Genomic DNA, 57,671 nt, shown 5'->3' with positions numbered 1-57,671 from the left:
TGAACACTGCGGCGGGTGGGGTCGCTGCCGGACTCGGCGGAGAGATGGAACTCCCGGTCCAGGAGAATGTGGCTCCAGGTGCTGCCGGTCATGTCCGCGAAAATTTCCGCGGCCCGGCGCCCCAGCTCCGGGGAGAAGCGGTTTTGCAGGGTGGTGTTGGCGGCCTGAAGCGCATCCAGGGAGAGCCGGAGGGCGTCGTATTCCGCCTGCTGCCGGACGAGCTCCTCCTCCAGGCGGGAGATTTGGTCTCCCAGCGTCTGGGCATCCCGCCCGGCGTCGAGACGGCCCTGAACCTGGGCGATCTGCTGCTGCAGATGGGTGACGGTGTCGTCGGCATCGGACATCTGCGCCTGCAGAAGCTGGGTCTGGGCCTGGTGCAGCTCCTGGGCCAGGCGGTCGCGATTTTGGGCTGTTTCCCGGACGAAGCGGCGGATATCCCCGGCGGACTGCACGCTGTCATCCCAGCGGCTCACCTGAGAAAGGAGGTCGGATAGCTGGGTGCGAAGACGGCGATCCCCGTCGGACAGGATCTGCTGCTTTTGGCGCAGAAGGGCGCGCTGGGCCTCCAGCTCCTCCAGGGCAGGCAGATAGCTTTCCGCCAGCTTTCGCAGCTCCTCCTGCCGGGAAAGCTCCCGGCGGCGGCTTTGCTGCAAGCGGATGCGGCGGATCAGCAGGCGCAGAAAGTTCCCGGCGGCCAGGGCCGTGACCGCGCAGGCCAGACACAGCCACAGAACCTGAGGGCGGTCAATTTCATACCAAAGGAAGCCGCCGCCGCACAGGCCCAAAGCCAGGGAAATGAGAAGCTGGGCCACCTGGGGCGGGGCCGGGGGCTGAATCTGAAGCTGCGCCTCCAGCTGGGCCTTGGTCATGGGATGCAGGGGGTTGCGATTCAGCTCTTGGAGCTGATCCTCAATGGCGCTCTCCTGGCGGGATACGGCCTCCTGGGCCTGCTGCACCTGATCGCCCAGGGAGCGGACGGCGCCCAGCTGCTGGTTGATGCGCTGAAGGTCGCTGCTGTCGGGGAGGGCCCGCAGGCAGCTCTCTTTTTCACGCAGAGCCTCCTGGGCGGCCTGGAGACGGGCCTGACGGCGGCGGGCCTGGTCCTCCCGGGCTTGGGATAGCTGCTGTTGCAGGTTTTCCAGCTGCCCGGTCAGGGTTTGTGCCTCCTGCTGGGCGGCTCGGAGACCGGCAATCTCGGCCTCCAGCAGAGGGATGGAGCCGGAGCGGTTATATTTTCGCTGGCGGAGCTGTTTTTTCAGGCGGCTCTCCACCTGGGAAAAGGAGATCTTTTCGTCACCGGTGGAAATGAGCGCGCTGATGCGCCGCTCCAGGTCGGCGTCGGCGTCAATGGCCAGGCTGCCGGAGGGGATGAAGGCGCAGCGCTGGTAGACGGACTGGGGCACCCCCAGAAGCGTCTCGCCGCAGCGGGCGGCATCCAAGCCGGGGACAGAGGTGTCGGTGCCGGAATAGGTGCAGGAAAAAACGCCCAGAGGAGCGTCGGGGCGCTGGGTCCGGCGGCTGAGAGTCAGCTCCTTGTCCCCCACCGACAGCTCCAGCTTGCCCTGCATAAGGCTGCCGCTCCAGGGCTGAAAACGGTTCTTATCGGCCAAATCGCCCCGCTGGCGGGTGTTGAGTCCATAGAACATAGCCAGCAGGAATCGGCACCAGGTGGACTTGCCGCCCTCGTTAGGGGCGCAGATCACATTCAGCCCCGGCTGCAGGTCCAGCCGGGCTTGGTCCAGCTTTCCGTATGTGGCGTTGGCGTGCAAGAGCTGCAAAACGGTACACCTCCATGGTAGTATAATTATAATATGGTATTATAACACAGGCGTCGGGGAATGTCATCTTGCGATGGAAGAAAAATCTGCAAAAAACTTCAAAAAAAGGATTGACAAAGACAGAACTGCGCAGTATAATAACAAATGTTCCGCACGGGGCGTGTACCTTGTAAATTAAACAACGAACGAAACGAAAAGCACCAGACGGGAGCACTGAAAAGTGCGACTAAAACTTGGGAAAGCGAGGTTGAGTCAATTACCCGCGGAACTAAGTATAAAAAGTTTTTGAAGCTATGACAAATAGCTCTGTAAAGATTTGAGCAGCTCGATAGAGTTGTTTAGATACCATTTATAGAGAGTTTGATCCTGGCTCAGGACGAACGCTGGCGGCGTGCTTAACACATGCAAGTCGAACGAGAATCTGTGGAAAGAGGATTCGTCCAATTGAAGCAGAGGACAGTGGCGGACGGGTGAGTAACGCGTGAGGAACCTGCCTTTCAGAGGGGGGGACAACAGTTGGAAACGACTGCTAATACCGCATGACACATTGAGGTCGCATGGCCTTAATGTCAAAGATTTATCGCTGAAAGATGGCCTCGCGTCTGATTAGCTAGTTGGTGAGGTAACGGCCCACCAAGGCGACGATCAGTAGCCGGACTGAGAGGTTGAACGGCCACATTGGGACTGAGATACGGCCCAGACTCCTACGGGAGGCAGCAGTGGGGAATATTGGGCAATGGGCGCAAGCCTGACCCAGCAACGCCGCGTGAAGGAAGAAGGCTTTCGGGTTGTAAACTTCTTTTGTCAGGGACGAGTAGAAGACGGTACCTGACGAATAAGCCACGGCTAACTACGTGCCAGCAGCCGCGGTAATACGTAGGTGGCAAGCGTTGTCCGGATTTACTGGGTGTAAAGGGCGTGTAGCCGGGAGGGCAAGTCAGATGTGAAATCCACGGGCTTAACTCGTGAACTGCATTTGAAACTGTTCTTCTTGAGTATCGGAGAGGCAATCGGAATTCCTAGTGTAGCGGTGAAATGCGTAGATATTAGGAGGAACACCAGTGGCGAAGGCGGATTGCTGGACGACAACTGACGGTGAGGCGCGAAAGCGTGGGGAGCAAACAGGATTAGATACCCTGGTAGTCCACGCTGTAAACGATGAATACTAGGTGTGCGGGGACTGACCCCCTGCGTGCCGCAGTTAACACAATAAGTATTCCACCTGGGGAGTACGATCGCAAGGTTGAAACTCAAAGGAATTGACGGGGGCCCGCACAAGCGGTGGATTATGTGGTTTAATTCGAAGCAACGCGAAGAACCTTACCAGGGCTTGACATCCTACTAACGAGATAGAGATATGTTAGGTGCCCTTCGGGGAAAGTAGAGACAGGTGGTGCATGGTTGTCGTCAGCTCGTGTCGTGAGATGTTGGGTTAAGTCCCGCAACGAGCGCAACCCCTATTGTTAGTTGCTACGCAAGAGCACTCTAGCGAGACTGCCGTTGACAAAACGGAGGAAGGTGGGGACGACGTCAAATCATCATGCCCCTTATGTCCTGGGCTACACACGTAATACAATGGCGGTTAACAGAGGGATGCAAAATCGCAAGATGGAGCGAACCCCTAAAAGCCGTCCCAGTTCAGATTGTGGGCTGCAACCCGCCCACATGAAGTCGGAATCGCTAGTAATCGCGGATCAGCATGCCGCGGTGAATACGTTCCCGGGCCTTGTACACACCGCCCGTCACACCATGAGAGTCGGGAACACCCGAAGCCCGTAGCCTAACCAATTATGGAGGGCGCGGTCGAAGGTGGGTTCGATAATTGGGGGTGAAGTCGTAACAAGGTAGCCGTTCGAGAACGAGCGGCTGGATCACCTCCTTTCTAAGGAGACCTCAAGCAGGCCAAGAGCTTGACTTGTAACATCCTGGTCAGACCGTTTAAGATTTCGTTTTGTCGTTGTTTAATTTAGAGGGCACACACCCTTGAAGATAGGACGGGGATATAGCTCAGCTGGGAGAGCGCCTGCCTTGCAAGCAGGAGGTCGCCGGTTCGATCCCGACTATCTCCACCAAAAAGGAAATATGGGCCCGTAGCTCAGCTGGCTAGAGCGTACGACTGATAATCGTAAGGTCGGTGGTTCGAGCCCACTCGGGCCCACCAATCTGAGTAAGCTCGGAAATAAGTATTCAAAGAAATTGAGTACTTATTTCTGGCCTTAACAAAGGCTGGAGATTGCACCTTGAAAACTGAACAATGTATTAAAGTGATGAAAGCAAGGCAACAGAGAGGTCTTTCAAGGAAACTTGAAAGAAAGTAAGTTGATTTTAATTGTGGACAACATCTGGAAAGATGAGGGTAACAATAACAATTTTGCGTAATCTGTGATTGCCTGCATAATTCAACTATAGAGAACCATATCTCTAATAGGTCAAGCTATAAAGAGCGCAAGGGGAATGCCTTGGCATCAGGAGCCGATGAAGGACGCGACAAGCTGCGATAAGCTTCGGGGGAGGAGCAAATATCCGTTGATCCGGAGATTTCCGAATGGGGAAACCCACTGGAGCAATACTCCAGTATCGTGCGTTGAATCAAATAGGCGTACGAAGGGAACGCCCTGAACTGAAACATCTAAGTAGGGGCAGGAAAAGACATCAACCGAGATTCCGCTAGTAGTGGCGAGCGAACGCGGAGGAGGCCAAACCGGAGGATTTATTCTCCGGGGTTAGGACTTGCATCACGATCAGAGGAATCTAAAAGAACGGCATGGGAAGGCCGGCCATAGAGGGTGAGAGCCCCGTATTTGAAAGAGGAAGCTGACAGCGAGTATCCAGAGTACCGCGGGACACGAGGAACCCCGTGGGAAAACGGGTGGACCACCATCCAAGCCTAAATACTACCTGATGACCGATAGAGGAGCAGTACCGTGAGGGAAAGGTGAAAAGGACCCCGGGAGGGGAGTGAAAGAGAACCTGAAACCTTGTGCTTACAAGCACTCAAAGCCCGTTAAAGGGTGATGAGGTACTTTTTGTAGAACGGTCCGGCGAGTTATAGTAACGAGCAAGGTTAAGGTATTCAGTACCGAAGCCGAAGCGAGAGCGAGTCTGAATAGGGCGTATAAAGTTCGTTGCCATAGACCCGAAACCGGGTGACCTAACCATGAGCAGGTTGAAGTGAGAGTAAAATCTCATGGAGGACCGAACGCACGTTCGTTGCAATGACCGGCGATGACTTGTGGTTAGCGGAGAAATTCCAATCGAACTCGGAGATAGCTGGTTCTCCCCGAAATAGCTTTAGGGCTAGCGTTGATTTAGATTACCGGAGGTAAAGCACTGAATGAGCTAGGGGGCGATAAGCTTACTGAACTCTATCAAACTCAGAATGCCGGCTAATTGATGATCAGCAGTCAGACAGTGTGAGATAAGTTTCATTGTCAAAAGGGAAACAGCCCAGACCTACAGCTAAGGTCCCTAATATACGCTAAGTGGAAAACGATGTGGAGTTGCGAAAACAACCAGGATGTTGGCTTAGAAGCAGCCATTCATTAAAAGAGTTCGTAATAGATCACTGGTCGAGTGACTCTGCGCGGAAAATGTAACGGGGCTAAGCGTATAACCGAAGCTTAGGATTGTTCCAAGAACAGTGGTAGGGGAGCGTCGTGTATGGGGTGAAGTCGCATCGGAAGGAGCGGTGGACTGTACACGAGTGAGAATGCCGGAATGAGTAGCGAGAATTATGTGGGAATCATAATGGCCGAAAATCTAAGGTTTCTTGGGGAAGGTTCGTCCGCCCAAGGTAAGCCGGGAGCTAAGGCGAGGCCGCAAGGCGTAGTCGATGCACATACGGTAGAAATTCCGTAGCCACCGAACCTTAAACCGGAAGGACACTTTGAGATAGCAGAACCCAGCCGTTGGTTGAGCTGGGCGTAAGGGACTGAAATATAGTAGGGAAGTCTGCGATGCTCAGAGGCGAGAAAAGCTCCGGTGTATGCTAAGGTGCCCGTACCGCAAACCGACACAGGTAGATGAGGAGAGAATCCTAAGGCCAACGGGAGAAGGGTTGTTAAGGAACTCGGCAAATTGACCCCGTAACTTCGGAAGAAGGGGAGCCTCGAAAGAGGCCGCAGTGAATAGGCCCAAGCAACTGTTTACCAAAAAACACAGGTCTATGCTAAATCGAAAGATGACGTATATGGGCTGACGCCCTGCCCGGTGCCGGAAGGTTAAGAGGAGATGTCAGGAGCAATCCGAAGCATTGAATTGAAGCCCCGGTAAACGGCGGCCGTAACTATAACGGTCCTAAGGTAGCGAAATTCCTTGTCAGGTAAGTTCTGACCCGCACGAATGGCGTAATGATTTGGGCACTGTCTCGACAGCCCGCCCGGCGAAATTGTAGTACTGGTGAAGATGCCAGTTACCCGCAACTAGACGGAAAGACCCCATGGAGCTTTACTGCAGTTTAATACTGGGAATCGGTAATTCATGTACAGGATAGGTGGGAGACTAGGAAGCCGGGGCGTCAGCTTCGGTGGAGTCACCGGTGGGATACCACTCTTGGATTGCTGGTTTCCTAACCTGCGGCCCTGAATCGGGTCGGGGGACACTGTTAGACGGGCAGTTTGACTGGGGCGGTCGCCTCCAAAAGAGTAACGGAGGCGCTCAAAGGTTCGTTCAGCACGGACGGAAATCGTGCATTGAGTGTAAACGCATAAACGAGCCTAACTGCGAGACCGACGGGTCGAGCAGTAACGAAAGTTGGAGTTAGTGATCCGGTGGTATGTGAGTGGAAATGCCATCGCTCAACGGATAAAAGCTACCCTGGGGATAACAGGCTGATCTCCCCCAAGCGTCCACAGCGACGGGGAGGTTTGGCACCTCGATGTCGGCTCGTCGCATCCTGGGGCTGTATTCGGTCCCAAGGGTTTGGCTGTTCGCCAATTAAAGCGGCACGCGAGCTGGGTTCAGAACGTCGTGAGACAGTTCGGTCCCTATCTGTTGCGGGCGTAAGAGATTTGAAGGGAGCTGTCCTTAGTACGAGAGGACCGGGATGGACATACCTCTGGTGCACCAGTTGTCCTGCCAAGGGCATAGCTGGGTAGCTATGTATGGACGAGATAAACGCTGAAAGCATCTAAGCGTGAAACTCCCCCTAAGATGAGATCTCTCATCCTTTATGGAGTAAGGGCCCAGAAAGACGATCTGGTTGATAGGCCGGAGGTGGAAGTGCAGTAATGTACGCAGCTGACCGGTACTAATAGCCCGAGGGCTTGACCTACAATTTATGCAGGCAATAAGCCTTCCTGATTCCCGATAATACATTGTTCGGTTTTGAAGGTGCAATCGAGCGCGTAAGTGCAATATGCACCATTAGCTCAGCTGGTAGAGCACCTGACTCTTAATCAGGGTGTCCAGGGTTCGAGTCCCTGATGGTGTACCAGAATTCAGACAGCGCAAGCTGATGAAGATAGAGAGACGGACATGGCCCGTTGGTCAAGTGGTTAAGACAGAGGCCTCTCACGCCTTTAACATCGGTTCGAATCCGGTACGGGTCACCATTTCTTTCTTGACAAAGTACGGAAAAGTGAATATACTACTGTTTGTTACCGCGAATCACGGTTTCAATAGTTGGTGCTGATTAGGGCGAGGGTCCACCCGTTCCCATCCCGAACACGGAAGTTAAGCTCGCTTCTGCCCACGATACTTGGCTGGAGACGGCCCGGAAAAATAGGTAGCGCCAACACGCCTTCTTAGCTCAATGGTAGAGCATGCGGCTGTTAACCGCAGGGTTGTAGGTTCGAGCCCTACAGAAGGCGCCATAAAAAAGGATGTGCCGCCATCTTTAAAGGTGGCGGCACAACTCTTTTTGCCTCAGAGATCGATCTATTTGGGCCTTTAGCTCAGTTGGTTAGAGCAGACGGCTCATAACCGTCCGGTCCCGGGTTCGAGTCCCCGAAGGCCCACCATACAGGGGTATAGCTCAGCTGGTAGAGCAGCGGTCTCCAAAACCGCGTGTCGAGAGTTCGAATCTTTCTGCCCCTGCCATTTTATTATTGACAACTTGCGTTGTTTTTGCTATACTTAGTAAGCTCGATTGCGACAATAAAGCGCAGTATATGGCCAAGTAGTTCAGTTGGTTAGAACGCCAGCCTGTCACGCTGGAGGTCGTGGGTTCGAGCCCCATCTTGGTCGCCATATGCTGCTGTAGCTCAGTAGGTAGAGCGCATCCTTGGTAAGGATGAGGTCGGCGGTTCGAATCCGCCCAGCAGCTCCAAAAAGCATCGAAAACTTCGGTTTTCGGTGCTTTTTTGTTGGAAAAACGCACTTTTATGTCCGGATCAAAATGTGGGTCAACCGCCTGACCCACACCGTGACCCACACGCGGAAATGTCCCGATAGACCCAAAGAGCACCGGAGAGGAAGTTCGGTTTCCTCTCCGGTGTTTTTATCATTTTCGGCGTTTACATCACCTGTGCCATGAAGCTACCCGTGGTCTGGGCGGCTTCGTCCTGCTTCTGGCGGGTGGCGTGGGTGTAGGTGCGGAGTGTGAATCCGGCATCGTAGTGGCCCGGCATGCTTTATTTGCGGACTTGTCATGTACCAAAAAGTTCCCTGGTTCAAATTTTGAACCAGGGAACTTTTTCGTTGAAAGCATTACGAGGGCATTGTCTCTTCCAGCAATTGTGTCTCTTCCAGCAACTGATAGATATGGTGCAGCCGGCAGAACATGACCATCTGGGCATCGAAACTCAACGCGTCATTGATCCCCCATGCTTTGCGTATCTTTTGCAATCGGTAGCGTATGGTGTTGCCGTGCTGATAGGACAGCTTCGAGGTGAGCGCTACATCTCCGCAGCATCTGGTATAGGTGATCATGGTGGAGATCAACACCCCCAAATTATCTCCGGCGTCAGAAAGCTTTTCCAAAAGCTTTTGATAGTACTGTTTGCTCCAACTACAGGAACAAGCGGGGCAGAGAAGCTGATCCGTACCCGTTTCGAAAAAATCCAGAGAAGATATTTCGTCGATCGTGCATGTGATATTGGCGAAGAACGCCTTTTTCATGGATCGTGCAAGGTCGGCCAGTGTTCCCGGTTCTGTGCAGAAGCCGATGCGGTAGTCGCTGCCAAAATCCGGGAAAAAGCTCTTGACGAATTTCAAAGGGAAGTCGTGCTCAAACGCAGTTATGTCCGTTGTGGTACAGATATGAAAGGCGCCCTGTCGGTAAGGAAGGATAGAATATTTCAGCGGCGGCAGGGAATCTTTACCGGAGCTCTGCTGCCAAGCCTGTGCGCCTCGCGTTTCAAAATTCCCGTAAGTATCAAAGCGCAGCGGTTTTCTTACAGGTGTGGCAGATGTCAGATCACTGACAGAGATATAGGCGCAGAACAGGAGCTGCTTCTCAAAAAACGGGTTCAGCTTGCGGGCGTACTCCTCACATTGTTCGGGTGCAGGAGCAGGATCGGCCAGAAGGCTTTTCACGATCCGCTCCTGCATGGCGGAGTCTTCTTTTAGAAGCGCCGTTTTTATGTAGAAAATAATATTGTCAATAAACGTGTCACTGAAAAACAGGATCGGCACGTTCCACGTGTTTGAAAACTCCTTTAGCTGCGCGGAAGCCTCTTTATAATAGATATCCTTAATGGCGATGGCGGATACCTGATGGCGAATTAGTGTCCGGAGACACATTTCCGCACGGCTGGGATCGTCCTTCATCGCCGTCAATGTGGTGATAATAAACTCGCCTTTTTCAAAGTTTCTTTCGATATCCGCGCCGGACTCCCACTCGAAAAAGCCTACCTGCGTGACAGGCGTATTGATGCCGTTGAAGCCTGACACGATCCGAAAGTTGGAGAATAACGGGGCCGATAGTATATCCCGCAGCAAAACCACAAGCGATCCCTCCGTTTCTGATTATATTGCCTTTATTATATCCACTTTCAGACTTTAGCGCAATATTTTCAGACATAAGAATTTACAAAGGCAGGCCGAGTTGTAAAAACTACAATTTGGGAACGACCTTTTTGGATTTCGTGTCATTGAAGATATTGAGCATAGAGTGATACACTTAAGACACAAAGGCAAAAGCAAATAATTTGTGCATAGAAAGGTGGACAATATCATGAAAAACGGTTTCAAGTACGACGTAGACGCGATCCGCGCACAGTTCCCGGCCTGCAAGCTGGAGATCGCCGGCGCACCCATTGCTTATCTGGATGGCCCCGGCGGCACGCAGATCCCCCAGCTGGTGCTGGACGCCATGGTGGGCTATATGGTCAACGACAACGCTAACGAAGACGGCAACTTCCGTGCCAGCACCATGGCCCGCTATACCGAGGAAACGGCCCGCGCCGCCGTAGCGGACTTCCTGGGCTGCGAGGTGCAGGAGGTAGGCTTCAGTATGGCCTCCACGCAGAACAGCTACAATCTGGCCTTGAACCTGTCCAAGACCTTTAAGCCCGGCGACGAGCTGATCATCACCGAGATCGACCATCGCTGCAACAGCGCTCCCTGGATGTCCCTGAAGCGGCTGGGCTGCGTGGTCAAGACCGTGCGGCTGGATCCTGTCACCCAGCAGCTGGACTTTGAGGACTTCAAGTCCAAGCTGTCCGACAAAACGAAGGTCGTTGCCGTGAACTGGGCTTCCAACGCCCTGGGTACCATCACCGACGTGAAGAAGTTCATCGATCTGGCGCACGAGTACGGCGCGTTTACTGTGGTGGACGCCGTTCACTACTCCGCCCACCGTCCCGTGGATGTGAAGGCCATCGGCACCGACGCTCTGCTGTGCAGCCCCTACAAGTGGTTTGGCCCTCACAGCGGCGTCATCTATCTGAAGAAGGAATACATCGCCTCTCTGGATTTCAACAACACCATGTGTGACGATATCGCCAAGGGTGGCCGCCGCTTCCACATGGGTACGCCTCAGTACGAGACGCTGGCAGGCATCACCGCCGCCGTGAATTTCATCGCCGCCGAGGGCGAAAAATACGCTGAGTACTTTGAGGATGAGCTGAAGGGCCTGACCGGTCGCCGCAGAAACATCGTGGCCGGTGTGCTGGCCATGGACACCCACGAGATGGAGCTGGCCAAGAAGCTGCGTATGGGCCTGCGGGCTATCCCCGGTGTGACGGTCTACGGCCCCGCTGAGGGTCAGCCCCGCACCCCCACCGTTTCCTTTACCATGGAAGGCTATGCACCCGAACAGGTCACGGAGGTGTTTGGCAGCAAGGGCATCAACTCCTGGCATGGCGACTTCTACGCCGTGGAAGCCGTGGCTGCGCTGGGCCTTGCTGAGAGCGGCGGCCTGATCCGTCTGGGCATGGCTCCCTACTGCACCGAGAGCGACATCGACCGTGTGCTGAACACCGTGGCCGAGCTGGCCCGCAACCGCTGAGCGGAAATCCAACCAATCGTATCATAACAAGTGAGGCAGGGACGATGCCTGTCCCTGCCTCGTTCCATAGGAGGATATGAATATGCTGCAATATACATTTTCACTCCCCACCACCATTCGTTTCGGTGTGGGCGCTGTCAAGGAAGCCGGTGTGTGCGCCAAGTCTCTGGGCGCTACTCATGTGATGATCGTGGCCGATCAGGGTGTCATCCGTGCCGGTCTGACCCGTGATGTAGAGACCAGTCTGCGAGACGCCGACATTCCCTATACTTATTACGATAAGATCGTTCCCAACCCCAGAGATTATCACTGTGTCGAGGGCTATGAGACCGCCAGGGCCGCAGGCATCGATTGCTTGGTGGCAGTAGGCGGCGGCAGCTCCATGGACACCGCCAAGGCTATCGGCACGCTGCTGACCCACGGCGGCAAGGTGCAGGATTGGTGCGGCGCGGACAAGCTGCTGCGTCCCATCACACCGCTGATCGCTATTCCCACCACCGCCGGCACCGGCAGTGAGGTAACGCCTTTCGCCGTGGTGACAGATTCCGAGACCCATGTGAAGCTGAACATCTTCGACGCCAAGGCCGCGCCGAAAATAGCGCTGGTTGACCCCACCATGCTGATGGGCCTGCCGCCCCACATCATGGCCGCCACCGGTATCGACGCCATGACCCATGCGGTGGAAGCCTACACCTGCAAGCTGGCCGTTCCCCACACGGACGCCTATGCGCTTTACGCTATCAAGCTTATCTCCAAGAATCTCCGCAATGCGGTGAATAACCGTTCTCTGGACGCCTGCACCGGCATGATGCTGGGCAGCACTATCGCCGGTATCGCCTTCGGCTACTCTGATGTGGCCGCCGTTCACTGCATGGCAGAAGCCCTGGGTGGCCGTTACGACCTGCCCCACGGCGTGGCCAACGCTATCCTGCTGCCCACTGTGACCGCCTACAATCTGCCCACCAACACCAAGAAATACGCCGATGTGGCCGAGGCTATGGGACTTGATGTCACCGGCAAGACTGCGGAAGAAGCCGCTGCCGCCTGTGTGGACGGTCTGCGCCAGCTGTGCACCGATGTGGACATCAAGCCTATGCGCGAGCACCCGGAGATCAAGCCGGAGGACTTCCACGCCCTGTCAGTGGCGGCTATGGCCAATGTCTCCACCCCCAGCAATCCCCGCGAAATGACCGTGGAGGCGTTTGAAGAACTGTTCCAAAAAGCCTATGCCGGAGAGTAAGCTGCAAAAAGTCCTGAAGCCCCGGCACCTGTGGGCGCTGGCGGTAGGGGCGGTCTGCTCCGGCAACTACTACGGCTTCAGCTATGGCTTTGAGACCGGCGGCCCCGGCTCCTTCCTGCTGGCGTTTCTGCCGGTAACGGCGATGTACGTCTGCTTCATGGCCTGTTATATGGAGTTAGCGGTCAGCAGACCCAGCGCAGGTGGCGCCTCTGAGTACGCCCGCCGCTCCATGGGTGGCTTTGCGGGATTTATTGCGGGCTTTTCCGTGCTGGTGGCGTACATTGTCGCGCCCTGCGCGGTGGCGATCACCACCGGCCAACTGCTGCATTACCTCGTTCCGGCGATCCCCGCCATGACCGCCACTGTGGTGTTCTTCTGCCTGTTTGTGGCGCTGAATCTGCTGGGCGCGAAATCATCCTCCCGGTTTGAACTGATCGCCACCATTGCGGCACTGGCGGGACTGGTGCTGTTTGCGGTGGTAGCGCTGCTGCACTTTCAGCCGGAGCGCTTGATGCTGGACGAACCGCCTGCGGCGGGATTATCCAGCGTGGCCGCAGCCGTTCCCTTTGCCATGTGGTTCTACTTCGCGGTAGATGGCCCCATTATGCAGTCTGAGGAGATGGAAGACCCCAAAACCGGCATCCTGCGGGGCTATGTTCCTGCGCTGGTTACGCTGTTTATCACGGCGCTCATCGACCTGCTGCTGCCCGCAGGCATTGCCGACTACCACGAGATCGCCAAAGTGGACTATCCGCTGGCCCGCTCTCTTGAGTTGGCGCTGGGGGAAGGCTCTGTTCTTCCGAAGGTAATTGCCGCGATCGCGCTCTTTGCCATGGTCGCGTCCTTCTCTTCTATCGTGATGGCGTTCTCCCGTCAGGCGTATGCCATGGGACGCGTGGGCTATCTGCCGAAGCTGTTCGCGCGGCTGAACCGTCATGGTGCACCGACTTTTGGACTGCTGATCCCGTCAGCGCTGGCGCTTTGCCTGTGCCTGACCGGAAAAACTGCGCTAATGGTGACGATCTCTGTGTTTGCGGCGCTCCTCATGTATGCGCTGGTCATCCTGTCCAATATCCGCCTGTACCGGCAGGAGCCGACATTGGAGCGCCCCTTTGAGATACCGCATCCTGTGGTGCCGGGTATCGCCATGGTGCTTGTGGTACTGCTGTTCATCTGCGTATTGGTCACGAACCTGTCCGCTCTGAAATGGGTGGTCGTGGTCTATGCCGCAGCATCTGGGTACTACCTCTGCTTTGGAAGAGGAAAGACTGCAAAGATGCCGCACGATTGACATTGCTCTCTTCTTACTGATTCTTTGCCAAAAAGCCGTCCGTCTCATTGAGACAGGCGGCTTCCTGGCATTTTTCTGTAGAAAGAAAATGTAAATATTTTGTTGGAGGAGAAGTCAGTACATAGCTGCGCGTCTGACAGAGACAACACTTTTTCTTTGTTTACTGTAGCGCAAAATATGAACAGCGTAAAAACTTGTGAACTGCCTGCATTTATGGTACACTTATTATCAAAGGAAAGTCTCTGTGAAGGAATTGCATCGTATTTTGGTCAAAGTTGTGGATACATATGAGTTGCAAGAGTTTGATGTTGTTTCCAAGGTGTTCGTTTACTGCTTCCAGCAGTGCAAAACATAACGATTCTCACACCATCGCAAGCTGACCCACACCGTGACCCACACGGGGAAATGCTCGGAAAGGGCAAAAGATGAGCGGACGGAAAAGCCGTTATTCTGAAAGGTCTTTTCTTTGTTTCGCCGCGTTCTTGTATTTTGCGGCAGGATATGCTACAGTATCTGCCGTTGATTCTTTCTGCCTCTTACGAGGCTGTGCGAGGTATTTATGAAGCTGTTACGATGGTGTAAGGCCAACGCCATGCCGGTGATTGCGGTGCTGGCCGCGGCGGTGACGGCGGTGTTCGTGCCGCCTGACGCGGCCTATCTTGGCTACTACGATGTGAAAACGCTATCCTGCCTGCTGTGCGTGCTGGCGGTGGTGGGTGCGCTGCGCCGCGTGGGACTGTTTCCTCTGCTGGCGCAGAGGCTGGTGCAGGTGTTCCACACCACCCGCGGCGCGGTGACGGCGCTGGTAGGTATCACGCTGGTGGGCTCCATGTTGCTGACCAACGACACAGCACTGCTGACGTTCCTGCCCCTCAACTGGTTTGTGCTGGAGCGCACCGGCCAGACGAAATGGACGGCGCTGACATTCATTCTGCAGAACTGCGCCGCCAACCTGGGCGGTATGCTGACGCCCTTCGGCAATCCCCAGAACCTGTATCTGTTCAACCACTACAACATCCCTAACGGGGAATTCCTGTCCATTATGCTGCCGCCGTTCCTGCTGTCCACGGCGCTGATCCTGCTGTGCTGTCTGTTTCTGCCCCGTGAAGGGCTGACTGCCCTCCGGCAGGAGACACTGCCGGACAAGCGTCGTACTGCGGTATACGGCGTACTGTTCTGCGTGGCGGTGGCTATGGTGCTGCGGGGAATCCCCTACTGGCTGGGACTGCTCGTTATCGTGATGGCTCTGCTGGTGCTGGATCGCCGTGCGCTGCTGGGCGTGGACTGGGGACTGCTGGTGACGTTTGCGGCGTTTTTCACCTTTTCGGGCAACATGGCGCGGATTGAGCCGGTGCGTGAGCTGTTCCGGAAGCTGCTCACCCACGGGGCCATGCCGGTGGCGGCACTGACCAGTCAGGTCATCAGCAACGTACCGGCAGCCATCCTGCTGAGCCGGTTCACCGACGACTATCGAGGACTGCTGGTGGGCGTGAATATCGGCGGCGCGGGGACGCTGGTGGCGTCACTGGCCAGCCTGATCACTTTCCGGGAATACACAAAGCACGTCAAGGGGCAGACGGGGCGGTTCATGGTGCTGTTCTCCGCCATCAGCTTCGGTTTTCTAGGCGTCCTGTTGGTAGCCATGACACTCTGGATGCGGTGAAATGAGTAAATTAGAGCTCCTGCCCCATGGGCAGGAGCTATAGTTTGTTATTGTGGTGCAGTTTGATCAGCTCACATCACCTGTGCCATGAAGCTGCCCATAGTCTGTGCGGCCTCGTCCTGCTTTTGGCGGGTGGCGTGGGTGTAGGTGCGGAGAGTGAACCCCGCATCGTAGTGCCCCAGCATACTGCTGACAGTTTTCACGTCCACGCCGTTTTGTAAAGCCAGCGTGGCAAATGTGTGCCTGAGATCGTGAAAGCGTATATGCGGCAGCCCGGCGTCTTTCAGAATTTTCTTATGCAGGTTCACAATGGAATCGGGGTAATACATCTCCCCTGTGACGGGCGATGGGAACATATATGGGTTGTCGGGATGCTTCTTGTGTTCGGCAGCCAGCAGGTCAACAGCCTCCTGTGGAATACTGACCTTTCTGACCGATGTCTCTGTCTTGGGGCGGGAGAGGGTCAGCTCTCCGTTAGGATTTTTGACATACTGCTTGCTGACGGAGATGGTTTTGTCCGTGATGTCGAGGTCGCTCCACAGGAGGGCAGTCAACTCGCCCTTGCGCAGCCCGCTGACCAGTTCCAGATAGAACATGGGCAGCAGTCCCCGTTTCTCTGCGGCGTCGAGGTAGGTCTTGATATGCTCCGGTTGGAGGATCTGCATCTCGAATTTCTGCACCTTCGGTGCGATGCAGTCCTCGGTGGGGTTGCGGAGGATCAGGCGTTCTTTTACGGCGCGGTTCAGGGCATTGTGGAGCATCAGGTGCAGGCTGCGGACGGTGGTGCTGCTGAGTCCCGGATTGCCGTGACCGCTTTTACCTCTGGTGCGGCCGCTCTCCATCAGCTCCTTGTAGAGCTTTTGCAGGTCGTGGGCAGTCAGCTTCGTGAGCTTAATGCTGCCGATGCGGGGGATGGTATACTGCTCGATCATCAGGTGGTAGCGATCCGCCGTGGCCACCCGCACATTGGGCTTGGCGTAGATGTCGTACCAGCTCCGCAGCCATGTGGCCACGGTATACTCATCTGCGCGGCTGACGTCGACACCCTTGGTGGCTTCCATAGCGGCGGCCAGCTTCGCCTTGCACTCCGCCTGGGTCTTGCCCAGGACATTTTTGATGATGCGCTTGCCGGTTTCGGGGTTGTAGCCAGCGGTATAGCGGCCCTCCCAGCGACCATCGCTGCGTTTGCGGATGTTACCTTCACCGTTGGCGCGTTTCTTGGCCATTGAATCAGCTCCTTTTCTTTTGTTAGCCAACATACATACCACACTGCAGTCTAAATAGCCACCGCCGAAATTAAGAGTTAAGGGAAAGTTATCAATTAGTTCTCGTGTTTCTCTTTGCTTACTGCGACGCAGGTTTTGCGTCGGTCAGTCTTCTTTGTAGAACAGCAGCACATCCTTGAAGGAGATCGTTCCATGGGTCGCCGACACCTCGCGGACGCTGCTGCCGCGCATCTTGCTGTACTCGTCGCGTGCCATATCCATGTCGCCGCCCAACAGATGGTTGGTCATGTTGTGCTCCACCGCCAGCTTGAGCAGCAGTCTGCCCAGCCGTTCACCGAACACACCCAGCGTACCCTCCAGCACCTCTTGCAGTGCACGAGGCAGATATGCGCCCGCCGAAAGCCTTGTAAACACGGGACTGACGGCTTTTTTACAAAGAATAGCGCCAAAGTACATTCGGGCCCCGATAATCAGCGTCAATCTCAAAACGCCGCAAACCCTCGTGGCAGTCCGCACTGCGGGCTGCCGCGAACGGCGTTGGCGCAGAAAAGCGCCAATGCCTTTCTCCTGCCTCTTCCTTCGTCCTCCGCAGAGCCGGGGAAGTCCACAAAAATCCGCCCGAAAGAGGCTCTGAATCCCTCTCCAGGGCAGGGACGCTGCCCCACCCCGAAGGAGGCCGCACAGCGGCTCACAGGGGCGAACACGGGGCTTCTGCGACCTGTGCCGCCAGCTTCTGCTGCACTTGCTGACGCTCCAGCTCGGCCATTTGCCGCTGGTAACGCTGCTCCAAGACATCGTACATAGGGACGATGGTATACCGCAGGTTTCCGTTTTTCCTAATACCATTTTTCATCTGTACCTGCGTCCGCTCCGTGATGATGAGCCCGTATTCCTCCAGCAGGCGCACATGCTTGGCTACGGTATTGCGGGAGAGATGCAGGACTTTTGCCATAGTCGCTTCGCTGGGATGGCACCGATTCGTTCGACGGTCGGCGTGGCACAGTAGGTAAATGTACACGGCGACAGCACCGGCAGGCAGATTGAGTTGCAGCAGCTCGTTGGGCACGGGGAAACAATTCTTCGCCCGCTCCCAGCCCATAGGCGGCCTGGCTTTGCTCACTCGCTGCCACCGCCTTTCGTATGCTGCACCACCCACTCGATAAATTTGTCTTTCGGCACCACCATGCGGCTGCCGATGCGCAGAGTGGGGAAGTTCTTTTCGTGCATCAGCTCATAGGCGCTGGAGGGTGCAATGCCCAGCGTCTTGGACACCAGTTCTGCATTGAGAAACAGGGGTAGTTGGTCATAGTTTGTGTAATGAGATCGCTTCATTCTTCACTCTCCTTTGCATGGGGATGGCACAGCGCGGTGAATTCATCCACGGAATGGACGACGCCGAATCCCTTGAGCTGCCGATAGCGGAGCAGGTCGCACAGGGTGCGGAGGTTGATTTCCGCATACTCCAGCAGCTTGTCCACGGCGAGGATTTGCTGCCATGCCGTCAGGGCCGTTGGACGGTCCGGGAACTGAAAATAGCTGCGCAGCTCCCATGCAGTGGGGATGCGGCCCGGGGCAGCCTGCCGCATTTCTTCCCGAATGTAGCGAACGGCTTCCTGCCCGGTGTGCGCGGCCAGGAAGTACAGAAGCTCCCGGCTCTGGGTGAATGGGTCCATAGAGATCACTCCTTGTCTGTAAGATGGGACACTTTCGGCTGCGGCCACCAGCCATAGTCCCTCACCTTATAGGACACTTAGAGCGGATTTGTAAACCAAAAAAGTCAGAGGACCCTGTCATAAGACAGAATCCTCTAACTTTTGGTACAGCTTTTTCAGTCGCTTTGATGCCGCCATTTTGGAGATGCCGTAGATCTGGCCGATCTCCTCCATGGTCAGCTCCTCGCCGTAACGGAGAGAGAGCAGGTTTTGACCCTGCACATCCAGCCCCGCAATGGCTCTGCGCAGATTTTCAAGCCGGAGGTTCCTAAGCGCCGCATCCTCCACGGGCCGCTTGACACCATCCCAGCCGGACAGCACCGTTTCAAACGCACTTTTACTCAGGTGCCTTGCGTCCTGCTTTTCCTGCGCCTGTTCCCGCTTCCGATCCTGCTCCAGGAAGTCTGCGACCTCCTTTGGCACCGATACTTGCGCACCGTTGTAGATGATAACGACTGAGTCGTTCATTTGTGTCCTTTCCGCTTTCAACGGAAGGGCGCACACCCGCGCTGCCGGTACAGCGCCAAAAACTGTCGGCCTCCATGGGACTGCCTTCGTACAGGGGGTCAGAATGCCCTACGGGGCCCATGAATGCCTGAGACCACACCGGGGTGTGGACCTCACCGGAAGGCTGCGAGATTAGGCTTTCGCCTAAGAACAATATAAGATATGCACCGGGAGATGTCAAGTCGGGGCGAATGACGGAGGTTTTCTCCATTGCAATATGTCATATCCTGTGCTATAATGCACTTAAACTGAATAACGGGACAGCGTGAGCCGGGTTTATCCCGGCGGCGGAATGGGGTGAGAGGCCCCGCGAGACGGTCACTGTGATGCCGGTTTATTCGGCTAAGTCAGATACGCAAGGCGCTGCTCCCGGGCACCGCCATCTCCGGAGCCGAAGCTGTCGTATAGAATTTGCTTCACCCGGCTGCCTATGGCGGCCGGGTGATTTTTTGTGGAGGCAATACCGCCTCATGCTTTAAGCTTAAAGCATGATAAAGATTCAAGCCGCCGGGGCGGGGGAGGACGGCAGACCTTTCCCGTCCCGCTTTCCAGAAAAATTTTTGCGCTATTTGTCGTTCCTTTCTTTTTCCCGAGACCCGGGCCGTGCTGTAGAGGACGCGACCCGGGGGACGGGAAACAGGGGGGATGTGGATAATAGATATTAGGGGTTATGGAGGTCGGAACGATGCACACCTCTCTTGCAGATTCTGAAATCAATCGCCGTGTACGGCGTTTATAATAAAAACGAGAAAGAAGGAATCAAAAGAATGAAAAAAAGAGCAATGTCATTACTCATGGCGTTGGTGATGGTTTTCTCCCTGCTGGGGACCACGGCCACGGCATGGGCAGCTGACAGCACAAAACTCCCGAAACTTAAAGCAGGCGTATCGCCCACGGCTGAGGCCACGGTGCAGACCGGAATGAGCTTCGTTCTAAGCGACCTGCAAATGGCGAAGATCTTCCCGATCGCGTTCAGAGAGAGCTACTACTATCAGCGCTCTGCTGACGGAGGAAAGACCTGGAGCGAGCTTCGCAATTTTACCGACAATTACCACGATGGCGTAACGGACTGCGTCCTGCTGGAGACAAAGGCGGGCGACTATATGTACCGGGTCCGGGCCACAACAGATGGCGTGAATTTCTCCGAGGACACATGGACGCTGACGCTCCATGTGCGGGATAATCCGACCTTTAACTATACCTTTACCATAAGCAAGGACTACAACGGCAATTACCCGATCCTAAAGCTGTATCAAGTCAAAGAGGACGAGAACGGCAAGGAAGTGCTGGGGGAGGAACTGAAAAACTGCTTCCTTTACAGCAACTTCACCTCCACACTCCCGGAGGGCGAAACGGCGTATGACCCGGCCATGGGTAAGGTGTCCGACAATGGGTATCAGACCTTCTATACCAGCTTGGCGAGCGGGCGCTACGCTTACCGCGCCTTTGGCTACAATGAGGAGACCAAGGCCTACGACATCGCCCTGGGCGGCATGGCTATGTCGTTCCCCATGGCCGCTTCGGACGTTTCTGGCTCCAGCGGCAGCCAGACGGTGCCCATCCTGTGCCACTCCTATGGCGTGGATAACAAGAAAGAGGACGGAAGCAAATTTACTGCTAAAGACATCAACCTGGAACTGACCTCTCCCAGCACAAAGAGCGAGGTAGAGATCGGCACACCCTATGTCAACAAGGACGACGGGTACACCTATTATCCCTGCATGGTCTATGCCGTGGGCAGAGGCTGCCTATACAGCATTTATCTGTCCTCCAATGTGCCGGGGCTTAGCTTCCAGCTTTCGCCCACGGCCATGTATGACCCCAATACGGAGGCCCAGTCTACGCTGACTACCCTGGAAGCCCCCGCACGGGTGACCTATGTGGTGCCTTCGGATGCCACCTTCGGCCTGTACATGCAGCGCAACAACTTCAACACCGCAGCCGTAGAACCCGCTGTGGCCTGGAAGGACAATGGCGACGGGACAAAGTCTGCTACCTTTGAAATGAATAAGGCAGACGATATGTATACCTGGCGGCTCAGCGACGCGACTCATGTGACTCGCGCCGGTTTCTTGACCCAAAAGGATGTTGTCAATGACGAGCATACCTTCCGCCTGTCCTTCGCGGACGGCGTCAATCCCGACAACACACAGAGACTGTCCCATGACCGCGGCAGCCTGGGTACGACAGTGAAAGCCCGGGATGAGGCGGACATCCAAGTGAACCTGGATCCCAGCGGATACAAGGTGCTGGACGGCGTGACCCGCCTGCGTGCCTACCGTTATTGGGAGCTTATTAACAGCGATATCGCCAATATCATGGTGGAGCCGGACTTCCACTGGAATATTCTCTCCGGCAACGCCACCTTCAAGGCCCTCAACGGCGGCAATGCCGGCAGCAACTGGGTAGATGTGAAGCCCGGCACCCAGGACACGATCCTTGCCGCTTATTATGACAGCATTGATGTAGACCCCCTGAATCATGGCAATATGGGCGGCCTGTTCCCGGCCACGAGCCCCGAGCGCCTGTCTGTTTCGGTGGTGGCCGGTACGGACACCAAGCACGGCACGGCAGACGCTGTGGTACGCTACAATCCGCTGGCCGGGGCCAGCTCTGCCCGCCCCAATGAGTGGGATTACAGCTTTGATACCTGGTTCTATAACGACAAGGATGCGGCCCCCACCCTGAACTTTACCGTGGACAGCACCGGCAGCACCCAGGTGGAGTATGCCTTTGTGGCTGCCGACACAAATCTGCAAGCCAAGTTGACGGACTACACGGTGGTCTCTGCCGATGAAAGCGGCAAGTATATGGTGCCTCTGTCCGCCTTTAACACGCTGGGCAACGGGAGAGGCGGCACGGTGATCCTCCGCATGACCGACTCCACCGGCGTAAGCTATCGCCTTGTGCGGGTGGCTGCGGTCACGGTGAAAATAGAGAATCTCTCCAACCCCGGCGAGCCCTTTACGCCCGGCACCAAGATTCGGGTGACCTTCGACGGCCTGTACCGGGGCATCAACAAGGCGTCCGGCGTGTTCAATCCCCTGGCCTTAAATGTGACCTATAACACACCCGACGGCCAAGAGCTCGATGCGGCTACAGCTGTCGGACAGTACATGGAGATGGACAACGCCGTGATGAAAGTTACCATCCCCAAAGACATTAAGTTTGAAGACGGCGCGGATTCGGTGGACTATGTGTTGAGCGGCGGCTATGTTTCCGGCTATATGTATAGCGCCTCCAACCCCTTCGGCTTCATGTATAAGATGACCGACCAGGGTATGCCCACCAACTTTGCAGCCCTGAGCCTGCGCATTTTGATGGCCCACTTGATGGACATTTCCATCCCGGTGCAGAAGCTGACTTATGATGTCCGCATTTGCGCAGAGGATCAAGACGGCAATGCCATAGATGGGGCGGCGGTGACGCTGACGAACAACGACGGCACGAAGTTTACCGCTGAGAATGGCATTTACAAAGACCTGCCCTATGACACTTATTACTACTATGTCCGGACGGCTGGTTATATCTGCGCATCCGGCTCCTTTACCTTGAAAACCTCCAGTGCGAACCAGGTGAAGGATGGCGTGCTGACCATTGCGCTGCCTCTTGCGAAGGCGGGCGAGGGTGCCTGGGACGGCAAGGAGACAAAGGAACCCGCAAAGGACGAGCGCGGCGTATACCAAATCGGTACCGGCGCGGAGCTGGCGTGGTTTGCCCAGACGGTGAACGGCGGCACGAAGAACAACATCAAGGGCCTGCTGACCGGGGACATTGAGCTGGCCGGATATTTGTGGACGCCCATCGGTGACACCACCAAGGGCTTTGCCGGTGAACTCAGCGGCAACGGACATACCGTTCGCAACCTCTACATCAGCAGCACTAAGAACGACCAGGGCCTTATCGGCCTGCTGAACACCAACGGCAAGGTGCATGACCTGACCGTGACCGGCAGCGTTATCACCACCGGCAAGGATGCCGCCGGTATCGTGGGCAAGGCCAAGACAAAAACCACCATCGTAAACTGCCTGAACCGGGCGGATGTTACCGCCGCTTCCAGTGCTGCGGGTGTTGTGGGTATGGCCGACGGAATGGTGAGTAAAGCGGCTGCGGCCAAGAACGCGCCCGCCATTACCGGCTGCGGCAATACGGGCACGATTACAGCTACGGACGAGGCCGGCTGCGCAGGCGGCGTTGCCAGCGTAGCATCTATGTTCCTTGCGAGGGGCGGCGTAATGAAGGATTGCTTTAATGTCGGCACCGTTACGGGCGCGGGCAAATCCGGAGCCGTTACCAACACGAGCAACAAGCAGAAGCAGGCGGACGGCGGCGGAAACTACTTCCTGGCCGGGTGTCTACATGGCAGCGGCGACGAGCCTATTATCGGCACGGGAAAGACCGCTGACGAACTGATGGAAATGCTCAAGGACCGTACCGATTCCGTGGGCAAGGGCCTCTATGAGGCATTGCATGCCATAAAGGACCAGGCGGCGGCTGACGCTGTTATCGAGAAGATCGCGGCCATCGGCGCCGTGACCCTGGACAGCAAGAACGCCATCGACGCGGCCCAGGCGGCTTACGATGCGCTGACGGATGCCCAAAAGGCGCTGGTGAGCAATGCCAAGGCTCTCACGGAGGCCCAGGCAGCCTACAAGAAGCTCCTGGAGGACCATGCAGCGGCAGATGCCGTTATCAAGAAAATCGAAGCCATTGGGACTGCGACCAAGGACAGCAAGAACGCCATTGATGCGGCCCAGGCGGCTTATGATGCACTGACGGACGATCAGAAAGCACTGGTAAAAAACTATCAGACGCTGGTGGACGCTGCACTTGCTTACGATAAGCTGGTTGCTGAGCCCGACCGGGATCTGTCCCTGGAGAGCCTTAGACAGCTTGCTCTCCAGCGGCTGGAGACGCTGCGCAATACCTTGGGCAGCAAGGCGGAAAGCGCCTACAAACAGGGTGTTGCGACCGTATCTGCGGCTAAGGACAAAGCTGCTGTAGAAAAGGCATATCAGGCTGCTGTGGTGGCCATGCGCAAGGCGGCGGGCAGCTACGGCAAGGTACAGGTCATCGTAGAGAATACCACCTATGCCAAGAAGGACGGCGCTGCCTGGGACGGCACCCTGGTAAACACCTGGGTGAATCTGACGGAGGACAGCACGATAATGTCCTGCGTGGAGGCGGCGCTGAAAACCGTAAAGGCCACCGGCGAGGGCTTTGAGAGAAACTATATCTCCAGCATCAATGGACTGAAGGAATTTGACGGCAGTGCATCCTCCGGCTGGATGGGTACGCTGAACGACTGGTTTACCAATGAGGGCTTCGGTGCCTTTACCGTAAAGAGCGGCAAGCTGGCCGACGGCGATGTGATCCGCGTTATGTTCACCCTCAACGGCTACGGTGCTGATTTGGGTGGCAGCTGGAGCAATTCGGATACCACGCTCAAATCCCTGCTGGTGGAGGGCGGACAGCTTGAGCGGGCGTTCAAGTCCGGCAGACCCGGCGCGCAGTATGACTACACGCTGGTCATTGACGGAAACAACGGTAACATTAAGCTGACCCCCACTGCGACCAACAAGAACTTCCAGGTCAAGACCTTCCTCAACGAGAAAGTGACGGACAGAACGGAGGGCGTGAACTTCTTCAAGAGTACCGAGACCCTCCCGGTGAAGGCTGGCGACACCGTCTATGTGGGCTGCGGTGCTAAGGGTTGGCTGAGTATGAACAACCAGGAGGGCAATACCCAGGATAGCGACGGCACATGGTACGCCCTGCATATTGTAAGTAAAAATGCAGATGCAGATTCGGTGAATAAGCTGATTGCAGCATTGCCGGATTCCATCACATACGACACTTACAAAAAATATGCGAATGCAGTCGCTTCGGCCCGGGCAGCCTATCGGACATTGACTGAGGCGGAGAGGGAAAAGGTGACTGGCCTGGCGAAGCTGGAACGCTGCGAACAGGCTATTGCGGAGTATACACCTGTGGATGCCTTTAAGGCCGACATCCTTGAGAAGCTGCCGGAAGCCAACCGACTGACCATTAAGGATAAGGACGCTGTGGCTGCGGCAGAGGTAATGTTCAATTCTCTTACAGAGGCACAGAAGGCGTGCCTGACACCGGCTGAACGGCAAAAGATGGAAGATGTGCTGGCTGAAATGGCGCGGATACTCCAAGACCCTGTGAAGCATGTGGAGGAGAAGATCGACGCCATCGGCGAGGTGACCCTGGAGAAGGCTGATGCAGTGGACACTGCCAAGGCTGCTTACGATGCCCTCAGCGATGAGCAGAAGGCTCAGGTGAGCAATGCGGACAAACTGCTGGCGGCTGTGAAGAAGCTGGCTGAGCTGCGCCGTGATGCTCTGCTGGCAAATCTCGGCACCATCTACAAGACCACCGGCAACTTCATGGCCACCCTGGGCACCCCCACCGTGAACTCCATCGGCGGCGAGTGGATGGTCATCGGCCTGGCCCGCAGCGGCCGCACCGTGCCCGCCGGGTACTATGACAATGTGGTCGACTATGTCAAGGCCAAGGCTGACAAGAACGAGCGTCTGCACCCGGCCAAAGTCACCGACAACGCCCGGGTGATCCTGGCCCTGACCTCTATCGGCAAGGATGTCACCAATGTGGGCGGCCACAACCTGCTGAAGGGGCTGGACAGCATGGACTATATCCAGACCCAGGGCATCAACGGCCCCATCTGGGCGCTCATCGCTCTGGACAGCCACAACTATCCGACCTCCGGTGATGTGACCCGGGAGAAGCTGATTCAGGTGATCCTGGATGCCCAGCTCACCGACGGTGGTTGGGATCTCAGCGCTGAGAACGCCGACACCGATATGACCGCTATGGCCATCCAGGCCCTGGCACCTTACTACAAGACCAACGAGACCGTGAAGGCTGCTGTGGATAAGGCTCTGGAGGCCCTTTCCGCCCTGCAGCGTAATGACGGCGGCTTTGGCAGCTGGGGCACCATCAATAGCGAGTCCTGCGCTCAGGTCATCGTGGCCCTTACAGCCCTGGGCATCGACCCCACCGTGGACAGCCGCTTTGTGAAGAACGGAAAGACGCCCCTGGATGCCCTGGCGGGCTTCTTTGTGGACGGCGGCGGCTTCCGCCACACCGCTGGCGGCGACCTGGACGGCATGGCCACCGAGCAGGGCTACTACGCCCTGGCGGCCTACTACCGCTTCGCAAACGCCCAGACCCGGCTCTATGACATGAGCGATGTGACCGTTCAGACCGGCAGCAACGGCACCCCCGCCACCGGGGATGCAGGCGTGACAATGTGGATCATCGCCCTGCCCACGGCAGCGGTTGCAGCAGCCCTCGTGCTGGGTAAGAAAAAGCGGGAGGGGTAAGGCAAAATCCTAAACCGCAAAATTAAATAAGTAACCGGGACCTCTTGCTATGTGTAAGAGGTCCTGGTTTTTTATTGTCTACAGCAGCGCAAAATGGAACGATTCTCGCTCCACCAAAAGTTGACCCACACCGATGCGCTTTGCGGCGCTGACCCACACCGTGACCCACACGCGGAAATGTGCGGAAAGGGCGAAAGAGGAGCGGAGAGAAAATTTTGCATCCTCTCCGCTCCGTTTTTACTATTTATGTTTTACATCACCTGTGCCATGAAGCTACCTATGGTCTGTGCAACCTCATCTTGTTTCTGTCGTGCGGCGTGGGTGTAGGTGCGTAAGGTGAAGCCTGCGTCATAGTGGCCCAACATACTGCTGACGGTTTTCACATCTACGCCGTTTTGCAGAGCCAGCGTAGCAAAGAGGTGTGTCTGAGGTCGTGGAAGCGTATGTGCGGCAGCCCGGCATCCTTCAGATCTCCCGTGATGGGTGAGGGGAACATGTAAGGGTTATCGGGGTGTTTCTTATGCTTGGCGACCAGCAGGTCAACGGCTTCCTGCGGGATGGATACATTGCGAACCGATGTCTCTGTTTGGGGCGGGAGAGGGTCAGCGCGCCCTTGCGCAGTCCACTGACCAGTTCCAGATAGAACATGGGCAGCAGACCCCGTTTCTCTGCGGTGTCAAGGTAAGTTTTGATGTGTTCCGGCTGGAGGATCTGCATCTCGAATTTCTGTACTTTCGGCGCGATGCAGTCCTCAGTGGGGTTGCGGAGGATCAAGCGCTCTTTCACGGCACGGTTCAGCGCGTTGTGCAGCATCAGGTGCAGGCTGCGGACGGTGGTGCTGAGACCCGGATTGCCGTGGCCTCTTTTGCGGTTGGTGCGGCCACTTTCCATCAGCTTCGTGAGCTTGATGCTGCCGATGCGGGGAATGGCGTACTGCTCGATCATTAGGCGGTAGCGGTCCGCCGTGGCCACCCGCACATTGGGCTTGGCGTAGATGTCGTACCAGCTCCGCAGCCAGGTGGCGACGGTATACTCGTCGGCGCGGCTGACATCGACGCCCTTGGTGGCCTCTATGGCGGCGGCCCCGGTTTTTTGTGTTGAAATATAGAAAATTCTGTGGTACAATGCAAATGAACTATATAACGGGACAGCGTGAGCCGGGTTTATCCCGGCGGCGGAATGGGGTGAAAATCCCCGCGAGACGGTCACTGTGATGCCGGTTTATTCGGCTAAGTCAGGAACGCAATACGCTGCTCCCGGGCCGCTGCCAGTACCGGGGCCGAAGCTGTCGTATAGAATTTGCTTCACCCGGCTGCTTTTTGGCAGCCGGGTGATTTTTTGCTGCCAGGCACCATGGTGCCTCATGCTTTCCAGGGAAAGCATGATAAAGATTCAAGCCGCTGGGGCGGGGGAGGACGGCAGACCTTTCCCGTCCCGCTTTCCAGAAAAATTTTGTGCTATTTGTCGTTCCTTTCATGTTCCCGAGACCCGGGCCGTGCTGTAGAGGACGCGGCCCGGGGGACGGGAAACAGGGGGCGTGGGATATGGGATATTACGGATTGCCACGGGCGCGGTGCGCCCTCGCAATGACAATTCTCAAGAGGTCTGGCGTGGGCGGACAGGGTCGTCCGCCCCTACCGACGCGTTCAGGAAATGCGTAGTAGGGGAGGGGCTCTGCCCCTCCCGCGGGCGGGGTAGAACCCCGCCCCTACGGAGGACAGAAAAAATTGTGTGTGATTGCTTCGGCATTTACATAAATAAAAAGAATGAAAGGAAAAAGAAATGAAAAAAAGAATCATTTCTCTGCTGCTGGCGCTTATCATGGCGCTGTCGCTGCTTCCCGTGAGCGTGCTGGCGGCAGACGACCACACAGGTCAGGTCCATGTGACGGTGGAAAACACCACCTGGGCCAAGACCGACGGCGCGCCCTGGGAGGGGACGCTGGTGGACGAATGGGTCACCCTCAAGGCTGACTCCACCATGATGAGCTGCATCGTGGACGCGCTGACGGCCAAGGGCTATTCCCAGACCGGCGCGGACACCGGCTACATCAGCAACATCAACGGCATCGAGGAGAAGGCCGCCGCCAAGGGCTCCGGCTGGATGGGTACCCTCAACGACTGGTTCACCAGCGAGGGCTTCGCCAACTACACCGTGGCCAATGGCAAGCTGAAGGCCGGGGACGAGATCGCTGTGCAGCACACCTGCAATCTGGGCGCGGACATCGGCGGCTCCTTCGACACCAGCGACAAGAGCCTCAAGGCCATCGCCCTCAGCGCCGGTGAGCTGACCCCGGCGTTTTCCAGCGACAATCATGCCTATACCATGATTCTGCCCGACGGGACGGACAGCCTGACGGTGACGCCCACCGCCAGCAACAAGCAGAATCGCGTCCGCATCTATGTGGGCGGCACGGAGTATGGCCGCAAGGATGCCATTCCCGTCCAGGTGGGCACCGTCATCACCCTGAAGGTGGGCAATGACGGCGATGCCGCCCCGGAGGCCTACACCATCGCCCTCCAGGCGGCGGGCACCCTCCTCTCCGGCGACAATGTATCCCTCACCTCCATCCATCAGGACAGCTCCCCCGGTACCGAAGTGGCCCTGACCTTTGACGAGAAAACCGCCGCCTTCACCGGCAAGCTGGCAAACTATACCCATCTCAAGCAGTATAACGACGGCGGCTTCACCGTGACTCTCTCCAACCTGCCCGCAGGGGCCACCGCCCAGCTCAAGAGCAGCGACGGCAAGGTTCTGGCGAACTTTGAAAACGGCGTGGCTTCCACCCCGGCGAATCAGTTTACCGGCAGCGGCTCGGCCTATTTCTACATCGCCGTCACCGCCCAGGGCCGCACGGAGAATTATAAGCTGACCCTGAATAAAACCTGCGACTATTTTTGGTATAAGTTTAGCTTCCCTCTTGCACAGTACGATACCAGCAATATTTACTATGGCTATCCCGAGGGAACGATTTTCCAGGCGGATGAAAACGGCAACCGCACGGGAAAGACCGGCTATGACAAAGAGTGCTGGAACTACATTATCTATGTCTCCCCGAATATAAAGGAATTTGGTATCACAAAGATTATAGACCTTAACCCTGGCTCCAGACAGTATGGCGGGCATATGTCTGTAAATGGGAGAAAAGTTGTCCCCCCCCCAGAGATTTATGACCCAGGTGATACAGAGATTTATAGCGAATCCTATCAGTTTGGACAGAGATAAAACGGTCATTGACATCGTTGCTACTGGCAAGCCGAACACGCCAAACCAGAATGTCGAGCTTCACACCACCATTACGGTAGTCGTGGTGAAAACGACGCCCGAAGAGCTGACGGCTTTTGTTGACGCGCTGCCCGATACCTCCAGCCTGGTATATTCGGAGCACTACACGGTCGTGCAGAGCTACTACCGGGCTTACCAGGGCTACACCGACCAGGAGAAAGCCCGGCTCTCTGCGGAAACTGTGAAGAAATTGCTGGATTCCGTGGCCCGGATGGAGGAGCTGAAAAAGCGCCACGAGAACGGCATACAGGCTTGGCTCGACCTGGTGAATACCTACGCCGGGAAAATCACCGATAAAAACTATTCTACATATTATGACGCGGTGAAAGATTCTGAGGTAGAGTATTTGCGGCTTACCAATGCCCAGCGGAAAGAAATCGAGGACAAGAAGGAAAAGACCGTTTTTGACAACGCTGTTGAACTGGTTACAAAGCAGTCTATTTTGGACGGCAGCTCCATCGGCAAGCCCACCATTTACCCGGATGACTTTATGATGACAGCCAACCACTTCAACCTGGACCTGGGCCACGAGGATACCTATTACCCCGCCGTATTCCGGGAGATTTGGACGAATCGCCCAACCTCTTTGTATCCGGCTTACTCAACCGAAAAGGGTCTGCCCTATACGCTGCCCGGCATACTGAAGTTCGACATCAAGGACGACAGTATCTTCGAGATCAAGGAAGTGGAAGGTGTCTATGAGGATAAGGGATTGAGTGGATTTGGCACCGTACCCGCTATGAAGTATTACCTGGTGCCTAAGAAGGCGGGCACCACCACCTTCACCGTCACCTTTACGGATAAGGCGGGCAAATTCTATGGCCAGATTCCGGAAATTCCCGTCCATGTCAATAGCCCCGAGGAGACGGCTATCCAGGATTTGAATAAGAACCTGACAAACTTCACTTCTCTGAGCAACACCAGCAAATACGACAACTGGACCTATGACTACGGCACCCAGGGCGCGCCCTTTACCTTCAAGGTGAACGGCAAGAATCCCAAGGTCAGCGTCTATAATTACCTCCAGTACAACAAAGACGGCACCCCCGTCAAGACCGACTACACCCCCGACGAAAGCGGCAATGTGACCATCCTCCTCAAGGACGGCTACAATGGCATCGAGGTCACCGCCGACTACCAGGGCCACACTGTCACCCAGGTATACTCCCTCAAGGGTAAGGTCACCCGCTATGTCTTTGAAAATAATTCCCGGCCCGGTGAGCCCCTGCGCACCGGCGATACGGCGGGCGTTTGGATCATTGGCAAACCCATCCCCATTCATAAAATCCTCCGCATTTACAATATGGGCGGGAAGGTCACTTTCCAAACGGATATGTACTTGCAGAGCCAGGCTTATGCTGACGACAGCATAATTGTGGAATGGAAGGACATGCAGTGGATGAAAGTGTCCGACTATACCAGGGTCAAGGCTGTGCTGACTGAATCCGGGGAAGTAAGACTGACAAACGGCATTACGCAGTTCCGAGGTTACGGCTCTGCCCCCGGCAGCGAGGGCGATCAGGGCAACACCGGCGGTATTGCAAGCTCCACCAGCTTTGGCTACGGAAGATTCGGCGATGTTGTGCTCCAGGTAGCGGAAAATCCCAATTACAAGCTGGAGCCTAAGTATGAAACCGTGGCCGAGAACGGCGGCCAGGTCAAGGCCGGGGATAAGCTCACCATTTCCGTGCCCTCTCTGCCTATTGAGCAGTTGAACAAAGAGCTGTATTTGATGTATGTGATAACGAAATATGCCACTACCATTCCCGGCCTGTCCGGAATTTTCTCCAAGTGGTCCCGGGGAACGGACTCCTGGGAGGGCGAGGGCACTACCCCCGTAGGCCCCGAGGTGGCCCTCAAGAGCATCACCTTCACCGTGCCCAAAACGACACCGGCAGGTACCTATAAGGTGTACGGCGGGTATCTGGATGCCACCTATCGGTACGGCGAAAAGGACTACCTGGATAAATATGGATTCTTCTATGAGCGGGAGATCAGCGACCTGACTATCACCGTTTTGAAGGGCGACATCGAGACCGTGGAGGACCTTATTGACGCCATCGGCACCGATGTCACCCTGGACAGCGAGGCCGCCATCACCGCCGCCAAGTCCGCCTACGATGCCCTTTCCGACGAGGACAAGGCCCTGGTGGACGCTGACAAGGTGGACGCTCTGAACGCCGCGATTATCAAGCTCAACCGGCTCAAGCACGCGGACCTCATGGCAAACCTGGACACCATCTATAAGACCACCGGCGACTTCATGAGCAAGCTCGGCACACCCACCGTGAACTCCATCGGCGGCGAGTGGATGGTCATCGGCCTGGCCCGCAGCGGCCGCACCGTGCCCGCCGGGTACTATGACAATGTGGTCGACTATGTCAAGGCCAAGGCTGACAAGAACGAGCGTCTGCACCCGGCCAAAGTCACCGACAACGCCCGGGTGATCCTGGCCCTGACCTCTATCGGCAAGGATGTCACCAATGTGGGCGGCCACAACCTGCTGAAGGGGCTGGACAGCATGGACTATATCCAGACCCAGGGCATCAACGGCCCCATCTGGGCGCTCATCGCTCTGGACAGCCACAACTATCCGACCTCCGGTGATGTGACCCGGGAGAAGCTGATTCAGGTGATCCTGGATGCCCAGCTCACCGACGGTGGTTGGGATCTCAGCGCTGAGAACGCCGACACCGATATGACCGCTATGGCCATCCAGGCCCTGGCACCTTACTACAAGACCAACGAGACCGTGAAGGCTGCTGTGGATAAGGCTCTGGAGGCCCTTTCCGCCCTGCAGCGTAATGACGGCGGCTTTGGCAGCTGGGGCACCATCAATAGCGAGTCCTGCGCCCAGGTCATCGTGGCCCTTACAGCCCTGGGCATCGACCCCACCGCGGACAGCCGCTTCGTGAAGAACGGCAACACCGTACTGGACGCTCTGGCCGGGTTCTATGTCACCGGCGGCGGCTTCCGGCACACCGCTGGCGGCGAGCGGAACGGCATGGCCACCGAGCAGGGCTACTACGCCCTGGCGGCCTACTACCGCTTCGCAAACGCCCAGACCCGGCTCTATGACATGACCGATGTGACCGTTCAGACCGGCGGCAGCAATACCCCCGCTACCGGCGATACCGGCGTGCTGGTTTGGGTCATCGCCCTGCCCGTGACGGCCTTGGCCGCAGCCTTCGTCCTCAAGCGCAAAAAGCGGGAGGAGTAAGGCAAAAGTGAAAACCTCCGCAGTATAATGAAAAAAGCTCTGGGACTCCTTGTTATGCAGGGAGCCCCAGGGCTTTTTTGCACATGCAGTTGTAAAAAATAATGTGTTGGAGGGGAAGAATATTTTGAGCAAGTACAGGAGAGAGGAGCATTTCTCCTCTCGACGGGAGACAGAATATCTGGTATACTGGGAAAGAGCACTTGGCTGAGATCGTATGTGACGGGAGGAGAAATACCATGCTGATGAATTCCAATGAATATCTGCATATCGTCGAGGCGGTCAAGCAGGAGATCCGCACAGCGCAGTATCGCGCGGCGGTCAGCGTCAATCGGGAATTGTTGGTGCTGTATCACTCCATCGGCGATGTCATCAACGCCCACAAGACCTGGGGCAGCAAATTCGTGGAAAACCTTGCCGCCGACATCAAGCTTTCCTTTCCGGACGCCACCGGCTACTCCGTGAGAAACTTGAAATATATGGCGAAATTTGCAGCGGCGTATCCTAACGACGAATTTGTGCAACAGCCTGTTGCACAAATTCCGTGGGGACACAATGTTGTGCTGCTGGACAAGCTTTCCAGTCCCGAGGAACGCCTGTGGTATGCAGAGAGAAGTGCCGAGAACGGCTGGTCGCGCAATGTGCTGGTTCATCAGATTGAAAGCGGCCTGTATCAGCGGCAGGTGCTGGCAGAGAAGGTATCCAACTTTGGAAACCGCTTGCCCTCTCCGCAGAGTGAGCTTGCTACGCAGACCATGAAAGATCCCTACATATTTGACTTCATCCCGTTCAAAGCGGACATGGTGGAGCGTGACATTGAACAGGCGCTGGTCAAGGATGTGACGAAGCTCCTGCTGGAGTTGGGGACGGGCTTTGCCTTCCTTGGCAATCAGTACCACTTAAATGTGGGCGGCGATGATTTTTACATCGATCTGCTGTTTTACAACCTCAATCTTCGCTCCTATGTAGTAATTGAGCTGAAAACCGGCGAGTTCAAGCCGGAATACGCAGGACAGCTGAACTTCTACCTCTCGGCGGTGGACGGCATCCTAAAGAAAGAGCAGGACAATCCCTCTATTGGTCTGCTGCTTTGCAAGAGCAAGAATGACCTCGTAGCAGAGTATTCGCTCAAGGACATGAGCAAACCCATCGGCGTCAGCGCCTACCAGATTACCAGCAGCCTGCCGGAGGAACTGGAGAGGCAGTTGCCGTCTGTGGAGGATATTCAAAAGCGGATCAAGGGTGAGAAAGAGTGATGCTATGAGCCGGGATATATTCCGCGGGAATCACTTGTGGCAGCATTTGTGCTGAAGCACTTCATGCTGGCTGATGAAGATGCGTGGAAGCTGTTTTCAAAATATCTGGAAGAGGAGGATGCTTGAATATGTCACCCGAGCGCAAGAAAATTGATGAGCTGGCCGAGCGGGCGGGAGGGTATTTTTCGCTGCCCTCCGAAGACAGCATGGCTTATACGGAGCTGCTATTTGATATTTGCCAGCAATTTGGCATCCGCTATTATACGGCGACCAAGAAAGAGCGCTATTTTGTGGAGGAAGTGACCCGTGTCACTTGGGCAAAGCAACAGGAGGAAAAATCCGGAATCCCTCAAAATATCCGGCCCGCATTTTCCGCTTGACCCACATTTTGACCCATACGGAAAACGACTGCGAAAATAAAAAGCCGTCGGGCGGGAGAGCTTTTCTCCGCCCGGTGGCTCTATACTTTTAGCAAGGTGCCCTTTTATTGTCTACAGCAGCGCAAAATGGAACGATTTTCGCCCCGCCAAAAGTTGACCCACACCGTGACCCACACGGGGAAATGCGCGGAAAGGGCAAAAGATGAGCGGACGGAAAAGCCGTTATTCTGAAAGGCCTTTTCTTTGTTTCGCCGCGTTCTTGTATTTTGCGGCAGGATATGCTACAGTACCTGCCGTTGATTCTTTCTGCCTCTTACGAGGCTGTGCGAGGTATTTATGAAGCTGTTACGATGGTGTAAGGCCAACGCCATGCCGGTGATTGCGGTGCTGGCCGCGGCGGTGACGGCGGTGTTCGTGCCGCCTGACGCGGCCTATCTTGGCTACTACGATGTGAAAACGCTATCCTGCCTGCTGTGCGTGCTGGCAGTGGTGGGTGCGCTGCGCCGCGTGGGACTGTTTCCGCTGCTGGCGCAGAGGCTGGTGCAGGTGTTCCACACCACCCGCGGCGCGGTGACGGCGCTGGTAGGTATCACGCTGGTGGGCTCCATGTTGCTGACCAACGACACAGCACTGCTGACGTTCCTGCCCCTCAACTGGTTTGTGCTGGAGCGCACCGGCCAGACGAAATGGACGGCGCTGACATTCATTCTGCAGAACTGCGCCGCCAACCTGGGCGGTATGCTGACGCCCTTCGGCAATCCCCAGAACCTGTATCTGTTCAACCACTACAACATCCCTAACGGGGAATTCCTGTCCATTATGCTGCCGCCGTTCCTGCTGTCCACGGCGCTGATCCTGCTGTGCTGTCTGTTTCTGCCCCGTGAAGGGCTGACTGCCCTCCGGCAGGAGACACTGCCGGACAAGCGTCGTACTGCGGTATACGGCGTACTGTTCTGCGTGGCGGTGGCTATGGTGCTGCGGGGAATCCCCTACTGGCTGGGACTGCTCGTTATCGTGATGGCTCTGCTGGTGCTGGATCGCCGTGCGCTGCTGGGCGTGGACTGGGGACTGCTGGTGACGTTTGCGGCGTTTTTCACCTTTTCGGGCAACATGGCGCGGATTGAGCCGGTGCGTGAGCTGTTCCGGAAGCTGCTCACCCACGGGGCCATGCCGGTGGCGGCACTGACCAGTCAGGTCATCAGCAACGTACCGGCAGCCATCCTGCTGAGCCGGTTCACCGACGACTATCGAGGACTGCTGGTGGGCGTGAATATCGGCGGCGCGGGGGACGCTGGTGGCGTCACTGGCCAGCCTGATCACTTTCCGGGAATACACAAAGCACGTCAAGGGGCAGACGGGGCGGTTCATGGTGCTGTTCTCCGCCATCAGCTTCGGTTTTCTAGGCGTCCTGTTGGTAGCCATGACACTCTGGATGCGGTGAAATGAGTAAATTAGAGCTCCTGCCCCATGGGCAGGAGCTATAGTTTGTTATTGTGGTGCAGTTTGATCAGCTCACATCACCTGTGCCATGAAGCTGCCCATAGTCTGTGCGGCCTCGTCCTGCTTTTGACGGGTGGCGTGGGTGTAGGTGCGGAGAGTGAACCCCGCATCGTAGTGCCCCAGCATACTGCTCTGACCGATGTCTCCGTTTTGGGGCGCGAGAGTGTCAACTCCCCATTGGGGTTCTTGACGTACTGCTTGCTGACGGGGCTAAAGCGTTCTAATTTCGGCTTTTTATTTCGTTAGAATGTGTTTAATTATAGTGGCATTACACAGAGCAGCCTATATTTTTTCTGTTGAAATATTGTGCATTGCGTAGTATAATAAAAAAAACAAATAACGGGGCAGCGTGAGCCGGGTTTATCCCGGCGGCGGAATGGGGTGAGAGGCCCCGCGAGACGGTCACTGTGATGCCGATTTATTCGGCTAAGCCAGATACGCAATACGCTGCTCCCGGGCCGCTGCCAGTACCGGGGCCAAAGCTGTTATACGAACGCTTCACCCGGCTGCTTTTGGCGGCTGGGTGATTTTTTGTCGAGGCAGTACTGCCTCATGCTTTCTATAGAAAGCATGATAGCCATTTCAAGCCGCCGGGGCGGGGGAGGACGGCAGACCCCTCCGCCCCGCTTTCCAGAAGACATAAAAAGCCTCCCTGCGTAGGGGCCGATGCCCACATCGGCCCGCTAAAGCGCACCCCATGTAAAAAATATGTCATTGCGAGGGCGCACCGCGCCCGTGGGGAGCAAACCGAGCGCTGCCAGTGGCAGAAGAAGCGAGGTGAGCGAGTGGCCGCGGTCAAAATTTCAAGTGTCCGCCGTGAGGCAGCGCAGAAATTTTGGGCACCGCAACAGGGACATCCGCGTCCCCTGTCCCCCCCTTTAGGCAAGGGAGGCTAATATTTCCTCGTGTGCAAGCGCCCCCGGGCGTTCACAAATATAGTAAACAAATGAAAGGAAAAAGAGATGAAAAAAAGAATCATTTCTCTGCTGCTGGCGCTGGTGCTGGCGGTTTCGCTGCTGCCTGTGAGCGCGGTGGCGGAGGCTCCGGCTTCTCTCGGTGCGGCACAGGAAGTGCCGGCTGATAAGCAGCTTTCACAGCTTGTTTTCCGCAACGGCATGATGGCCACAGCGGCAGAGTTTCCCTTGGAGCCGCAGTTTGAGCCGGGGAGAAAAGCCTACACAGTTGTCGTGCCTGATACCGTGAACGGACTGAACGGGTTTGCTGCGTGGGCCACCTTGGCGGATGGCGCAAGCGGGAAAATCACCGCGAACTATACTCCTGTCGGTGTGAGTAATGCCATGAAAATAACATTGACTTCCGGTAAGGCCAACGGCCAGCCCCTGGGCAGACTGTTCGCCGCCAACGACTTTGTTGGCAACACCCTGCAAATCAATGTGGGCGATGTGACCGCGTATGAGATAACCGTTGTGCGCTGCGCTACGCTGAAGAGCCTGGCGGTAACGGACCAAAACTCCAATGCCCTGGAGCTGACTCCGGCTTTTAAGAGCGGTACTTACGACTATTCCTTGCACATGGACAAGGACGCCACGCTGCAAATCACGCCCGCAGCGTCCGTTCCCCAATCCGCCCAGGTCACGGTCAACGGCACGAAGTGGGAAAACGGCGATACCTCTGTTAAGCCGGAGTGGAACGCGCAGAAAACAGCCAGCGTTGTGGTGGAGGTCAGCGGGGGAGCGGCTCAAAGCACAAAATATACGCTGACCCTGACGCAGGAGCCGGAGGTCGAGCGCATAGAGATCGTGACGCTCCCGGTAAAGACCGCATATAATTCCGGGGATATGTTTGACGCCACCGGCATGACGGTCAAGGCATATTTTACCGACAGTTCCGAAAAGATCATCGGGAGTGATGCGCTGACATGCAGCCCCACCGGGCCTCTCACCTCGGTCATCAAGGAGATCGAGGTTGCCTACAAGGGAGCTAAAACAACGCAGAAGATCACTGTTTCCTGCGGCCTGAGCGGCACGGGAACAAGCGAAGACCCGTATCTCCTGCAATCCGAAGAGGACTTTGCGCGCCTGCGTCGGGAAGTCAGCTACGGCAACTCGTTTAAGGGAAGCTATTTCAAAATTACGCAGGATGTGATTTTCTCGGCAGATTGGGAACCTATCGGCTGTCTGAAAGACGGGGTATCCTCTGCAGAGAACGGCATCAATATGCTTCCGTTTTCCGGGAACATTGACGGCGGCGGCAAGATCCTCACCTTTGCTGCTGGGTCAAAGCCTTTATTTAACTATGTCCGGGAGGCCAGCGTCAGTAGCTTCAAAATCTATGCGCCCTATATGGATGGGTATGCGCTGGTAGACCAGTATACCGTTGACTACGGCGAGGATGGCAGATATTCCGATGGTACCGGCGGAAGCTACGCACCGGGTGCGCCCGACACCATCAATATCAGCCGCGTGACGCTCCTGTCCGGTTCCATTATCAAAAACGGCGGCTTCATCGGCGGCTTTGCCTCCGGCGGAAATACGGTCAATATGACCGACTGCGTAGTGGAGAAAGGCGTCAAGATCGGATGTAACGCAGACGGCACCTCCGCTGAGGGAAGCCATGTAGGCTCCTTTGCCGGAATGGTCAGCGGCACCTTCAAAGACTGTGTCAGCTACGCCGAGGTCTACGGCGTCAACCGTGTGGGCGGTATCATTGGGTACAAGGGCCAGAGTATGGGCTTTTTCAATGTGCTCGACTGCGCCTTTTACGGGAAAGTGGTTGCCTCTGGCGATTATGTAGGCGGCATTGTTGGCTCCGGCTATTCAGCGCCGTCTGCCCCCAACACTATGTGCGTAGTTATTAAAAATTGCAAGAGCGGCGGCACCGTCACGGGGAAGGACTATGTAGGCGGTATCCTCGGCAATGAGAGCGCGGTCCAGTGCTGGGACAACGGCATTGGCGAGATCTTCAAAAATTCCTTTGACGGTAAGCTCACCGCTTCGGGAGACCATGTGGGCGGTATCATTGGTAACATGACATCCCTGAACAAGTATACCATCGTGGAGGGGAACTATTATTCCGCTCAGTGCAGCGCGGTGCGCGGCATTGGCTCTGTGCAGTATGTGGACACCAACTGTGCGTCCCATGAAACAGCCAGCGGCGCCATCTACTTCGATACCTCCAAGGCTCTGCCCGGCATTACGGGCGTGGAGTTTAAGAACCACAACCGCACCGACGATCCTCTGGGCAAGGACGCTGTGAAGCTCTGCCGCAGCACCAACGAGAGCCTCCTGCCCGATGATAACAGCGCAGGTACCCCCGGCAATACCCCCGCCACCGGCGACACCGGCGTGCTGGTTTGGGTCATCGCCCTGCCCGTGACGGCCTTGGCCGCTGCCTTCGTCCTGAAGCGCAAGGAGCGGGAGGCGTAAGCCAAAAAGAAAAAACCTAAGCGGCAAAATAAAACAGCACCCCCGGGGCCTCTTGCATGACAAGAGGCCCCGGGGGTTTTTCTTTGCCTATTTTTCCTCTATGTGTGAGGGCATGAAGCGAGGTGGCCGCCTATCCTCACCCTTGCGGAAAAATACGCTTTGCCTATAGGGCGAATAGCACCTGTTACACGGTAATTATCTTCAGCCACTCAATATATTCCAGGGCCAATTCCGACAGCACTCGAGAGGGGTTACAGATATACCCGATCTCGATTTGCCCCAGATCCGTGATGGGCACACTGACCAAGGAGCGGCGGCGGTCCTCCTGCGTCAGATAGCCGGAGCCGGTCACATAGGCATCGCCCAGTGCCAGCAGTGAATACGCCATCGCCCGGTCGGACACCGAGATGATCTGCTGCTGGGGGTTCCACTGGCGTCTGCTCGTCGTGAATCGGGCCGAGGACGGGTGACACTCCTCATAAGAAATAAACGGGTACTGCTGGATGTCCGCCAGTGTAACGCTTTTACGCTCGGCTAAGGGATGCGTATTTTAATGTAAAGCTATACAAAGCACTAATGCCAATTTTGCTGTTGGATTAAATTGTCCAGTTTCAATAGAACTAACTGTATTCCGAGAAACCCCGACTAGTTCAGCTAATTCTGTTTGTGATAATTTTTTTCTTTTCGTACAGTTTTTAATCTGTTTCGCAAAATTAAATGTTCGTCCATTCTATAAACCTACCATTAAAAATTTATAAAAGTAATACCCCATAAATAGAAAAAAGAATAAAGCAATAACAAATTTGGATTTATTTTTTGAAATATGTGCTTCATAACCCATAGAGCCAAATGCCACAGACCCAATAATTGTCATTATGTCATAGTAAGGTTCTTTACAAACTGCTTTAATGAAAAGAATTAAAATGCAGATAAATAAAACAAACATTAAGCCAAAAGATTTCCCTTGAAGTTTAATATGTTTTTCGTATTCATCAAGATATAGATTCTCTTTTTTGTTTTGTGATAGTATTTTTTCTTTATCCATTATATAACGCTCCCTTCAAATAATACCAAGTACACTTGTCATTTATATTATAGCATTCGGTCATTACAAGTCAATATTTTTGCACAGTTTTCTTGTCGTTTTGTAAAAGCGTGCAAATCTGATAGGAAATGCACGCTATATCATTTATCCTACAATCTTCCAGTTACTATCCTTATGTAGCACAAGCTCATACTGCGATACCTGCGTCGCTTTTGTCTGATTATCAATGAATTTTACCGCAACCTTGACTTTCACATTGTCGCCGTCCTTTATAAAGATAGGGTTTACCAGTTCAGAATAAAGGTAGTCCCTGCCGATAGGTTCAATCACATTTCCCAATACATAGTAAGCAAGCTCTTTTTCCGTCGCTGTTGGGTACAGCTTAAAGAATGTTTCCAGAAAAGCGGTAGCGTCATTTACCGTATCAGCGTCCACGCTTGCGTCTGCTTCTGGTGTCTTAGGCTCATAGTCTGATTTTTCAACTGCTGGTGCAAGGGTAGGGTTTTGAACGATTACCATATCCCCGTCTGCGTCCACATAGACTTTTACAGTATAGGTTGCTTTCACATTGCTTGTCTGTTCTCCCTCTTTTATCTGCTGATCTACTTCGTAGGTAGCAGAAAAAGTGTCCGCTCCCGATTGCTCGATATGCCATACAATCACATCTGTAACCGTGGAGCTGGTCGGTATATCGGTTCTAATGGTGTCTACATTTAAGTCCTGCAATTCCTTTGTCAGATAACCGCTGATTGCCTGCGTCCTTGCTTCGATAGCTTCTTTGCTGTTATCCCATGTGTAATAGGACTTCGCAAAGTTTTTCACGAAATTTTCTATCCCGTTGGTGTCCTGCAAGCAAAGTTCAATGATTTCTTTTTCATGGGTGGTGTGCTGGTCGATAGCCGTAAAATTCTTATACACCCCAAAGCTCACGCTTGCGACAAGCACCACCCACAACGCAATCACGGTTTTCTTATGTGTGCCTACCTTGACAGTACGCACCTTTTTTTCTTTTGGTTCTTTGATAGTTTCTGTCTGTTTCTTATTCTTCTTAAACATATTTTTCAAGTCCTTTCTATTGTTTTACTCGTCCTGCACCGATTAAGTGCTGTTGCCAGTAACTACTACTTAGGTCTGCATATCCTATCGGGTCGCCTGCGTGGTACATCTGTGTCGGCGAAACAAGAATACCGACGTGTGTTACATACGAACCAGCGTTATAGGTGGAATGGAAAAACACCAAATCGCCTGCTTTTGCCTGCGAGAGTGGCAGATGTTGGGTTGCGTCATACTGTGCTTGTGCTGTTCTCGGTAAGGAGATACCAGCTTTTCCATAGCACCATTGCGTCAATCCCGAACAATCAAAGGAAGTATTCGGGTTACTGCCACCATACACATACTTCCAGCCTTGATATTTCAACGCTTCATTCATTACCTTTTGTGCCAGTTCTCCCGATACCTGCGGAACTGCTAAATACTGATTGACTACTTCCACATAGAACATATTTCCATAGCCATACCGCCAGCCCCATTCTTAGCAACGGCTATCGGGTTGGTGTAGGTTACTTTCTTTCCACCCGATTTCTCACGGGCGAAGCTCTCTGCAAGATTAAAAGTGTGTTTTTTTCCTTTTCCTGCCACATATCCCACATAGCCACCGCCATAGTTATAAGACTGTATCGCTACATTCAAGTCGTCGATACCTTGATTTTTGCAGGAAGAAAGCAGGGACGCAAAATACTTACACCCCTGCTTGATTGAGCTTTCCGTATCTAAGGAATTAGGCGGTAAACCAAGACTTTCCGAACTCTGCATAACATCTTCTGCCGTACCGCCACTTTCTACTTGAATGATAGCAAGTAACACATTGACATACTCGGAGATACCGTTTTCTCTGGCGTATTTTTCTACCATAGGCTGATGTTTCAAGACTTCTGCGGATAGGTTCATACCCGTAATGCCAGAAGAAAAATTGCTGTTCTCGTCGTCGCTGTCCGCACTAATGAGGACGCCAAAGAAAAGCACCAGAGAAAAGAGGATAGGAAACAGACTGCCAATGATAGCGATATGTTTCAGTTTCATTTTTTCTTCTGTCCTTTCTTCGTTACAAGGTTACGGGTTTTCTCTATGGTCTGCTGGTTCTTCTGGACGCTCTGGGTCTGCTGAACCTTTATCCTGCGGTCTTTGGTGTCATTCTGGCGTGTTTCCTGCGATACCACTTTTTCTACATTCTGCCTATGTACTGTCTGTGTAGGCTGGGGTGCTTTCTTATCAGAAGCACCAGAAGATAACGGACGCTCTTTGATAACATTTGTCTTGACTGGCTCACTTGCTTTCGGAGTTGGAGCTGTGGCTGGGCGTTTGACTTCCTGCATTTTTTCAACACTCGGCTTTGGAATGGTTGAAGCTGTGACTGGTCGCTCATGGGGACGGGTAGCTCCCGTTGTCGCTGATCCGTCAGCCTTTCGCTGTACCTGCCTTGCTTCTTGTGCCTTTTGAAGCTCCATACGTTTGTCAGCGATATTTTTCTTACGCTGTTCCTGCTTTTCCAAGCGTCCCGTCTGTCTGGACTGCTGTTCCTGCACCATGCCACGCTTGAAGTCGGACACGCTGGACTTTGCCTTTTCCTTTGCGGAATACACCGCATAAGCGGTCTGTGTCGGCATATCCTTGATATTCTCTTTGACAGCGTTTGCCTTGTCTTTCACTTTATTTTTCGTATCTAAAACAGCACCGACTTTTGAACCTGCACGCTGTCCCATGCTGGAAGTGGTATTGCCCCGATTTTCTTTAGAAGCCGTATTTTTTCTTTCGGCTCTCTTGCCAGCAACGGCACTTCCAGCCACCGCACCAGCTACACCGCCCGAAATACCGCCAGCACTTACCGCCCTTGCAATACGGTGTTCCATACGCCTAGCCCGATGTCGCATAAACAGATACGGTCTGCGGAATATGCGTCGTCCCATGCTTTGACTGTCGCCAGCATTAAGTGAGAACATACTCATTAAGTCGCCCAGCTTCATGTAGATACCAGCGAAACATACTATCTGCAAGAACGCCACCATAAAGAATGGGTAGTCTGTGGAAATGTTGTAAAACATACTGGAAATACTAAATGCCACCGTTACAATGAGCGTTATTCCTGCCCGTGTCATTATGGTATTAAATACTCTCACGATTGCCTGCTTTGCCATGCTTTCATAGCTCGGTATCATGGAAAGTAGAAAACTGATAGGTAAAAACATTGCAAAGATAATAAAAAGTATCTGGCTGAACAACATCATGCCCGTAAGTAAGAATACAAATATTGTTATCCCTAAATTGAAGAACAGTAGGAAGAACACCATGCCTAAACGGTTTACAACCTGCGGTATTGTCAGATTGTTATTGTCGTTGTCCTCGATTTCTGTTTTCACGACTTCCTCTCTGGTTTTCCCGTCCTCGTCCTCTGGACTTGCCGATACAAGAGCGACCACACGGTCTGTCCCGATTTCCTCTGCGTTGCTGTTCCCGAATTGCAGAAGTAGCCACGGCTGTTCCACTTGAATAGAAAATAAGCTGTCCCGTATCAAGTCCACGCTGTCCTTGCCCTCGCTGTCGGAGTTAGGGGAGCATGATTTTTTGTTCCCAAATCCATGAAGCGGTACTGATGTCTGATGAAAATTCATTTATCTTCTTGATGTAATCGGGAGCATAGGCGATAAACGAAGCGGACAGTACGAACACCACTACAAAGTTGATAACGGCGTGAAGTGCCTTGCTGGTTTCCCGTTTGATAAGTCCCGTATAGGCAACATAAAGTCCCACCACTAAGATAATGAGAAGCAGGAAACCAACATAAAAGCCCGTAGAAGAAAAGCCGTTCTGTGTTACGCCTGCAAGGGTCTGTATGCTCTGCCCGATACTGTCTGCCATATCGTTAATGAAGTCCAGCTTATAGGCTTCCTGCACCACATAGCCCGTAGCATTGCTTAAATAAAGGCTTATCGTCCAGACAAAGTTGGTAATGCAGTAAAGCCCGTACTGCACCGATTTTCCAATCCCGTCCAGCCAGTTCCACGGCAACCACGACCAGCTATTATCCACATAAAAATCAAGCTGGTAGTTGGAAAGGGGATATTTTGAGTAAAGATTTTCTGCGTTTATGGTATCGTCCACAAGCCCCGTTGCATGAGCCACCGTCCCCAGAAGTGAAAGCAGGATAAGGGAGAGTGCCACCACGAACAGAGCCATTTTGAGAAAGTGGAAAATCTTCTTTTTTGTGAACGCACCTTTTATCCTTTCTTTCATCACTCCACCTCATTTCTCTGTACGGGCGGTCTGGTATCAAAGGCGTGTAGCAGTTCTTCAAAGACGGGGTGTATCTGTACCACACCGACACGCCCGTATAAGTCCTGCAATAAGCATTGTCCGTTCTCCAAATCACGCAAGCGTTTCTGGTTGTTCTCATCGTCCTTGTCGATACCGAAAAACTCTAAGGTCTGCTTTATCTCGTTTATATCCGTGCTTCTAAAGGCAAATTTCAAGCCGATATTGTTTTTCAGACTTTCCTTTGAAACATCATAGGCAGACTGGGTAACAAAATAAACGCCTGCCTGCATAGCTCGTCCAGCACGAACCAGCTTGTTAGAGAGCGTTTCTCCTTGTGTCACATTTAAGAACGCCCACGCTTCATCAAGGTCTACAATCTTAAAAATGCTTCTGTCGCTGTGAATGAAGTCGAGTGCAAAGGTACTAATCACAATCAGCATAGACACCGATAATAATTCAATGGTTGTGTATTCATTAAAAGTGGTGTCTTTATCTGGCAATACTAAGTCCGCTACTTGAATGATATTGAGCTGATTATCTAGGCTGATTGTATTTTTTACTGTCCCGTCTGAAAACAATAAATGTGCAAAATCATAGTTCGTAAAACTGGCAATATGATTTGCAATATGGTTCGCAATCGGCGTATTTTCTTTCCGTAATTCTGTGATAACATTTAACAGCCCTCGGTGTTCGCTTTCAGATACATTGCTGATTGCACTAATAAGCACAGGAAATTTATCTCCGTCACGGGTAGAGATACCCGTTAAGAATGTTAAAATTTCTTTTGCCAGCGTCGCTCCGTCCTCTTTGTCTTTCATAATCACAAATGGGTCAAGAAGTCCTGCATTGTCCTTGTCGCTGGTAAGGTTTACGATATTGATTTCATGGGCGATTTCTGGGAGCGTTTCTTTCCAGTTGCCACGCTCTGATTTTGGGTCTAAGATAACCGCTTGTCCCCCAAAGAGAACCGAATAATACACCAGAAGATTGTTGCAGAACGATTTACCACCGCCAAGCGAACCGACAAAAGCAGAAGCAAGGGCATTTGTAACTGTGCCTTTTACGCCTTGCGAAGCTAACGACGGTTGCAGGTACACATTTCTTCCCGTATCAACGGAATATCCCATATAGATACCCGTAGTTTCCCCTAACTGCTGTGTTGCACCAAAACCAAGACCAGCCAAGAAGTCTGATTTTACATACTGCACATAGTCGTTGATATATCGCTTGCTGGCTGGAAGAAATTCAGAATGAAGCCCCAGCATATCCCCAGCAGGACGCACCAGCTTTACATTGAGGTCGTCGTAAAAGTCCTTGACTTCATCACAACGGCGTTTTAATTCGTCCAAATCATCAGCCGATACACGCACTACATAAGAGAGCTTATACATACTTTCTTTTGTCTGGTCTAAGTCCGTTTCCAGCTCGTCCACGCTGTCTAATGCGTCCACCACATTTGAGCTGGTTTCACTTCCAGCTTGATAGGCGTGATTATCAAGGTCTTTCAATTCCTTTTTCTTATTGCGGACGGTTGTTAATGCTTTTCGGTTTTCCACGATTTCTACATTCATAGAAGTATCAACGGGGAATGTGAATTGCTGTTGCTGGAAATAGAAGATTTCAGACGACGGAAAATCAAGCTCCCCGACAATCGCATTGACAGTAAAGTAGGACACATAGCTTTCCTTGTCCTCATGTTCCAATCGTAAATACCGCTGGCTTTCCTCAATCACACACCTTGTCGGGCGGATAAGGTCGTAGTATTTTATCAGCGTTTCTTTCTGCAATTTCTTCTTTGGTAGCTGGTACTCATAATCTTCATAGGCGATACCGTCCCTGCCGTAAAGATGTTCCATGAGATACCCAAAATCATGGATTTCCAAGCGACGCACCTTAAAGCGACGGGAGATTTTATTTTCCAGTAACTTTTTCCATTTTTATGTAACGGTTGATTTCATCATTCGGCATGGAAACAAAATCATTCATCAGCGTGTGGTTCACTTCATGGAGAAATTCTGTGAACGTCAGCCACACCGATTTTTTGATGTTCTTCAGATTGAGCTGTTCTTCCGTAACCATGAGCTTAAAGCCAAGAAAAAAGCGGTAGTCCACTTGATTGTCCCCAATCATAGATACTAACGCTTCGGTCTGTTCGTCTATCTTCTGATAGGCAACTTCCTTTAATTTTCCAGTTACCAGTTTCTTTGACTGCTCCTGCATACTGCGGATTGAGCTTTCTGTGGCAATCTGCAAGGCATGAATTTTACCCTCACGGGACTGTGCAATGAGCTGGCGAAAACTGTCATGCACGATAAATTTCTGCTCTGCGGATAAGAAAGAATAGTTGTACGGTATCAGCTCATAGTAAGCGAACACCTCATTGTCCTTGTTCCAGACAAGGTTATTGTCAATATATTTTATCGGGAACATAGTTCACACTCCTTACTGCCGTGATTGTTTCATTCAAGGTCTGCTTATGCAGTTTTACGGCTTTTCCTGCATAAGTGATTTTAGGTCGCAGGGCATAGGTTATCTGTGATTTCAAAAAGCTGTACGGCTTCTTTCCGTCAAAAGTTTTCTGCGACATAAACCAAGTGAGAGCAACGGGAATACCAAAATATTTGAGAAATGCTCCCTCAATCATGGAAAGTGGGGGAATATCCCCAAACAGAATGATGAGAAATTCCGTAATCACAAACCATGTAATCTGTGTAAAAGTAACGGGAAAGGGTAAGTTAAAGTCATTGATTGCATACAAGACTTTTTCCACGTTCCAGATACCCGTGTAGCTTTTAATCTTTTTCAAGTTCTTTCAGCTCCTTTCGTAAGTTTCTAAATAGAAAAGGACAGCCATGTTTCAGACTGTCCCTTAAAAGAGAAATACGCTGTCAGTAGCAACAATGCTTGTCGCTGATCTTCCAGCGTTAATATGGTATCTCGCACATACCTCGGCTTGTTTCAATAAAGCAACCGCCCATATCCAAATCTCGCCCGTAGGCTTCATAGTCAATGTAGTTCTGTAAGCTGGGTGGAATGTCGCCAAGTGCCTACGCAATTCGTCTATGTAGTAGTAGGCAACGTCTGTCATGGTTTCACAGTCGGGATAATAATAAATATCGTCCTTGTGTTCCACGACTTCTTCCAGCGTCCCAAAGTGGCTGATAAATTCGTCCAGACATTCTACGATATAGTCGGGAAGTTCCTCTATCATTTCATACATCTCGTTGAGTTCTTCAATGGAAACATACTCGCCAATCGCAATGGGAAAGTTGTCGGTATCATGGATAGCGTACTCTTCATACTGTTCATTTAAGCCGATTTTTTCTTTTACATCTTCCTCGTCAATGGGGAACGTGAACCAAGCACCAACTAAATAGCCCTCATTGTATTTGCCAAGATTAGCAATGTAAACCGCCATATCATCAATCATAAGCACCACCTCATTTCCTACTCTGGCAGTTCAAAAATACCGTGTTCTGTTACTAAAAATTTCCCGTGTTCCTGCAAGTGAAAAGCATAGGCTTCAAAGTCAAAGTAGTATTCTTGACAGTCCTCGGATAAATGTTTGAACGTCGGGTCATTCATCAGCTTTTGCCTTGCAACATCTATCATGCTTTTGCAGTCGGGATAAACGGTAATCACGTTCCTGCAAATATAAAGTGCTTCTAAATTCTCAAACACCGTAAGCAGTGATACATATTCTTCCTGCATATCGCTTGAAAGCTGGCGGTACATAAAATCTAATTCGTTGAGCTGGTACACGCTTGTATGTTCGTGAACTTCATCAGCATAAGGCAACACCTTTTCGATAATACGATAATCCCCACTTTCTGCACCGATACCTAACTTTTCTTCAAACTCGGCAACATCTATCGGCAGGTCGAACCAGTATGATATTGTTTCTTCGCCAGTTGTTCCTCTCGTTTCCACCAGCACCCTTGTTTCCTGCATTGTTCCTCACGTCCTTTCTGTTGCTTCATCACATCTTTTAAGCTCTGGTACGACATACCAAACACATACTTTGAAAAAATCTTCTAACTGTTTTATATCATAATTCGTAAGCGGTAATCGCTTCATTTCATGCCACACTTTACGCTTGTAAGAGGGCAGGTTAGAAATATAATCACAGCCGACGTTTGCTTCGCATATCCTTAAAAAATATCGCTCATTTCATCACTCCAATCTGATTTTAGGTAAGAAAAAAGCAGTCAATCCTAAGACTAACTGCTTTATGTATATGGATATAATTTGATTAAGTTTTAAAACCAGTTTGTTTTTTCATCTCTAAATTGAGGGTTATCGCTGTGTTGATATGGATTATAGTTATTCAGATTGCAACCATATTCTTTTAATGATTTGATTTTGTTATCTTCTGTCCATTCAATTAAGGAAATACCGTCAAATTCTTCAACGCTTCCCGTATTCATTTCATTTTTTAAAAATACCATTCTACGACAGTTTGATTTTCTTTATGAAAGAACTGTTTAATATCCCAAATAATGACTTTACCACGAGTATTCCATTCATTAAACCAATGTTTTACTGTTTTAAGATTTTCATATTTAGGACACCAGCTTTCCGTATAAACAACATCTTCTGTAAAAATTTTATCTATTCCTAAGTCTTGCTGTTTCAACCACATATCAAACCATAAACGAATAATTTTTTCTCTCTCATTCAAAATAGAACACCTCGATTACTTCTTTTTTCACATTATAGCACCCATACATCAGCCCCACAATAAAATTTTATGCACCGATAATCTTATTGAACAGCTCTAACAGTACATCTTTCACACCGCCAGCATTGAATACCAAGCCGACAGCAATCAAGGCAACTACCAAGAAACCGATAAGTTTTGAAAACTCACGCTTGAACCCTAAGTAGATACCGATAACCACAATCGACATAAGCACTAAGCTCTGTGCGTTGCTTAAAAACCATTGATACAAATTTTGCCCGAAATTCATGTTATTTGTCCTCGCTTTCTTTTAATTTCTTCATTTCATAGTCAGCTCCTTTGCCAACACTTAAAATACACATCAAGGCTACGCCGATACCCGTTCCAACAGATACCAGCAGGAAGTCTTTCAATAATTCCCACATTTTTTCATCACTCCTAACTTTCTACTAAATCTTTTGCAGGGGTCGTCTGCTGTTTGATTATCATTTCATGCTTTTCTGTGAGCTTTGCCTGCTGTTCGATAGTTTTCATGTAGTCTGTTCCGTTTCCCTTATCAATCCTTTTCAGCATTTTCAAGGTCGGTGCTACCTGCCGTTGTACCCACCGCAATGTACGGTCTAAGGTGTAAGGCTCTGGCTTTGTCGTCAGCTTCAAGCTCTGTCTGTTATCGCCGATAAACCACGCCCAGCGGTCATTGAGTTTCCAGTCATTTTTTCGCTTGTCTGCTTCTTCATCAACAAACCGCACATACTGGTTGATGATAGAAAAGGCAGTCTGCTCTGCGTCATAATAGGTCAGCAAATCTCGTACTGCATAATAGGCACGTTCATTTCTAAGCCGTATCTCAAAACGGTTGATAATGTCGGCTTCTTCCAGCGGTGTCCCTAACTTGACGTACTGCTCATAGTCCTTTTCATAGATACAGAAATACACATCTGATTTTAGCGAACCAAGATAAAGGGTGCGTCCCATATATTCTCTGTCGTCCTCTCTATGCTTGATAAGCTCGCCCGACTGATAAAACTTATAACTTCTGGACTTTCCGATATATTCCCGTTTCCTGCATTTTTCCGCAAGCTCTGGAATATCCAAAATACCCGTATGGTCGTTGATAGCAAGGTCGATACGCTTCATCACGCCACCGTCTATGAGTGCGTCCATGAGAAAGTCATACCAACTTCTTTGTTGTGCCAGCAGGTAACTTTCAAACTGTCGGCAACCACGCCCCTTTAACTCTAAAAGGACACCTTTTTCTTCGTCAGCCGACGTATAGATAAAGATGTCCCCTAAAGAATAATGCTCCGTATAACTGTAATGTCCGTAATCTTCATGGAGCATATAATTGATATTCAGTTTTAATATATCTTTGATGATGTGCTGTATATCCAGCGTGGGAAAACGAATTTTCACATAATCAAACAGCATGGTAAGCGGTACTTCTGGATTGAACCTTGCCAGTTCCTTATGCAGAGTTTCCAGAAGTTCCTTTGACGGCTTCATTTTTCCACTTTCTATCTTGTTGAAATATTCCCTTGTGATACCAGAAGCCACCGCCAGCCTGCCTTGTGAGATACCGTAAGCAATCCGTTTCTCCCGTAATTCTTTTATCCGTTGTTCTTCATTCAGAACCATACCCCCAATCTGTAAAGTGTGAAGTTTTTTAAGGCGACTTCACAGCCGATTTTTGCTAGAAAACCATGCCAGAAGCCTTATGTTTCCTATGTTTTTTGTCTATTGTCTATTTGCAAACGTACCCCTCTGTTAGATACCGAGGGGTTTTACCTGCTGGCGTGGCTGACGCCACACCAGCAACGGCTAGTCCGTGCCGTCGCCTTTCGCTTCGCACGTCGCCGTCCCGTCCTGCCTTGCTTGTGCAAGAGAGCCGATAGTCTGCAAAAAATCATGTCCTTTCGGGACTAAAGGCGTGTAAAACTCACTGATAACACTTGTTCCCACATCACAATAGCCACGCCCCTTGATACGCTTCTGGAAAAACTGCTTTTTCACATCTGAACCAAACAGCATACCGTAACCTAATTCGCTGATACGCCCAAGTCCCACACGGAAATTGAAGTTATCTCTGATACCGTCCGAGAAATACTTTGCGTCTGGACGCTGGCAGGCAACGATAAGGAAATAACCTGCTTGTCGCCCTAACATAACGATTTTCTTTAACTGGCTAAGTAGGCTCACGCTTTCTTTTGTCCCCAGCATTTCAAAAAACGCCACATATTCATCAAAGATAAGAAAGCAGGGTGGCAGTCCCAGATAGGCGTAGTTTTCGCCCGTCTTATAGTTCGGGTGTCGCTTCATTTCCTCACTTCGCTGTACCATGCCCTCATAAAAGGCATTGACGCAATCTATCATTTCTTCTTTGGTGTGATACACATTTCCCATAACTGTCCCTAAGTCTGCAAGGTCAGCGTTCTTCGGGTCTAAGATATAAAGGACAGCGTTGGTATGCAGTAAGGCTTCAATGAGCGTCAGCAGAAAATAGGTTTTACCGCCACCAGTCCCACCAGCAATCAGAGCATGAGGGAGTGCGTCATATTCCCAGACAAGATTTTTCATCAGTCTAAGACAGCCGTTTTCTGCCCGTACTTCATCAATGGTAATGCGGTTCGCTATCATATCATAAAGCAGGGTATATTCGATATAGCCGTCATGCAGGGTCTTGTCGGTCAGCTCACAATACAAGCCACTTTCCAATTTATCCTCTAACCGTAAAAGCTGGTCTTGATATTTTCCTAATGTGATTTCACATCGGATATGAAGCAGTCCCTTTTCCATTTGATAATAAATCTTTGGAAACCAGACGATTTTTTCCCTTGATCTGCTTTGCAGGTCAGTAAAAAAAACGCTGTCTTGTATGGTATCGGCTTCATACCACTTATTTTCCAGTATCATTCTTGCCAGCTTTTGACGGTGCAGGAGCTTCTTGAAACTGTCGTAACAGAATCGGTAATACAGAAAAACGACCAATGCACAAACACCAGTCGCTATCAGTATGGTTATGAAGTTGTAAGGGGAGAGCGTCAAGCCGTTTTCTAACAAGCTGAAATGCTCCCAATCGGTACGCATGAGCTGTTTTATATTCAGTAGCAGAAGAACCGCCACGAATATAAACAGAAGCGTTCCTATGGAAAAATGGTAGACAAGGTGCTTGTCGCTGGCTCTGATACGGTGTCCTTTGTTCCAAATCTTACGCATAAATCAATCACTCCTTTCTGGGTAAGAAAAAAGCAGTCAATCCTAAGACTAACTGCTTATATCATTATTCGTGTTTTTTCCCAACAATATAGGTTGTTACTAACATTCCTATCAGCAAAATAATTATAGCTGGATGTTTTACAGTATTCCATAATGAAATGCCACCAACTAAAAAACTGATATAGCAAATAATAGGATATAGAATAGCAGTTCCTAATGTAAATACTCTAAATACTGTTAATACATATCCCCAGTTTGCATTATTAAAAGATAGCCCTGCCATGTGTATTCTGAAAATTCCTTGTGATACAAAATTAACTTTATTTGTATCATAATATGTCGGTAATAATTCTTTCGCAAAAATGCAAAGCCAACTTGCAAACAAAAGCATTAACAAAGATATATACAAACTATCTCCCATTTGTTCTATGGAAATTCCAGAAACAGTTAATAATATTGCCTCTATAACTACCACACCGATTGAGATAAGAAATGCAAATATCCAGTTCTTTTTTCGTTGATGAATTGTATCACGCAACGACAAGTCTAACGAGTTTACAACAAGAGTTTCTACCACATCACTATTTAATGTCTTGTTCTCTTTTAATTTTTCTCCTTGTAAAAGTTCTGTTACTGTAATACCAAGTATATCAGCAATAGGGATAAGTAATGTAACATTTGGCATACTGTTTCCACGTTCCCATTTACTAACTGTTTTATCCGACACAAACAACTTATCTGCTAAGTCCTTTTGTGTCATTTGTTTTTCTTTTCGCACTTCGGCTAAAAATTGTCCAAATTTTTCATTGTTGATTTGATACATTTGTGCCACCTCCTATCGTTATTTTAACCATTTACGATAAGGTAGGCAATCTACTAACGGGAGAGTACCTCTATTTTTTCTAACTTATGAGGAGAATTTTTTATTTTTTTCGGCTGTCCCTGCGGTGTATGGGTTCTGTGGGCTACCTGCGTTCTGGTTGCCTTTATTCTTCAATACAATATCCTCTGCCTTTACATACCAGTCCACATCTGCACCCGTATAGGTTTTTCTTGATACCGTATCGGCTACTGGATTGACAAGCTCCACAACTGCATTGTAAGGAAATTCCCTTAACGGTACTTCTGGCGGTACAGACACGGGGATAATTCCACCGTGCAGACTGCACTTCAAATCATAGATACGCTTTTTAAGCTGGGTACTCGGTGTCCCGTCCTCATTCTGCAAGAACACATCACGTACCGCTGTAAATTTTAATTCTCCAAATGTTTTCTCTTTGTCAATAACAAACCCGTTTGATAATCTCATAAATTCTTCACTCCTTTACTTTTCTTCAACTGCTACAATATCATCAGCAACTAATACATAATCGGTATGTCCCATATCCCCGATTGCGTAACCTCTGCCGTATAACTTCGGATTGACAAGTTTTACTTTCTGCTCATACTTGAACTTCTTTTCGCCAGCCTGCACGGGAATTTCTACCACAACATTTTCGCCTTTCTGTACGTCGGAATAAAGGTTATAGCTTCGTCTGGCTAAGACCCTGCGATTATTTTTATCTCTTTCAAAGACTGGCTCGCTTTCGCCTGCAAATTCAAGAGTTCCAAAAGACTGTGCCATATCTGGCACGACATATTTCATTTCCATATTGTTTTACCTCGTTTCTTTCTATATTTGATAAGTTTTTTAATTGTGATTTCTTATTCTGGCGGTTTGGGAAGTACCAGCAATCCCCCCAGATAGTAAAGGGTAAAATCAATGCTTACGCACCCTTGACTATCCGTGTTCTTGCAGGTTGTTGGCAGACAAGCCAGAATAAGCAAAAAATCTGCCGTTTGACAGCTTCGGCGGAGAGCGTGATTTTTCTTTCCTCATACCGTTACCGCCTTATGATTTCTTCATTTTACGGCGTTTGTAAAGATATGTTCCAGCCAGTCCACCAGCAGACGCAAGCAACATCACGATAAATGCCATTACATTTGTACTGTCGCCCGTTTTGGGACTGTCGCTAGGTCTGTTAGGCTTTTCCGGTGTCGGTGGTGTTTCGGGTTTCTCTGGTTCTTCTGGCTTTTCCTTAAAGGTAATCGTCTGTCCCTTATCCTCAATATCCTTATGCTCGGTAACTTTCTTCGGCTCGTCTGGATTGCTTAAATCGTATAATTCCTCAAAAGTTACAAGCTGTTTGCCGTCAAGAGAAGTAGCGTCAAACGTAAAAGCAACTTCCACTTTCATAGCTTCGCTGTCAGCAATAAAAGTGTAATCACTTTCCACACGTTTTCCATTGATAAGAAGTTCTGCATTTTCTTCTTTCAACATCTGCCAGCCCACAAGTTTGTACTGTGTACCGACTTCTAAGCCCTCTAAGGTTACGGTATCAATGATTGTAACGTCTTTTCCTGCTTTAAGCTCTTTATTGCCGTCCTTATCGGTAACGGTAGTATGTATCTTGATGATACGCTCTGTGATAAGTACCGTTTGCCCGTCGTCCTCAATGTCCTTGTGTTCTGCAACTTTTACGGGTTCGTCTGAATTGCTGAAATCATATAATTCTTCAAAGGTAACAAGGTTTTTGCCACCTAAAGCAGACGCATTGAATGTATAGGAAATTTCCACTTTCATTTCTTCATCATCAGCGACAAAGGTATAATCGTTTTCTACACGTTTCCCGTCAATGATAAGCTCGGCGTTTTCTTCCTTTAACATCTGCCAGCCTTTGAGCTGATACTTTGTGCCTTTTGTAAGTCCGTCTAATTTGACAGTATCAACGATTGTAACCTCTTTTCCTGCAAGGATAGTCTTTTCGCCGTCTTTGCTGGTCGCTGTGGTATGAATAGAGATTTCTTTTTCGTATTCATCAGTCAGCGTTCCCTAAATCAATCACAAGGTTATTTCTTGATACCACGATTTCAAAAGGTGGGATAAGTTCAAAGCCTTTGTTACTATCGCAACGCATTTCTTCAATGATATAGGTATCATAAGGTAATGCACCCCTTGCTGTCGTCTGGTTCAGAAGTCCCAAACCACACACCGTCCTCACTGGTCTTGCCTGCGTTTGTATTGTGCTTATGAGAAGCCCAGTCAGCAGAAGTGGAGAATTGCCCGTTATCATCAGTTACCACGACGTGATTTTCGCCCGTTGTCTTGCTTGTGATCCTAAAAGGAACATCAGCAAGACGCTTGTGTGTGCCTGCACCGATTTTTACACCCTCAATATCTCCACGCTTAATCTGATTATAGATAGAATGGGCTTTTTCGGTTAAGTCCACGATTTTTCCATTTTCTGTGATTGTAAAATCAATCGGCTTTGCACCGTCAGTTAAGTAACCGTTGGGAGCTTCACTCTCAACGATACGGAATTTTCCATAAGGTAAGAGGTCAGAAGAAGTAGAAGCGACACCCTCAATATCTGTACGAATTGTCTTTACCACTTCATTTTTCTTGTATAACTTGCCCTCAACCAATACTGCATTATCATTTAAGGAAATGATGTCAAAGGCAGTATCTTTCAAAGTGGCACTTCCTTGTGGCTTTGTATCGCCCGTTTCTAAATCTCGTTTCTGAATTTTGACACCGCCACGGATAACCTTGTCTGATACGGAAAACTGGTTACTTCCAGATAATACGGCAAGGTCGCCGTCCTCGGTAATCTGTGTTACATATAAGCCTTTTATCTGTTCGGACTTATCGCCAGCATCGCATATATGCACCCTCTAACAAGTAGCCGTTTGGAGCTTTTGTTTCTTCTACGGTTAGTGTTCCAAGTGGAAGAACCGCCTTGCCGTCCTGCATATAGAAGCTGTCGCCAGATACTTTGTATGTGTCCGCTAATTTTGTGATGTAATGAGTTGTCCCGTCGCTGTCTGTTTCAGCGATTGTCTTTGTAACCCATGTACGAGTAGCTTCGGCAGGGAGATTGTCTTTATTGTAGAAGCCAGCATAATACTTCCATGTAAATTCCGCACCTGCTAAAGAAGCGTTCCCTTGCGGATTGTCTTTCTGTGTTTCCATATCAATCTTGAAAAGCTCAATCAAAGTGTCCGTTACTTTTGGCGTATCTGATACTTTCAAAATTGCTGTCTTTCCAACTTCAACCTTTAAGGAATATACAGTTTTATCCACTTTATATCCTGCTGGTGCGTATAATTCCTTGATATAGACTGTGCCTGCTTTTACCTCTGCAATATCTGTGTTTCCGTTTTCATCAGTCGTAAGGGTGGCAAGCTGTTTTGTGCAGTCTTTATCAGAAAAGACACCGTATGTTGCACCTGCAATATAGTAATTCCCATTACCGTCGGTAATGCTGGTATTACTGGAAGTCTTTTGTAGTTTTGCATTTCCGACATTCAGTTTCGCCCAGAATTGTCCTAATTCCTGCCCCTCGCCAGAGTAGATATAACCGCCACATTCATAGCGTCCTTTATTTTCTTTGACAAAGGCTTTTGCACCAGAGAAAACTTCGTCCTGCGTAGCCTTTTGAATTTCATCATAAGAAGCTCGCACGTTATCACATTGCCAGCCAAGATGTACGCTCAATCTCTGCCAGACAACACATTGTTCCAACAGATAGAGTTGCTTGTAGTTCAGTTCCTTGTGAGCTTCGCCATACTGTTTGACATACTCTAAGGATAACGCCACATCTGAAATCTGGTCGGTACTCATGCGTGAGCTTGCGTCAGCTCTGGTCTTGTAACCATTTTTGAAATCTGTATTGATGTCGATACAATAGGCAGTTTCGCCCTCAACTTTCATATAGCCCTCATTGAATGTCGAACCGATAGAACCGTCATTCATTACTTTTTCAATGATACCGACACGCTCTGCACTTTCCGTCCAGTATTGCTTGCTTTCTGCATGAACGGGTGTAGTCGGTAAAGAAGTAACGACAGTTGCAAGAGCTAAGAAGCCCGTACACAATCGTTTCCATGTCTTTTTCATAGTTTAATGCTCCTTTCATTTTTGGTAATAAAATAGCCGTCCAATAAGAACGGCTGGAAATAGAAAAGGAACGTCATTTTAGGCGTTCCATAGTCTATAAGTTATTCAATTTTTTCTTGTTTCAATACTGATGTGCTGTACCATATCTTTGCATATCTAGGAAAACTTGCGTATCAAGGCTCATTCGTTAGTAGTAAATAAGTAGTAAATTGATGTGTTTGTTTCCTTGAAAATGCTGATAGATACTGTGTTTTAGCGGATAATCAGATTTTTATTGTGTTTT

Annotated in this window: 29 protein-coding genes, 9 tRNA genes, 3 rRNA genes and 13 pseudogenes (1 of these 54 running past the window's edge); 23 read left to right on the top strand and 31 right to left on the bottom strand. The window is 51.6% G+C overall.

Annotated features, from left to right (window positions below; all coding sequences use genetic code 11):
- On the bottom strand, nt 1–1,778 hold the 5' portion of the coding sequence (locus KI236_RS07415) for an ATP-binding protein (RefSeq protein WP_212820739.1). Its footprint begins 262 nt before the window's first position; the window shows 1,778 of its 2,040 coding nt (coding positions 1–1,778); it begins with the start codon at nt 1,776–1,778; its stop codon lies off the left edge, out of view.
- A 348-nt stretch (nt 1,779–2,126) separates the two neighbouring features.
- Between KI236_RS07415 and KI236_RS07410 the strand changes: the two genes are divergently transcribed.
- The 12 genes from KI236_RS07410 to KI236_RS07355 all read left to right on the top strand — a co-directional run bounded on the left by KI236_RS07410 (nt 2,127) and on the right by KI236_RS07355 (nt 8,046).
- Nucleotides 2,127–3,660, top strand: a 16S ribosomal RNA gene (locus KI236_RS07410).
- Between the two features lie 114 nt (nt 3,661–3,774).
- A tRNA-Ala gene (locus KI236_RS07405) sits at nt 3,775–3,850 on the top strand.
- Nucleotides 3,851–3,862: 12 nt separating this feature from the next.
- Nucleotides 3,863–3,939 (top strand) — tRNA-Ile (locus tag KI236_RS07400).
- A gap of 266 nt (nt 3,940–4,205) precedes the next feature.
- Nucleotides 4,206–7,050 (top strand): 23S ribosomal RNA (locus KI236_RS07395).
- Between the two features lie 86 nt (nt 7,051–7,136).
- Nucleotides 7,137–7,212, top strand: a tRNA-Lys gene (locus KI236_RS07390).
- A 43-nt stretch (nt 7,213–7,255) separates the two neighbouring features.
- Nucleotides 7,256–7,330: transfer RNA gene (locus KI236_RS07385), tRNA-Glu, on the top strand.
- 69 nt (nt 7,331–7,399) lie between these two features.
- A 5S ribosomal RNA gene (rrf, locus tag KI236_RS07380) occupies nt 7,400–7,515 on the top strand.
- Together the 16S, 23S and 5S rRNA genes with 9 tRNA genes alongside form the textbook arrangement of a ribosomal RNA operon.
- 1 nt (nt 7,516) lies before the next feature.
- Nucleotides 7,517–7,591 (top strand) — tRNA-Asn (locus KI236_RS07375).
- 70 nt (nt 7,592–7,661) lie between these two features.
- A tRNA-Ile gene (locus tag KI236_RS07370) sits at nt 7,662–7,738 on the top strand.
- Nucleotides 7,739–7,741: 3 nt separating this feature from the next.
- Nucleotides 7,742–7,817, top strand: a tRNA-Trp gene (locus KI236_RS07365).
- 73 nt (nt 7,818–7,890) lie between these two features.
- Nucleotides 7,891–7,967 (top strand) — tRNA-Asp (locus KI236_RS07360).
- A 3-nt stretch (nt 7,968–7,970) separates the two neighbouring features.
- A tRNA-Thr gene (locus tag KI236_RS07355) sits at nt 7,971–8,046 on the top strand.
- Nucleotides 8,047–8,426: 380 nt separating this feature from the next.
- On the opposite strand, the gene KI236_RS07350 is transcribed toward KI236_RS07355, so the two are convergent.
- Nucleotides 8,427–9,665 carry a PucR family transcriptional regulator gene (locus KI236_RS07350; RefSeq protein WP_212820738.1) on the bottom strand — a complete coding sequence of 413 codons (1,239 nt, stop codon included), beginning with the start codon at nt 9,663–9,665 and terminating at the stop codon, nt 8,427–8,429.
- Between the two features lie 229 nt (nt 9,666–9,894).
- On the opposite strand from KI236_RS07350, the gene KI236_RS07345 reads away from it, so the two are divergent.
- The 4 genes from KI236_RS07345 (at nt 9,895) to KI236_RS07330 (ending at nt 15,363) form a co-directional block, all read left to right on the top strand.
- The gene (locus KI236_RS07345) at nt 9,895–11,169 is read left to right on the top strand and encodes a cysteine desulfurase-like protein (RefSeq protein ID WP_212820736.1); all 1,275 of its coding nucleotides are present in this window, start codon (nt 9,895–9,897) and stop codon (nt 11,167–11,169) included.
- A gap of 82 nt (nt 11,170–11,251) precedes the next feature.
- Nucleotides 11,252–12,409, top strand: a complete 1,158-nt coding sequence (locus KI236_RS07340; RefSeq protein ID WP_212820734.1) for an iron-containing alcohol dehydrogenase — start codon at nt 11,252–11,254, stop codon at nt 12,407–12,409.
- Nucleotides 12,372–13,700 carry an amino acid permease gene (locus KI236_RS07335; RefSeq protein ID WP_212820732.1) on the top strand — a complete coding sequence of 443 codons (1,329 nt, stop codon included), beginning with the start codon at nt 12,372–12,374 and terminating at the stop codon, nt 13,698–13,700. The genes KI236_RS07340 and KI236_RS07335 overlap by 38 nt, the downstream gene beginning before the upstream one ends.
- A 559-nt stretch (nt 13,701–14,259) precedes the next feature.
- Nucleotides 14,260–15,363, top strand: coding sequence for an SLC13 family permease (locus tag KI236_RS07330; RefSeq protein ID WP_228738122.1), 1,104 nt, complete (start codon nt 14,260–14,262; stop codon nt 15,361–15,363).
- 71 nt (nt 15,364–15,434) lie between these two features.
- Here the strand turns inward: KI236_RS07330 and KI236_RS07325 are convergent, their stop codons facing one another.
- The 6 genes from KI236_RS07325 to KI236_RS07300 form a co-directional block, all read right to left on the bottom strand.
- A complete protein-coding gene (locus KI236_RS07325; RefSeq protein WP_212820730.1) occupies nt 15,435–16,589 on the bottom strand; it encodes a tyrosine-type recombinase/integrase in 1,155 nt (384 codons plus the stop codon).
- Between the two features lie 144 nt (nt 16,590–16,733).
- Nucleotides 16,734–17,069: a hypothetical protein gene (locus tag KI236_RS07320; protein ID WP_212820728.1), complete on the bottom strand. Its 336-nt coding sequence runs from the start codon at nt 17,067–17,069 to the stop codon at nt 16,734–16,736.
- Between the two features lie 208 nt (nt 17,070–17,277).
- Nucleotides 17,278–17,709, bottom strand: a complete 432-nt coding sequence (locus tag KI236_RS07315) for a helix-turn-helix domain-containing protein (protein WP_228738121.1) — start codon at nt 17,707–17,709, stop codon at nt 17,278–17,280.
- Entirely contained in the window at nt 17,706–17,921 is a 216-nt protein-coding gene (locus tag KI236_RS07310; protein WP_212820726.1) for an AlpA family phage regulatory protein, read from the bottom strand. Before KI236_RS07310 ends, KI236_RS07315 begins: the two co-directional genes overlap by 4 nt.
- Nucleotides 17,918–18,262 (bottom strand): hypothetical protein, encoded by a 345-nt coding sequence (locus KI236_RS07305; RefSeq protein ID WP_212820724.1) that lies wholly within the window; start codon nt 18,260–18,262, stop codon nt 17,918–17,920. Before KI236_RS07305 ends, KI236_RS07310 begins: the two co-directional genes overlap by 4 nt.
- 117 nt (nt 18,263–18,379) lie before the next feature.
- Nucleotides 18,380–18,769, bottom strand: a complete 390-nt coding sequence (locus tag KI236_RS07300; RefSeq protein ID WP_212820721.1) for a sigma-70 family RNA polymerase sigma factor — start codon at nt 18,767–18,769, stop codon at nt 18,380–18,382.
- 806 nt (nt 18,770–19,575) lie between these two features.
- On the opposite strand from KI236_RS07300, the gene KI236_RS07295 reads away from it, so the two are divergent.
- Nucleotides 19,576–26,178, top strand: coding sequence for a DUF4430 domain-containing protein (locus KI236_RS07295; RefSeq protein WP_212820719.1), 6,603 nt, complete (start codon nt 19,576–19,578; stop codon nt 26,176–26,178).
- 251 nt (nt 26,179–26,429) lie between these two features.
- Here the strand turns inward: KI236_RS07295 and KI236_RS07290 are convergent.
- Nucleotides 26,430–27,258 (bottom strand): annotated as a pseudogene (locus KI236_RS07290) (tyrosine-type recombinase/integrase); the annotation flags it as partial.
- Nucleotides 27,259–27,960: 702 nt separating this feature from the next.
- Between KI236_RS07290 and KI236_RS07285 the strand changes: the two are divergent.
- The 5 genes from KI236_RS07285 (at nt 27,961) to KI236_RS07265 (ending at nt 35,762) form a co-directional block, all read left to right on the top strand.
- Complete coding sequence (locus KI236_RS07285) at nt 27,961–29,403, top strand: cadherin-like beta sandwich domain-containing protein (RefSeq protein WP_212820717.1); 1,443 nt, start codon at nt 27,961–27,963, stop codon at nt 29,401–29,403.
- Nucleotides 29,390–32,683, top strand: coding sequence for a prenyltransferase/squalene oxidase repeat-containing protein (locus tag KI236_RS07280; RefSeq protein ID WP_212820715.1), 3,294 nt, complete (start codon nt 29,390–29,392; stop codon nt 32,681–32,683). Before KI236_RS07285 ends, KI236_RS07280 begins: the two co-directional genes overlap by 14 nt.
- A gap of 242 nt (nt 32,684–32,925) precedes the next feature.
- A complete protein-coding gene (locus tag KI236_RS07275) occupies nt 32,926–33,936 on the top strand; it encodes a PDDEXK nuclease domain-containing protein (RefSeq protein WP_212821958.1) in 1,011 nt (336 codons plus the stop codon).
- A gap of 128 nt (nt 33,937–34,064) precedes the next feature.
- Entirely contained in the window at nt 34,065–34,316 is a 252-nt protein-coding gene (locus tag KI236_RS07270; protein ID WP_212820713.1) for a hypothetical protein, read from the top strand.
- Between the two features lie 336 nt (nt 34,317–34,652).
- The gene (locus KI236_RS07265; protein ID WP_228738119.1) at nt 34,653–35,762 is read left to right on the top strand and encodes an SLC13 family permease; all 1,110 of its coding nucleotides are present in this window, start codon (nt 34,653–34,655) and stop codon (nt 35,760–35,762) included.
- Between the two features lie 66 nt (nt 35,763–35,828).
- Here KI236_RS07265 and KI236_RS12395 read toward each other — a convergent pair.
- Nucleotides 35,829–35,981 (bottom strand): annotated as a pseudogene (locus KI236_RS12395) (tyrosine-type recombinase/integrase); the annotation flags it as partial.
- A gap of 797 nt (nt 35,982–36,778) precedes the next feature.
- Between KI236_RS12395 and KI236_RS07255 the strand changes: the two are divergent.
- Complete coding sequence (locus tag KI236_RS07255; RefSeq protein WP_212820711.1) at nt 36,779–39,202, top strand: cadherin-like beta sandwich domain-containing protein; 2,424 nt, start codon at nt 36,779–36,781, stop codon at nt 39,200–39,202.
- A gap of 184 nt (nt 39,203–39,386) precedes the next feature.
- Here the strand turns inward: KI236_RS07255 and KI236_RS07250 are convergent.
- From KI236_RS07250 to KI236_RS07155, 21 genes and pseudogenes are all read right to left on the bottom strand, one after another.
- Nucleotides 39,387–39,737 (bottom strand): annotated as a pseudogene (locus tag KI236_RS07250) (LysR family transcriptional regulator substrate-binding protein); the annotation flags it as partial.
- Between the two features lie 15 nt (nt 39,738–39,752).
- A pseudogene (locus KI236_RS07245) lies at nt 39,753–39,931 on the bottom strand (helix-turn-helix transcriptional regulator).
- A 1-nt stretch (nt 39,932) separates the two neighbouring features.
- Nucleotides 39,933–40,247 (bottom strand): DUF6442 family protein, encoded by a 315-nt coding sequence (locus KI236_RS07240; RefSeq protein WP_003061887.1) that lies wholly within the window; start codon nt 40,245–40,247, stop codon nt 39,933–39,935.
- Nucleotides 40,248–40,391: 144 nt separating this feature from the next.
- Nucleotides 40,392–41,303: a conjugal transfer protein gene (locus KI236_RS07235; protein ID WP_003062215.1), complete on the bottom strand. Its 912-nt coding sequence runs from the start codon at nt 41,301–41,303 to the stop codon at nt 40,392–40,394.
- Nucleotides 41,304–41,319: 16 nt separating this feature from the next.
- A pseudogene (locus tag KI236_RS07230) lies at nt 41,320–42,326 on the bottom strand (C40 family peptidase).
- Nucleotides 42,323–44,534 (bottom strand): annotated as a pseudogene (locus KI236_RS07225) (CD3337/EF1877 family mobilome membrane protein). The pseudogenes KI236_RS07230 and KI236_RS07225 overlap by 4 nt, the downstream one beginning before the upstream one ends.
- Nucleotides 44,534–46,985, bottom strand: a pseudogene (gene tcpF, locus KI236_RS07220) (conjugal transfer ATPase TcpF). Before tcpF ends, KI236_RS07225 begins: the two co-directional pseudogenes overlap by 1 nt.
- Nucleotides 46,963–47,361, bottom strand: a complete 399-nt coding sequence (locus KI236_RS07215; RefSeq protein WP_010723729.1) for a conjugal transfer protein — start codon at nt 47,359–47,361, stop codon at nt 46,963–46,965. The pseudogene tcpF and the gene KI236_RS07215 overlap by 23 nt, the downstream one beginning before the upstream one ends.
- Nucleotides 47,362–47,479: 118 nt before the next feature.
- A pseudogene (locus tag KI236_RS07210) lies at nt 47,480–47,985 on the bottom strand (antirestriction protein ArdA).
- A gap of 17 nt (nt 47,986–48,002) precedes the next feature.
- Nucleotides 48,003–48,506 (bottom strand): antirestriction protein ArdA, encoded by a 504-nt coding sequence (locus KI236_RS07205; RefSeq protein ID WP_212820709.1) that lies wholly within the window; start codon nt 48,504–48,506, stop codon nt 48,003–48,005.
- Nucleotides 48,425–48,724, bottom strand: a pseudogene (locus KI236_RS07200) (hypothetical protein). The gene KI236_RS07205 and the pseudogene KI236_RS07200 overlap by 82 nt, the downstream one beginning before the upstream one ends.
- A gap of 90 nt (nt 48,725–48,814) precedes the next feature.
- Nucleotides 48,815–49,236: pseudogene (locus KI236_RS07195) on the bottom strand (nuclear transport factor 2 family protein).
- Between the two features lie 67 nt (nt 49,237–49,303).
- Entirely contained in the window at nt 49,304–49,525 is a 222-nt protein-coding gene (locus KI236_RS07190) for a hypothetical protein (RefSeq protein WP_003060793.1), read from the bottom strand.
- A gap of 1 nt (nt 49,526) precedes the next feature.
- Nucleotides 49,527–49,661, bottom strand: coding sequence for a DUF3789 domain-containing protein (locus KI236_RS07185; RefSeq protein WP_003061156.1), 135 nt, complete (start codon nt 49,659–49,661; stop codon nt 49,527–49,529).
- A 13-nt stretch (nt 49,662–49,674) separates the two neighbouring features.
- The gene (gene mobT / locus KI236_RS07180) at nt 49,675–50,871 is read right to left on the bottom strand and encodes a MobT family relaxase (protein WP_003062030.1); all 1,197 of its coding nucleotides are present in this window, start codon (nt 50,869–50,871) and stop codon (nt 49,675–49,677) included.
- 183 nt (nt 50,872–51,054) lie between these two features.
- On the bottom strand, nt 51,055–52,449 hold the full coding sequence (locus tag KI236_RS07175) for an FtsK/SpoIIIE domain-containing protein (protein ID WP_048923954.1): 1,395 nt from the start codon (nt 52,447–52,449) through the stop codon (nt 51,055–51,057).
- Between the two features lie 64 nt (nt 52,450–52,513).
- Nucleotides 52,514–53,272 carry a helix-turn-helix domain-containing protein gene (locus KI236_RS07170; RefSeq protein WP_048923953.1) on the bottom strand — a complete coding sequence of 253 codons (759 nt, stop codon included), beginning with the start codon at nt 53,270–53,272 and terminating at the stop codon, nt 52,514–52,516.
- A gap of 53 nt (nt 53,273–53,325) precedes the next feature.
- A pseudogene (locus KI236_RS07165) lies at nt 53,326–53,758 on the bottom strand (YdcP family protein).
- Between the two features lie 15 nt (nt 53,759–53,773).
- Entirely contained in the window at nt 53,774–54,100 is a 327-nt protein-coding gene (locus KI236_RS07160; RefSeq protein ID WP_005339720.1) for a YdcP family protein, read from the bottom strand.
- A pseudogene (locus tag KI236_RS12300) lies at nt 54,048–54,328 on the bottom strand (hypothetical protein). The gene KI236_RS07160 and the pseudogene KI236_RS12300 overlap by 53 nt, the downstream one beginning before the upstream one ends.
- A 12-nt stretch (nt 54,329–54,340) precedes the next feature.
- Nucleotides 54,341–57,388, bottom strand: a pseudogene (locus tag KI236_RS07155) (SrtB-anchored collagen-binding adhesin).
- Nucleotides 57,389–57,671 lie beyond the last annotated feature (283 nt).

This window comes from Vescimonas fastidiosa (genome assembly GCF_018326305.1).
Lineage (GTDB): Bacteria > Bacillota > Clostridia > Oscillospirales > Oscillospiraceae > Vescimonas > Vescimonas fastidiosa.
This window is presented reverse-complemented; position numbering and strand designations above follow the sequence as displayed.

What these genes read in the sequence shown, in the direction of transcription:
- KI236_RS07345 (WP_212820736.1), top strand. Translation starts at nt 9,895, where the DNA reads ATGAAAAACGGTTTCAAGTACGACGTAGACGCGATCCGCGCACAGTTC.
- KI236_RS07340 (WP_212820734.1), top strand. Translation starts at nt 11,252, where the DNA reads ATGCTGCAATATACATTTTCACTCCCCACCACCATTCGTTTCGGTGTG.
- KI236_RS07330 (WP_228738122.1), top strand. Translation starts at nt 14,260, where the DNA reads ATGAAGCTGTTACGATGGTGTAAGGCCAACGCCATGCCGGTGATTGCG.
- KI236_RS07325 (WP_212820730.1), bottom strand. Translation starts at nt 16,589, where the DNA reads ATGGCCAAGAAACGCGCCAACGGTGAAGGTAACATCCGCAAACGCAGC.
- KI236_RS07310 (WP_212820726.1), bottom strand. Translation starts at nt 17,921, where the DNA reads ATGAAGCGATCTCATTACACAAACTATGACCAACTACCCCTGTTTCTC.
- KI236_RS07305 (WP_212820724.1), bottom strand. Translation starts at nt 18,262, where the DNA reads ATGGACCCATTCACCCAGAGCCGGGAGCTTCTGTACTTCCTGGCCGCG.
- KI236_RS07300 (WP_212820721.1), bottom strand. Translation starts at nt 18,769, where the DNA reads ATGAACGACTCAGTCGTTATCATCTACAACGGTGCGCAAGTATCGGTG.
- KI236_RS07295 (WP_212820719.1), top strand. Translation starts at nt 19,576, where the DNA reads ATGAAAAAAAGAGCAATGTCATTACTCATGGCGTTGGTGATGGTTTTC.
- KI236_RS07285 (WP_212820717.1), top strand. Translation starts at nt 27,961, where the DNA reads ATGAAAAAAAGAATCATTTCTCTGCTGCTGGCGCTTATCATGGCGCTG.
- KI236_RS07275 (WP_212821958.1), top strand. Translation starts at nt 32,926, where the DNA reads ATGAATTCCAATGAATATCTGCATATCGTCGAGGCGGTCAAGCAGGAG.
- KI236_RS07270 (WP_212820713.1), top strand. Translation starts at nt 34,065, where the DNA reads ATGTCACCCGAGCGCAAGAAAATTGATGAGCTGGCCGAGCGGGCGGGA.
- KI236_RS07265 (WP_228738119.1), top strand. Translation starts at nt 34,653, where the DNA reads ATGAAGCTGTTACGATGGTGTAAGGCCAACGCCATGCCGGTGATTGCG.
- KI236_RS07255 (WP_212820711.1), top strand. Translation starts at nt 36,779, where the DNA reads ATGAAAAAAAGAATCATTTCTCTGCTGCTGGCGCTGGTGCTGGCGGTT.
- KI236_RS07240 (WP_003061887.1), bottom strand. Translation starts at nt 40,247, where the DNA reads ATGGATAAAGAAAAAATACTATCACAAAACAAAAAAGAGAATCTATAT.
- KI236_RS07235 (WP_003062215.1), bottom strand. Translation starts at nt 41,303, where the DNA reads ATGTTTAAGAAGAATAAGAAACAGACAGAAACTATCAAAGAACCAAAA.
- KI236_RS07205 (WP_212820709.1), bottom strand. Translation starts at nt 48,506, where the DNA reads ATGCAGGAAACAAGGGTGCTGGTGGAAACGAGAGGAACAACTGGCGAA.
- KI236_RS07190 (WP_003060793.1), bottom strand. Translation starts at nt 49,525, where the DNA reads ATGAATTTCGGGCAAAATTTGTATCAATGGTTTTTAAGCAACGCACAG.
- KI236_RS07185 (WP_003061156.1), bottom strand. Translation starts at nt 49,661, where the DNA reads ATGTGGGAATTATTGAAAGACTTCCTGCTGGTATCTGTTGGAACGGGT.
- mobT (WP_003062030.1), bottom strand. Translation starts at nt 50,871, where the DNA reads ATGGTTCTGAATGAAGAACAACGGATAAAAGAATTACGGGAGAAACGG.
- KI236_RS07175 (WP_048923954.1), bottom strand. Translation starts at nt 52,449, where the DNA reads ATGCGTAAGATTTGGAACAAAGGACACCGTATCAGAGCCAGCGACAAG.
- KI236_RS07170 (WP_048923953.1), bottom strand. Translation starts at nt 53,272, where the DNA reads ATGTATCAAATCAACAATGAAAAATTTGGACAATTTTTAGCCGAAGTG.
- KI236_RS07160 (WP_005339720.1), bottom strand. Translation starts at nt 54,100, where the DNA reads ATGGAAATGAAATATGTCGTGCCAGATATGGCACAGTCTTTTGGAACT.